This window comes from Thermococcus sp., from assembly GCF_026991495.1.
Lineage (GTDB): Archaea > Methanobacteriota_B > Thermococci > Thermococcales > Thermococcaceae > Thermococcus.
This window is the reverse complement of sequence record NZ_JALXBJ010000021.1, coordinates 1-53,986: the sequence shown is the minus strand read 5'-3', so window position 1 is coordinate 53,986 and position 53,986 is coordinate 1. Positions and strand designations below refer to the sequence as shown.

At 54.9% G+C, this 53,986-nt stretch carries 64 protein-coding genes, 3 tRNA genes and 1 pseudogene (1 of these 68 cut by a window edge); 34 read left to right on the top strand and 34 right to left on the bottom strand.

Translation table 11 applies throughout. The features are described from left to right. Positions 1-1,187: the 3' portion of a site-2 protease family protein gene (locus tag MVB78_RS02375; protein ID WP_297487444.1), read on the top strand. 73 nt of this gene lie to the left of the window's left edge; 1,187 of the gene's 1,260 nt are visible here — the last part of the coding sequence; the start codon falls outside the window, past its left edge; its stop codon occupies positions 1,185-1,187. On the opposite strand, the gene MVB78_RS02370 is transcribed toward MVB78_RS02375, so the two are convergent. Beyond that, positions 1,159-1,725: a hypothetical protein gene (locus MVB78_RS02370; protein WP_297487442.1), complete on the bottom strand. Its 567-nt coding sequence runs from the start codon at positions 1,723-1,725 to the stop codon at positions 1,159-1,161. The two genes, MVB78_RS02375 and MVB78_RS02370, sit on opposite strands and share 29 nt — an antisense overlap. A 280-nt stretch (positions 1,726-2,005) precedes the next feature. Here MVB78_RS02370 and MVB78_RS02365 point away from each other — a divergent pair, with 280 nt between their 5' ends. Together MVB78_RS02365 and MVB78_RS02360 are read left to right on the top strand one after the other, a co-directional pair. Continuing rightward, on the top strand, positions 2,006-2,188 hold the full coding sequence (locus tag MVB78_RS02365; RefSeq protein WP_297487440.1) for a class III signal peptide-containing protein: 183 nt from the start codon (positions 2,006-2,008) through the stop codon (positions 2,186-2,188). Between the two features lie 119 nt (positions 2,189-2,307). Next, positions 2,308-2,505, top strand: a complete 198-nt coding sequence (locus MVB78_RS02360) for a class III signal peptide-containing protein (protein WP_297487437.1) — start codon at positions 2,308-2,310, stop codon at positions 2,503-2,505. Here MVB78_RS02360 and MVB78_RS02355 read toward each other — a convergent pair. Together MVB78_RS02355 and MVB78_RS02350 are read right to left on the bottom strand one after the other, a co-directional pair. Further along, positions 2,492-4,480 carry a hypothetical protein gene (locus MVB78_RS02355; RefSeq protein WP_297487435.1) on the bottom strand — a complete coding sequence of 663 codons (1,989 nt, stop codon included), beginning with the start codon at positions 4,478-4,480 and terminating at the stop codon, positions 2,492-2,494. The genes MVB78_RS02360 and MVB78_RS02355 overlap by 14 nt on opposite strands. 89 nt (positions 4,481-4,569) lie before the next feature. Further along, positions 4,570-6,762: a glycosyltransferase family 39 protein gene (locus MVB78_RS02350; protein WP_297487433.1), complete on the bottom strand. Its 2,193-nt coding sequence runs from the start codon at positions 6,760-6,762 to the stop codon at positions 4,570-4,572. Positions 6,763-6,868: 106 nt separating this feature from the next. Between MVB78_RS02350 and MVB78_RS02345 the strand changes: the two genes are divergently transcribed. From MVB78_RS02345 to MVB78_RS02315, 7 genes are all read left to right on the top strand, one after another. Continuing rightward, on the top strand, positions 6,869-7,432 hold the full coding sequence (locus tag MVB78_RS02345) for a hypothetical protein (protein WP_297487431.1): 564 nt from the start codon (positions 6,869-6,871) through the stop codon (positions 7,430-7,432). 85 nt (positions 7,433-7,517) lie between these two features. After that, positions 7,518-8,765 (top strand): peptide chain release factor aRF-1, encoded by a 1,248-nt coding sequence (gene prf1, locus MVB78_RS02340; RefSeq protein WP_297487429.1) that lies wholly within the window; start codon positions 7,518-7,520, stop codon positions 8,763-8,765. A gap of 68 nt (positions 8,766-8,833) precedes the next feature. After that, entirely contained in the window at positions 8,834-9,946 is a 1,113-nt protein-coding gene (locus MVB78_RS02335) for an NAD(P)/FAD-dependent oxidoreductase (protein WP_297487427.1), read from the top strand. Between the two features lie 9 nt (positions 9,947-9,955). Next, complete coding sequence (locus MVB78_RS02330) at positions 9,956-10,300, top strand: ASCH domain-containing protein (RefSeq protein ID WP_297487425.1); 345 nt, start codon at positions 9,956-9,958, stop codon at positions 10,298-10,300. 1 nt (position 10,301) lies between these two features. Beyond that, the gene (locus MVB78_RS02325; protein ID WP_297487424.1) at positions 10,302-10,781 is read left to right on the top strand and encodes a ferritin family protein; all 480 of its coding nucleotides are present in this window, start codon (positions 10,302-10,304) and stop codon (positions 10,779-10,781) included. A gap of 1 nt (position 10,782) precedes the next feature. Continuing rightward, on the top strand, positions 10,783-11,265 hold the full coding sequence (locus tag MVB78_RS02320) for a ferritin family protein (RefSeq protein ID WP_297487422.1): 483 nt from the start codon (positions 10,783-10,785) through the stop codon (positions 11,263-11,265). Positions 11,266-11,267: 2 nt separating this feature from the next. Then, positions 11,268-11,807: a ferritin family protein gene (locus MVB78_RS02315; RefSeq protein WP_297487420.1), complete on the top strand. Its 540-nt coding sequence runs from the start codon at positions 11,268-11,270 to the stop codon at positions 11,805-11,807. Positions 11,808-11,876: 69 nt separating this feature from the next. Here MVB78_RS02315 and MVB78_RS02310 read toward each other — a convergent pair whose 3' ends face one another. After that, the gene (locus tag MVB78_RS02310) at positions 11,877-12,299 is read right to left on the bottom strand and encodes an ArsR family transcriptional regulator (RefSeq protein ID WP_297487418.1); all 423 of its coding nucleotides are present in this window, start codon (positions 12,297-12,299) and stop codon (positions 11,877-11,879) included. A gap of 140 nt (positions 12,300-12,439) precedes the next feature. On the opposite strand from MVB78_RS02310, the gene MVB78_RS02305 reads away from it, so the two are divergent. Continuing rightward, entirely contained in the window at positions 12,440-12,640 is a 201-nt protein-coding gene (locus tag MVB78_RS02305; protein ID WP_297487417.1) for a hypothetical protein, read from the top strand. After that, a complete protein-coding gene (locus tag MVB78_RS02300; protein ID WP_297487415.1) occupies positions 12,637-12,822 on the top strand; it encodes a hypothetical protein in 186 nt (61 codons plus the stop codon). The genes MVB78_RS02305 and MVB78_RS02300 overlap by 4 nt, the downstream gene beginning before the upstream one ends. A gap of 5 nt (positions 12,823-12,827) precedes the next feature. Here MVB78_RS02300 and MVB78_RS02295 read toward each other — a convergent pair whose 3' ends face one another. The 14 genes from MVB78_RS02295 to MVB78_RS02230 form a co-directional block, all read right to left on the bottom strand. After that, the gene (locus MVB78_RS02295) at positions 12,828-13,268 is read right to left on the bottom strand and encodes a 4Fe-4S binding protein (RefSeq protein WP_297487413.1); all 441 of its coding nucleotides are present in this window, start codon (positions 13,266-13,268) and stop codon (positions 12,828-12,830) included. Next, positions 13,265-14,257, bottom strand: a complete 993-nt coding sequence (locus tag MVB78_RS02290; RefSeq protein WP_297487497.1) for a respiratory chain complex I subunit 1 family protein — start codon at positions 14,255-14,257, stop codon at positions 13,265-13,267. Before MVB78_RS02290 ends, MVB78_RS02295 begins: the two co-directional genes overlap by 4 nt. A gap of 5 nt (positions 14,258-14,262) precedes the next feature. After that, entirely contained in the window at positions 14,263-15,543 is a 1,281-nt protein-coding gene (locus MVB78_RS02285) for a nickel-dependent hydrogenase large subunit (protein WP_297487411.1), read from the bottom strand. A 166-nt stretch (positions 15,544-15,709) separates the two neighbouring features. Further along, positions 15,710-16,276: an NADH-quinone oxidoreductase subunit C gene (locus MVB78_RS02280; RefSeq protein WP_297487409.1), complete on the bottom strand. Its 567-nt coding sequence runs from the start codon at positions 16,274-16,276 to the stop codon at positions 15,710-15,712. A 217-nt stretch (positions 16,277-16,493) separates the two neighbouring features. Beyond that, positions 16,494-17,003 (bottom strand): NADH-quinone oxidoreductase subunit B family protein, encoded by a 510-nt coding sequence (locus MVB78_RS02275; protein ID WP_297487407.1) that lies wholly within the window; start codon positions 17,001-17,003, stop codon positions 16,494-16,496. 6 nt (positions 17,004-17,009) lie between these two features. Next, positions 17,010-17,357, bottom strand: coding sequence for a hydrogenase (locus tag MVB78_RS02270; RefSeq protein ID WP_297487495.1), 348 nt, complete (start codon positions 17,355-17,357; stop codon positions 17,010-17,012). Between the two features lies 1 nt (position 17,358). Next, positions 17,359-18,897, bottom strand: a complete 1,539-nt coding sequence (locus MVB78_RS02265; RefSeq protein ID WP_297487404.1) for a proton-conducting transporter membrane subunit — start codon at positions 18,895-18,897, stop codon at positions 17,359-17,361. After that, positions 18,894-19,253, bottom strand: coding sequence for an NADH-quinone oxidoreductase subunit K (locus MVB78_RS02260; RefSeq protein ID WP_297487402.1), 360 nt, complete (start codon positions 19,251-19,253; stop codon positions 18,894-18,896). The genes MVB78_RS02265 and MVB78_RS02260 overlap by 4 nt, the downstream gene beginning before the upstream one ends. Continuing rightward, complete coding sequence (locus tag MVB78_RS02255; RefSeq protein ID WP_297487494.1) at positions 19,250-19,684, bottom strand: Na(+)/H(+) antiporter subunit B; 435 nt, start codon at positions 19,682-19,684, stop codon at positions 19,250-19,252. Before MVB78_RS02255 ends, MVB78_RS02260 begins: the two co-directional genes overlap by 4 nt. A gap of 17 nt (positions 19,685-19,701) precedes the next feature. Next, the gene (gene mbhE, locus MVB78_RS02250) at positions 19,702-19,998 is read right to left on the bottom strand and encodes a hydrogen gas-evolving membrane-bound hydrogenase subunit E (RefSeq protein ID WP_297487400.1); all 297 of its coding nucleotides are present in this window, start codon (positions 19,996-19,998) and stop codon (positions 19,702-19,704) included. Beyond that, positions 19,995-20,258, bottom strand: a complete 264-nt coding sequence (locus tag MVB78_RS02245; RefSeq protein WP_297487398.1) for a DUF4040 domain-containing protein — start codon at positions 20,256-20,258, stop codon at positions 19,995-19,997. Before MVB78_RS02245 ends, mbhE begins: the two co-directional genes overlap by 4 nt. Further along, positions 20,255-20,626 carry a monovalent cation/H(+) antiporter subunit G gene (mnhG, locus tag MVB78_RS02240; RefSeq protein WP_297487396.1) on the bottom strand — a complete coding sequence of 124 codons (372 nt, stop codon included), beginning with the start codon at positions 20,624-20,626 and terminating at the stop codon, positions 20,255-20,257. Before mnhG ends, MVB78_RS02245 begins: the two co-directional genes overlap by 4 nt. Further along, the gene (locus MVB78_RS02235) at positions 20,623-20,886 is read right to left on the bottom strand and encodes a cation:proton antiporter (RefSeq protein ID WP_297487395.1); all 264 of its coding nucleotides are present in this window, start codon (positions 20,884-20,886) and stop codon (positions 20,623-20,625) included. The genes mnhG and MVB78_RS02235 overlap by 4 nt, the downstream gene beginning before the upstream one ends. Then, positions 20,883-21,386: a monovalent cation/H+ antiporter subunit E gene (locus MVB78_RS02230; RefSeq protein WP_297487393.1), complete on the bottom strand. Its 504-nt coding sequence runs from the start codon at positions 21,384-21,386 to the stop codon at positions 20,883-20,885. Before MVB78_RS02230 ends, MVB78_RS02235 begins: the two co-directional genes overlap by 4 nt. 299 nt (positions 21,387-21,685) lie before the next feature. Between MVB78_RS02230 and hydB the strand changes: the two genes are divergently transcribed. From hydB to MVB78_RS02200, 6 genes are read left to right on the top strand one after another with little or no spacing between them, the layout of a single operon-like run. Continuing rightward, positions 21,686-22,789, top strand: coding sequence for an NADPH-dependent hydrogenase/sulfhydrogenase 1 subunit beta (hydB, locus tag MVB78_RS02225; protein ID WP_297487391.1), 1,104 nt, complete (start codon positions 21,686-21,688; stop codon positions 22,787-22,789). Positions 22,790-22,791: 2 nt separating this feature from the next. Continuing rightward, entirely contained in the window at positions 22,792-23,670 is an 879-nt protein-coding gene (gene hydG, locus MVB78_RS02220) for an NADPH-dependent hydrogenase/sulfhydrogenase 1 subunit gamma (protein WP_297487492.1), read from the top strand. Positions 23,671-23,680: 10 nt separating this feature from the next. Then, positions 23,681-24,469, top strand: coding sequence for an NADPH-dependent hydrogenase/sulfhydrogenase 1 subunit delta (gene hydD / locus MVB78_RS02215; protein WP_297487390.1), 789 nt, complete (start codon positions 23,681-23,683; stop codon positions 24,467-24,469). Beyond that, a complete protein-coding gene (hydA, locus tag MVB78_RS02210) occupies positions 24,466-25,752 on the top strand; it encodes an NADPH-dependent hydrogenase/sulfhydrogenase 1 subunit alpha (RefSeq protein ID WP_297487388.1) in 1,287 nt (428 codons plus the stop codon). The genes hydD and hydA overlap by 4 nt, the downstream gene beginning before the upstream one ends. 49 nt (positions 25,753-25,801) lie before the next feature. After that, positions 25,802-26,017, top strand: a complete 216-nt coding sequence (locus MVB78_RS02205) for a hypothetical protein (RefSeq protein ID WP_297487386.1) — start codon at positions 25,802-25,804, stop codon at positions 26,015-26,017. Beyond that, positions 25,980-26,417 (top strand): type II toxin-antitoxin system VapC family toxin, encoded by a 438-nt coding sequence (locus tag MVB78_RS02200; RefSeq protein ID WP_297487384.1) that lies wholly within the window; start codon positions 25,980-25,982, stop codon positions 26,415-26,417. The genes MVB78_RS02205 and MVB78_RS02200 overlap by 38 nt, the downstream gene beginning before the upstream one ends. A gap of 77 nt (positions 26,418-26,494) precedes the next feature. Here the strand turns inward: MVB78_RS02200 and MVB78_RS02195 are convergent, their stop codons facing one another. Beyond that, a complete protein-coding gene (locus tag MVB78_RS02195) occupies positions 26,495-27,253 on the bottom strand; it encodes a hypothetical protein (RefSeq protein ID WP_297487382.1) in 759 nt (252 codons plus the stop codon). Positions 27,254-27,337: 84 nt separating this feature from the next. Between MVB78_RS02195 and MVB78_RS02190 the strand changes: the two genes are divergently transcribed. The 3 genes from MVB78_RS02190 (at position 27,338) to MVB78_RS02180 (ending at position 28,437) form a co-directional block, all read left to right on the top strand. Next, positions 27,338-27,829, top strand: a complete 492-nt coding sequence (locus tag MVB78_RS02190; protein WP_297487380.1) for a hydrogenase maturation protease — start codon at positions 27,338-27,340, stop codon at positions 27,827-27,829. Positions 27,830-27,884: 55 nt separating this feature from the next. After that, entirely contained in the window at positions 27,885-28,103 is a 219-nt protein-coding gene (locus MVB78_RS02185; RefSeq protein ID WP_297487490.1) for a TRAM domain-containing protein, read from the top strand. 67 nt (positions 28,104-28,170) lie between these two features. Further along, positions 28,171-28,437 (top strand): ubiquitin-like small modifier protein 1, encoded by a 267-nt coding sequence (locus MVB78_RS02180; RefSeq protein ID WP_297487488.1) that lies wholly within the window; start codon positions 28,171-28,173, stop codon positions 28,435-28,437. Positions 28,438-28,449: 12 nt separating this feature from the next. Here MVB78_RS02180 and MVB78_RS02175 read toward each other — a convergent pair whose 3' ends face one another. After that, on the bottom strand, positions 28,450-30,126 hold the full coding sequence (locus tag MVB78_RS02175) for a hypothetical protein (protein WP_297487378.1): 1,677 nt from the start codon (positions 30,124-30,126) through the stop codon (positions 28,450-28,452). A gap of 174 nt (positions 30,127-30,300) precedes the next feature. Further along, entirely contained in the window at positions 30,301-31,560 is a 1,260-nt protein-coding gene (locus MVB78_RS02170) for a CGP-CTERM-anchored Cys-rich protein (RefSeq protein WP_297487486.1), read from the bottom strand. A gap of 127 nt (positions 31,561-31,687) precedes the next feature. Here MVB78_RS02170 and eno point away from each other — a divergent pair, with 127 nt between their 5' ends. Beyond that, positions 31,688-32,980 (top strand): phosphopyruvate hydratase, encoded by a 1,293-nt coding sequence (eno, locus tag MVB78_RS02165; RefSeq protein ID WP_297487484.1) that lies wholly within the window; start codon positions 31,688-31,690, stop codon positions 32,978-32,980. On the opposite strand, the gene MVB78_RS02160 is transcribed toward eno, so the two are convergent. After that, positions 32,961-33,461: a PadR family transcriptional regulator gene (locus tag MVB78_RS02160; protein WP_297487376.1), complete on the bottom strand. Its 501-nt coding sequence runs from the start codon at positions 33,459-33,461 to the stop codon at positions 32,961-32,963. The two genes, eno and MVB78_RS02160, sit on opposite strands and share 20 nt — an antisense overlap. 132 nt (positions 33,462-33,593) lie before the next feature. Here MVB78_RS02160 and MVB78_RS02155 point away from each other — a divergent pair, with 132 nt between their 5' ends. Together MVB78_RS02155 and MVB78_RS02150 are read left to right on the top strand one after the other, a co-directional pair. Next, positions 33,594-37,703 carry an MMPL family transporter gene (locus tag MVB78_RS02155; RefSeq protein ID WP_297487374.1) on the top strand — a complete coding sequence of 1,370 codons (4,110 nt, stop codon included), beginning with the start codon at positions 33,594-33,596 and terminating at the stop codon, positions 37,701-37,703. A gap of 82 nt (positions 37,704-37,785) precedes the next feature. Continuing rightward, entirely contained in the window at positions 37,786-38,622 is an 837-nt protein-coding gene (locus tag MVB78_RS02150; protein WP_297487372.1) for a radical SAM protein, read from the top strand. Here MVB78_RS02150 and MVB78_RS02145 read toward each other — a convergent pair. After that, positions 38,615-39,742 carry a M20 family metallopeptidase gene (locus MVB78_RS02145; RefSeq protein ID WP_297487483.1) on the bottom strand — a complete coding sequence of 376 codons (1,128 nt, stop codon included), beginning with the start codon at positions 39,740-39,742 and terminating at the stop codon, positions 38,615-38,617. The two genes, MVB78_RS02150 and MVB78_RS02145, sit on opposite strands and share 8 nt — an antisense overlap. 476 nt (positions 39,743-40,218) lie before the next feature. Next, positions 40,219-40,296, bottom strand: a tRNA-Tyr gene (locus tag MVB78_RS02140). A gap of 70 nt (positions 40,297-40,366) precedes the next feature. On the opposite strand from MVB78_RS02140, the gene MVB78_RS02135 reads away from it, so the two are divergent. Genes MVB78_RS02135 through MVB78_RS02125 form a run of 3 tightly spaced genes read left to right on the top strand, consistent with a single transcriptional unit; the run spans position 40,367 to position 41,729 of the window. Next, positions 40,367-40,945, top strand: coding sequence for a hypothetical protein (locus MVB78_RS02135; RefSeq protein WP_367270982.1), 579 nt, complete (start codon positions 40,367-40,369; stop codon positions 40,943-40,945). A 33-nt stretch (positions 40,946-40,978) separates the two neighbouring features. Continuing rightward, positions 40,979-41,176 (top strand): type II toxin-antitoxin system HicB family antitoxin, encoded by a 198-nt coding sequence (locus MVB78_RS02130; protein ID WP_297487370.1) that lies wholly within the window; start codon positions 40,979-40,981, stop codon positions 41,174-41,176. After that, positions 41,160-41,729, top strand: a complete 570-nt coding sequence (locus MVB78_RS02125) for an aldolase (RefSeq protein WP_297487368.1) — start codon at positions 41,160-41,162, stop codon at positions 41,727-41,729. Before MVB78_RS02130 ends, MVB78_RS02125 begins: the two co-directional genes overlap by 17 nt. A 15-nt stretch (positions 41,730-41,744) precedes the next feature. Here the strand turns inward: MVB78_RS02125 and MVB78_RS02120 are convergent, their stop codons facing one another. Further along, the gene (locus MVB78_RS02120) at positions 41,745-41,996 is read right to left on the bottom strand and encodes a UPF0147 family protein (protein ID WP_297487366.1); all 252 of its coding nucleotides are present in this window, start codon (positions 41,994-41,996) and stop codon (positions 41,745-41,747) included. 225 nt (positions 41,997-42,221) lie between these two features. Between MVB78_RS02120 and MVB78_RS02115 the strand changes: the two genes are divergently transcribed. Genes MVB78_RS02115 through MVB78_RS02100 form a run of 4 tightly spaced genes read left to right on the top strand, consistent with a single transcriptional unit; the run spans position 42,222 to position 45,134 of the window. Next, on the top strand, positions 42,222-42,989 hold the full coding sequence (locus MVB78_RS02115; RefSeq protein ID WP_297487365.1) for a basic amino acid ABC transporter substrate-binding protein: 768 nt from the start codon (positions 42,222-42,224) through the stop codon (positions 42,987-42,989). 32 nt (positions 42,990-43,021) lie between these two features. Then, positions 43,022-43,708 (top strand): amino acid ABC transporter permease, encoded by a 687-nt coding sequence (locus MVB78_RS02110; RefSeq protein WP_297487363.1) that lies wholly within the window; start codon positions 43,022-43,024, stop codon positions 43,706-43,708. Continuing rightward, on the top strand, positions 43,686-44,447 hold the full coding sequence (locus MVB78_RS02105; RefSeq protein WP_297487361.1) for an amino acid ABC transporter ATP-binding protein: 762 nt from the start codon (positions 43,686-43,688) through the stop codon (positions 44,445-44,447). Before MVB78_RS02110 ends, MVB78_RS02105 begins: the two co-directional genes overlap by 23 nt. A gap of 9 nt (positions 44,448-44,456) precedes the next feature. Continuing rightward, on the top strand, positions 44,457-45,134 hold the full coding sequence (locus MVB78_RS02100; protein WP_297487359.1) for an amino acid ABC transporter permease: 678 nt from the start codon (positions 44,457-44,459) through the stop codon (positions 45,132-45,134). Here MVB78_RS02100 and cobO read toward each other — a convergent pair whose 3' ends face one another. Both cobO and MVB78_RS02090 read right to left on the bottom strand, forming a co-directional pair. Then, positions 45,135-45,662 (bottom strand): cob(I)yrinic acid a,c-diamide adenosyltransferase, encoded by a 528-nt coding sequence (cobO, locus tag MVB78_RS02095; protein WP_297487479.1) that lies wholly within the window; start codon positions 45,660-45,662, stop codon positions 45,135-45,137. Between the two features lie 585 nt (positions 45,663-46,247). Then, positions 46,248-46,324: transfer RNA gene (locus MVB78_RS02090), tRNA-His, on the bottom strand. 141 nt (positions 46,325-46,465) lie between these two features. Here MVB78_RS02090 and MVB78_RS02085 point away from each other — a divergent pair. Further along, entirely contained in the window at positions 46,466-47,092 is a 627-nt protein-coding gene (locus MVB78_RS02085; RefSeq protein ID WP_297487357.1) for a hypothetical protein, read from the top strand. Between the two features lie 26 nt (positions 47,093-47,118). Here MVB78_RS02085 and MVB78_RS02080 read toward each other — a convergent pair. Beyond that, positions 47,119-47,205, bottom strand: a pseudogene (locus MVB78_RS02080) (lipoate--protein ligase family protein); the annotation flags it as partial. 214 nt (positions 47,206-47,419) lie between these two features. Further along, positions 47,420-47,559, bottom strand: a tRNA-Trp gene (locus MVB78_RS02075). 149 nt (positions 47,560-47,708) lie between these two features. On the opposite strand from MVB78_RS02075, the gene fbp reads away from it, so the two are divergent. Beyond that, entirely contained in the window at positions 47,709-48,836 is a 1,128-nt protein-coding gene (fbp, locus tag MVB78_RS02070; RefSeq protein WP_297487478.1) for a fructose-1,6-bisphosphate aldolase/phosphatase, read from the top strand. Positions 48,837-48,930: 94 nt separating this feature from the next. Next, positions 48,931-50,889 (top strand): glyceraldehyde-3-phosphate:ferredoxin oxidoreductase, encoded by a 1,959-nt coding sequence (gor, locus tag MVB78_RS02065; protein WP_297487356.1) that lies wholly within the window; start codon positions 48,931-48,933, stop codon positions 50,887-50,889. Positions 50,890-51,044: 155 nt separating this feature from the next. Here gor and MVB78_RS02060 read toward each other — a convergent pair whose 3' ends face one another. The 5 genes from MVB78_RS02060 to MVB78_RS02040 form a co-directional block, all read right to left on the bottom strand. Continuing rightward, positions 51,045-51,662, bottom strand: a complete 618-nt coding sequence (locus MVB78_RS02060) for a hypothetical protein (RefSeq protein ID WP_297487354.1) — start codon at positions 51,660-51,662, stop codon at positions 51,045-51,047. Continuing rightward, positions 51,644-52,072, bottom strand: coding sequence for a hypothetical protein (locus MVB78_RS02055; protein ID WP_297487352.1), 429 nt, complete (start codon positions 52,070-52,072; stop codon positions 51,644-51,646). The genes MVB78_RS02060 and MVB78_RS02055 overlap by 19 nt, the downstream gene beginning before the upstream one ends. A gap of 5 nt (positions 52,073-52,077) precedes the next feature. Beyond that, entirely contained in the window at positions 52,078-52,851 is a 774-nt protein-coding gene (locus tag MVB78_RS02050) for a hypothetical protein (protein ID WP_297487350.1), read from the bottom strand. Between the two features lie 305 nt (positions 52,852-53,156). Further along, entirely contained in the window at positions 53,157-53,429 is a 273-nt protein-coding gene (locus MVB78_RS02045; RefSeq protein ID WP_297487348.1) for a hypothetical protein, read from the bottom strand. 5 nt (positions 53,430-53,434) lie between these two features. Continuing rightward, positions 53,435-53,632 (bottom strand): hypothetical protein, encoded by a 198-nt coding sequence (locus tag MVB78_RS02040; RefSeq protein ID WP_297487346.1) that lies wholly within the window; start codon positions 53,630-53,632, stop codon positions 53,435-53,437. Positions 53,633-53,986: the final 354 nt, after the last annotated feature.

The following is a 53,986-nucleotide window of genomic DNA, read 5'->3' as shown; positions in this document are numbered from 1 at the left end:
AGGGGGCGTGCCCCAAGTGTGGGGGAGATATGATACTGGTGAAGGTTTTGGAGGGCTCTGAAAGCCCTGAATCCAGCGAAGAAGCCGGGGAAGCGGCCGGAATAAGAGCGGACGTCGAGGCCCTCCTCAGGAAGTTCTACTCGCTTGAGCTCATCGAGGTTCAGGGGGCGGTTGCGGTCTTCCGGGTAACTGAGATCCACGAGCAGGACTTTGAGGCGGTTTTAGCTGAGCTCGAACCCCTCGGCTACTGGGCCGCCCTCAAGAGGGCAGGAAACGAGGTGAGGCTCTTCCTCTTCCCGGCCGAGCAGCCGAAGAAGGACAACCCTCTCGTAGGCGCAACACTCTTCGTGCTCACCCTGATCTCGACGCTGTGGGCGGGCTACGTTCTCGGCCTCTCGTACGTCCGCACTCTCTCTGACCTCGGCATACCTACAAGACAGAGCCCGTATTTAATAGCGGTGGCATTCTCCGTGAGCGTTATGGGGATCTTGGGAACGCACGAGCTCGGGCATAAGGTCGCGGCCTCAATGCACAACGTCCGCTCCACATTCCCCTACTTCATCCCCTTTCCGAACCTCCTCGGCACCTTAGGTGCCGTAATAAGGGTGAAATCGCCCATCCCCACGAGGAAAGCCGCCGTGGACTTAGGGGTCAGCGGGCCCATCGCGGGACTGCTCGTGGCGATCCCCGTGACGATGATAGGGATCAAGCTCTCCCCGGTCATCCCGATGAGCGCCCTCCCCGGCGCCGCCGGAAAGGGGATATACTTCGGCACAAACTTGGTGTTCATCCTGCTGGAAAAGCTGATACTCGGTGCGAGGAGCGGTGACAACTACCTGATCCAGCTCCATCCGGTTGCGATAGCCGGATGGGTTGGGATCTTCGTGACCTTCCTGAACCTGATCCCCGCCGCCCAGCTCGACGGCGGTCACGTTGCCAGGGCCTTCCTGCCCGAGCGGGCCCACAGATACCTGACCTTAGGGCTCGGCCTCCTCATCCTCCTAATGAGCTACTACTGGGCCGGCTGGGCGATCTGGGCGATCTTAGTGCTCTTCCTCGGGGCCGCAGGGAACCCGGGAGCCCTCGATGAGGTGTCACCAGTACCGTTGAGTAGAAAGGCACTGGCACTAATCGCGGCGCTGATATTCATAATAACCGTCACACCCGTTCCTTTCTATACGGGATAGCCCTCTCCTTCAGTATCTGCTCTATGTCGTAGTATATCGTGTCCCTTGAGACCCCAAAGACCCTCGAAAGCTCCGAGATGTTCAGAACCTTGGGGTTGTAATCGAAGAGCTCAAGAACGTGCGCTATCACCTTCCTCCTGCTGGACGTCTCAAGTCTCTCCCCCTCAACCTTGGGAATAGAGTTGAAAACGACGACCCCGACCGCGTACGTCCTCCTCGTCACGGGGGTTGTATAAGTTCCAATCCTGAACGCCACAACCTCGGCGTTTTTTATCCTCGCGTTTATCCTCTCGAGAACCTCCCGTATCGCCCGATCCCTACCCCCCGACGCGTGCTCTATTATCAGCCCCCCTCCCGTTCTCGTGGGATCAACGAGGAGGGTCATCGAAAGGTGCATGAAGGCACCGAACGTCAGGTTAATTTGGGCATCTTTAATGTAACTCTCTGGGGGATGAAGAAGCTGCTTAAACCTGTTCTGGAACTCTTTAACGCACTCCTCAACGCTCGCGGACTCGCTGGAGACGTGTATAAGCTTCATTATGCCTCCTCAATGTTATTTCTCCAAAAAATATATAAAGGTTGTTTCGATAATCGGGAGGGCGCCAATCAGGACTTAACCTAACATGTGGAAACCACATTTGATATGTATCCAATCCGTATGCACTCAGCTTGTAAGTTCCGCAAAAGTTTTTCTGGCTTGTTAACCTTACACCTCCTCTCCTCAATTTTGGTAGAACATCCGGCAAAATTGGGGAGAAAGGCATTTAAATTCCCCCACGGAGAATACTTTTGAGATAACTCTAAGGGGGTGATGTAGAATGATGAGGAAGGCCCAGGGTGCAATCGAGTACCTCTTTATGATTGCAGCGGCCCTCATAATAGTTGCAGTGGTTATTAAATACCTCAGAGGTTCGGCAAGCAGCACCGGCCAGACCATAAGCTCCGGCCAGAGCCAGCTCAACAACGCCGTCAGCAGTGAGCTCAGCAGCGCCCTCAGCTGATAACCCCATCAGACACCATGACATTTTTTAATGACTTTGTTTTATAAATATTCATACTCGTTAACTTTTTAAGTTTTTAACTGTACACTCTACGGTGTGCTTCAGCATGGGGTGGAAACATGAAGTACCGGGCTCAGGGTGCCGTTGAGTATCTGCTGATGGTGGGTCTCGTGCTGATTGTAATTGTGTGGAGCCTCTATTACATCAAAGTAATCAGGGGAGGCCAAGAGCATCTCGCCAGCTCCCTCTCCTCTGACGAACAGACTCTGAACCGGAAAATCCTCAGCGAGGTCTCAAGCAACCTCAACTCAGGCTGATCCTTTCTATCATCACGTTCCCAACAAATTTTATGATGCACGGTCTGCCGGCCCTAATTCTCCCTTTGAAGGTGATTCTCCTCCCCAGGGTCCCTATAAGCAAGCCGTTCAGGTAAACGCTTGCGTTTTCACTGAGCCCCTCAATTGAGAGGGAGGTGTAGTTCCTTAGCGGGATGAACATGATGTAAGAGGTATTCCTCATTGAGAAAACGCCGTTCCACTCGCCGAGTATCATACCCTCCAACACCGCGGGATGCCTCAGCAGGAAACCGTAGACGAAATACCTCCAGTCGCTTCTTTTCTTTGCGTCAATAGTGGCATCTCTAAGGGATAGCTCAGCCGTCAGGTTTCTGAAGGCCGCTGGATTATCCTCACTTCCAGGGATCCTAAAAAGCCATATGTTCCCATGATAGTATAACAGGGAACCCCTCTTCCAGGCTTCCAGCGGGTTTATGGGGTTCACGCGCAGATCTCCATATCCCCTTCCATCAACGTACAGAACACCCCTCTCCGGAGGCGTGGACACCCTTATTATCCTTTTACCCGTCATTAACGGAATCCAGTAGCCGGAGTCCTTGAAGTTGCCTATGTAGATCGTTCCTTCGTCGATCCTCCTCCCAATGAAGGACATTGCATTGAGTGCGGGCCCACTTAGGACGGAGCACTCCTCGTGCGAGTAGTTGGTCAGGTTCACGTAAAAGGAGGGGATTATGAGCAGGGCAATTACCCCCGCGAGGAATTTCCTCCTAAATCCTACCACTGAAAAAGTCACTGACATTCCAGCGCCGGAGACTATTGGAAGCAGGGGTGTTATGAGCACGTATACCCTTTCAGAGCTCCAGATAGAGGAGTAATACGGGACAGGAACGTGAAACCACATCTTATTCAAAACAAGGAAGAGGTCGTAGGCGAGGGTCAGGAGGAGCGGGAGCCCCCTCCTCCTAAGCGCAAAAATGCCCACAACGTAGAAGGGTAGAAGGACGAACTGGCCGTGATTCCAGAAGGTCTCCCGAAGGATCCAGGCGAACCAGTGAGGGTTGTCCTTAAATGAATACGCGGGCCTGTTGAAAACGGCCCCTGCGTAATGTCCAACAGGGAGCCTCATGGGGTATTCAAGGGCGAAGTAGAGCACAAGACTGACCCCGACCACCGTAGCGTACAGCCAGAGTTTCTGCCGCCATTCCGAGGGGGACAGCATGGCCAGAAAGCCAACGTAAGCAATAAAGAGGAGGTAAACGTAAGGGTGGACAACGAGAACTGAGAACGCAAGCAGAGACCCCCAGAGGAGGAGTGAAAGCTTCCTTTTAACCCTCTGGACGACGGTTAGGGCGCTTAAGAAGAGATAATAGTCAAGGAACATATGTTGGAGGGAGTAGTTCAAGTAGTAGTAGAACATGTAGGAAAGGGGCATGAGGGAGGCCGCGGCCAGACCAGCTCTCCGCCCGAGGATGCCCTTCCCGAGGGTGTATGTTCCGAGGGGAAGGAGGATCCATACGAAGAGCTTCAGGGCTTTCATGGAGATGGGAACGGTGCTTCCACTTGCCAGGCTTATGAAGGCTATGAGGGAGTGGTAGCCCGCTGGGTAGCTGAGGAACATTGGAAGGTTCAGGGGGTTTCTTTTGATGAAGACAGTTCCCTCAGCAAGGATCTCCTGGGATTTGTAGGCGTGGAATATCGAATCCGAACCAACCCCTCCGGGATACGATGGTATCTGGAGGAAGGGCAGTTTCATCCCCGCCGAGAACAGAACAGAAAAAATTAAGATTGCAACCGCAAAACGGTCAATTCTCCCAAAATTCAGGGCTTCTTCCCAGTTCTCCGTTGCGGAGAGGATAAGGAGGAGGAAATAAGCCACAAAAACCACGGTGGAGAGGGAAAGGCCTGTGAAGCTCACCGCGTGCATAAGGATTATGGCCACGACAAAGCCGGCCGCCGGGCCTAAGAGGAGCTTAGTCTCAAGCTCAAAACCTCTCATTGAAAGGAAGCCCAGGTACCAAAGCATGAGAAGGCTTCCATATGGGGAGGCAGACGAGAGAAAAATCAGGAGAATGGCCGCCGCCAAACCTACGAGCGCAGTTCGAGGGAGGAGCATCTCACAACCACCTTTCTCTCGCCGATCCTCTCAATGGTTCCTTTAACATCAACCTCGAACGACCTTCTGGCCAAGTAAACCCTAAAGGTTCCCCCCTGCCCGATCCCTGCGAGAGAGCTGCCCTTCATGACCACGGCAGGTTCCGCGAACTCCAGCGTTACCAAGGTGGCGTTGGGAAACAGGAACTCAACTCCCCCGCTCGACTGAACTGCCTTGAACCCAATGGTCCTTCTTCTAACCCTCACTTGGAGGCGGTACTCCCCTGAACCCGTTCTTTTGATGAGAACTGAGCTCTCGTTGTCTATGGATAGGTACCCGAGTTCCCTACCTCTGAGCCAGAGCCGCACTTTCCCGAAGTACGGCGAGAAGGAGACGTTCTTTGGGAAGCCGGTTCTCGTGTAGAGCTCCATAACGTCCCCTCTCTCGTAGGAGCCGCCGAAGAGGAGGGTGCAGTTCTGCCGGCAGTACGAGAGGAGCCTCCCAAACCTTTCCTTGAAGACGGGAGAAGCCTCCATCATTGCATACGTCCACGTGCTTATCAGGACGTAGTCACTTGAATTGAAGGCCTTCTCCAGCAGGTTGCCCCTCTCCAAGTAGGTTATCCCGAAGACGTCGAGGTAGCGCGGGTTCACGGGGAGGTGGAGGTAGTAGGCGTTGAAGGGGTTCATTGAGAGGTAGGTGCCGTTCCGGAGGGAGTTGGAGGTTATGTAGCCGCCGAGGTCATCGCGAAGCTCCCGGCTGTGGGAGGCCCAGGCGATGAGGAGCTTCCCCCGCGGGAAGCTGTAGGCCATTCCAGCAGCAGCCGAGCCGAGGATTATGATGGAAACGATCAGAAAGCCTGCAAAGGTGCGCCTTCCAACCCTTATGTCGAGCAGGGAGTAGAGCACTGTAATGTACAGAACGAGGAAGAAGGGGTAGAGAAACCTCTGGATGGGGACTATCGGAAAAACTAAGAAGTAGGAGATGAAGCTGAAGATGAAGAGGGTTTTGAGCTCGATTGGGGCGTTGGGCTTCTTCCCCCTCGCAAGGGCTAAGAAGAGAAGGAAGAGGAGGAGCAGAAGGGGAACGCGGGTTATGAGGTAATCAGGCTTGCCGTTTCTGAGGTCCTTCAGAATGAAATTCATGTACTCAAAGGGGTTTATGATCGGGGCGTAGCGGGCGCTCTGGGAGAGGTAGGTCTGGTGCACGTAATCGCGGGAAACGAGGAGACCCAGGGGGACCTCAACGATCAGCTTCGGGGCAATGAGGGCAAGCGCGAGCTTGAGAGCAGGATAAAGGCTTCCAATGAGCTCGCGGCAGGTCTCCAAGAGAGGGCGCATGTACCTGATCCTGAAGGCGTAGACGGTTAAAGTTGACCAGACCACGAGGAAGACGCCAACCGAGATCAGCTGACCTATGGTCTCAACCCCGTGGACGCCCGGGACTATGAGGATACCCCTCAGGAAATCCGAGGGGAAGAGAACCACCACGCTCACGAAGAGGGAAACGAGGAGAGCGTACGACCCGAGGAGTATGTAAACCTGCTTCCTGCTCAGGAGGGCCCGCGAGACCCCCTCTAAGTGCTTTCTGCTCCCCCTCATCTCTAAGAACAGGATTGCAAAGTAAAGTGCCACCGCGTAGGGGATTATTGTAAACTTCGATGTCGTCCCGAGACCGGCCCAGAAGAGTGAGATGTAGGCCTGCTTTAAGCCGCCGCCCTTGAAGTACCTGACGAAGAAGTAGAGCGAGAGCAGCGTGAACAGCTCTATTGAGGTCTCGTGAAAGACGAGGCTGTTCATCTGGACCATAACCGGGTCGAGGGTTACCAGAGTTGCGAAGATGGCGCCCAGCTTCCAGTCCCTGAGTTCCCTTCCGGTGAGGTAGGCAACGTAAACTGCAGCTAAGCCCAGGACTACGGAGAGAGACCTCCCGACAACGTAGCTGTCCCCAAAAATCCTCATCCAGAGAGCGAGGAGGTAGTAGTAAAAAGGCGGGTGCACCGCTATTACATCCCTGTAGGGGAGGATGCCGTGGTTTATGAGCCTCGCTATCAGGAGGTAAGTCCCCTCATCGTAGTCGAAGTACTCGTTCATGGCCCCAGATACTGCCCAAAACCTGGTCGCAAGGTAGGCAATGATTACAAGCACGAGTGTTATCCTTCCGTTGAGCTGAGGTTTACCCACCATGGCTCCCCCTTCACCATAATCGTCTCGGTTAAAAACGTTAGCGTCCAAAAAACCTTTAACCTGATTTAGAATATATTAAGGATAGAGCGGTAAGCCGGTGGTAATAATGGGGTTCCTTTCCTTCGGATCGAAAAAGAAAAAGGTCAGGGGGATGCTTGAGGACGGCCAGTTTGAGGTTCTGACCCAGGAGGCCGTGAAGGACAGGAAGGTTTTCGAGGCACTCGTTGAGCTCCTCGACGACGAGAACCCGGGGATCGTTGGGGATACCCTGCTCGTTTTCACCCAGCTCCTTGAGCTCAACCCGGATTTTATGGGGAAGCAGTTCTCCCCAGAGAGCTTTAAAAAGCTCTTAGGCCTCATCCACAGCAGAAATCCCTACGTCAAGGAGAACGCCATGATCCTCGCCTACTCCATCATCAAAACGTTCCCGGATCTTATAGGGAGGTACAGAAGTTGGATAGTCGAGGAGATAAGGAGCAGCTTAAGCTCGGCCAACAGCGAACAGAAGGGCTTTTTGCTGGTGGTTATAGGGGAGCTGAAGCTCAAGGAGTTTGAGGAGGACGTTAAAGGGCTCCTGAACGTTGAGGACAAGGTTGTTCTTCCGTTCGAGGGAAAGAAGTGGATCCCGCTCGGCGAGATAGCGAGGGAAACCCTGGAGAAGCTCACCTGACCCACCGAGGGATTTTGGCCCCCCTCCAAACCTTTATAAATTTCCCCCTCGTGCTTTTCCCAGGCGAGGTAACGGGGTGATTCTCATGTCTCACAAGTCGGCTGAAATGTACGAACTCAAGAAGAGGGTTGAGGAGCTGAAGAAGTATCGAGGCCGGGCAACGGAGCTCGTCAGCATCTACATACCAGACGGGTATGACATAAACAAGGTCATGCAGCAGCTCCGCGAGGAGTACGGGACGGCTCAGAACATAAAGAGCAAATCAACGCGAAAGAACGTCTTAGGGGCGCTTGAGAGGGCCATGCAGCACCTCAAGCTCTACAGGCAGACCCCAAAGAACGGCCTCGCCCTCTTCGTCGGCAACGTGAGCGAGCAGGAGGGCGTCAGCGATATAAAGCTATGGGCCATCGTCCCCCCCGAACCGCTGAGGATCCGCCTCTACCGATGCGACCAGACCTTTGTCACGGAGCCTCTTGAGGAGATGCTTCGAGTAAAGGACGCCTACGGCCTCATAACCGTGGAGAAGAACGAGGCCACGATAGGCCTCCTAAGGGGAAAGAGGATAGAGCTCATAGACGACCTCACTTCGAACGTCCCCGGAAAGACCCGAGCTGGTGGTCAGTCGGCGAGGCGTTACGAGCGCATCCGCGAGCAGGAGACGCACGAGTTCATGAAGCGCATAGCGGAACACGCCAACAGGGCGTTCCTCCCCCTACTTGAGAAGGGAGAGCTCAGGGGAATCATCGTGGGTGGCCCGGGGCCGACGAAGGAGGACTTCATAGAGGGCGACTACCTCCACCACGAGCTGAGGAAGAGGATAATAGGCGTCGTCGACATAAGCTACAGCGGGGAGTACGGTCTGAGGGAGCTCGTAGAGAAGGCCAGCGACATACTGAAGGATCAGGAGGCCGTCAGGGAGAAGAAGCTCATACAGGAGTTCTTCAGGCACCTCGTCAAGGACACAGGGATGATAACCTACGGGGAAAGGGAGGTCAGAAGGGCCCTCGAACTCGGCGCCGTTGACACGCTCCTCATAAGCGAGGGGTACGACCGCGTTAGAGTGCGCGCGAAGTGCAACAACTGCGGCTGGGAAGAGGTGAAAACGATGGGCGAGGCCGAGTTCCAGGCCTACAAAAAGAGGCTCACCCACTGCCCGAGGTGCGGCAGCCAGAACATCAGCTTTGAGAAGTGGGACGTGGCGGAGGAGCTAATAAAAATGGCCGAAGAAGCCGGCTCGAACGTTGAGGTCATATCCCTCGACACGGAGGAGGGCCAGCAGTTCTACAAGGCCTTCGGCGGACTCGCCGCGATACTGAGGTACAAGATAAGTTAGCCCGCCGGATTTTAAACCAGAAAGGTTAGGTTTTTAGGGTTCAAAGGCAAATCCAGTCGGGGGAGGAGATGAGGTACGACGTTCTCATAATCGGCGGGGGATTCGCTGGCAACTACCTCGCAAGGCTCCTGGCCGGAAAGCTCGAAGTGGCCGTCGTTGAAAGGAAGGGCTCCTTCGGGGGCAAGGCCTGCACCGGAATAATCGGGGCCGAGAGCTTCGAGGCCCTCAACCTACCCGAGGAGGCGGTAATCAACGGGCTCAGAGGAGCGGTCTTTCATTCCGCGGTTCAGAGCTTCGAGGTTTCCAGGAAAAAAACCCAGGCATACGTGGTGGACAGGGAAAACCTTGAGAAGGAGCTCGCAAAGGAGGCAATCAGAAAGGGGGCCGACTACTTCATGGCCACGAACTTCTTAGGGTTCAGGGGGAGGAGGGCCCGCCTCTCGCACCTCAAGGAGGAGTTCGAGGTCGAGGCAAAGTTCTACGTTGGAGCGGACGGGGTTGCGAGCACTGTTGCGAGGGAGATCGGCAGTAAGAGCAGGGCGGAGTTCCTAAGGGGATACGAGCTGGAGGTTTTCGGGGAGTTCAGAAGGGAGTTCGCGGAGGTGTGGGTGAACAAGTCCCTGAACAAGGAGTTCTTCCTGTGGGTTGCCCCCTTGGGGGACGAAGTCGCCCGGGTGGGGACCTTCGGGGAGCTGAGCTCCCTTGAACGCTTTCTCAGGCTCAGGAACCTAAAGCCAACGTCGGCGATTGAGTTCAAGGTCGGGGTCGTGGGGCTCGGCTGGAGGGAGCCCTGGGTGAGGGGGAACACCGCCCTCCTCGGGGACGCTGCACTGCAGATAAAGCCAACGACAGCAGGCGGGATAGTATTTGGGGCCATATGCGCCCACCACCTGGCCAGGGCCATTCTCTCGGGGGAGATAAGCTCCTACGAGCGCTCCTGCAGAGCTGTGAGAAGGCAGATATCCTTTGGGCTGACGCTCAGGAGGGTCTTCCTCAACCTGACCCAGGAGGGCATTGAGAGGATCTTCAGGGTTCTCTCGAGCGAGGAAGCCAGGAGGGTCATAGAGGAGGAGGCTGACTTCGACGACCACCTGAGAACCTTCAAGGCGATAGCCAAGAGACCGCGCCTCCTCGCCGGTCTGCTGAGGGTCAGCCCGAGCTTGATAAGGGCACTGCTGTGAGGTGAGCCCATGACCACTTGGAGGATGGGACTTCAGCCCCAGTACCTGAAGGCCATAGCCGAGGGGAGAAAGAAGGTCGAGGGGCGCCTATACGACGAGAAGAGGCAGGGGATAAAGCCCGGTGACATGGTAATCTTCGAAAACCAGCTCATAGCGGTTGTAAAGGACGTCCGCGTTTACTCATCGTTCAGGGAGATGCTTGAAAAGGAAGGCATCGAGAACGTTCTTCCGGAGGTAAAGAGCATCGAGGATGGCGTAAAGGTCTACAGGCGCTTTTACAGCGAGGAAAAGGAGAAAAAGTACGGTGTGGTGGCCATAGAGATAGAGCCGGTCGGGTGGATAGGGGGTGAATGAGGTGCTCGACGTTGATGAGGTCATTGAGGGGCTCTCAAAGCTATCCTATGAGGAAGGCTTGGCATACTGGATAAAGAGCGAAAGGGGGGAGGCCGAGTTCTACCGCCAGCTTGCCGAGCGCGCCAGGAACCTCGGCCTTTCTAAAAGCCTGGTTGAGGCCTTTGAAAAGCTCTCAAGGGACTCGGAGAGACATGCAAAAGAACTGACGAGACTCTTCAGGGAGAGCTATTCTAAGGAACCGGAGAGCGATCTACCGCCGATAGAAGTTCTCCCGGTCATCGAAAAGTTCGAAAGAGCAGATCAGGTCGGGGAAGTCCTGAAGACGGCCATGGAGAGCGAGCTCATAGCAATGAACGCTTATAAGACCCTCGCCGAGAAGGTTGAGGATCCGAAACTAAAGGAGCTCTACTTCAGGCTGGCCACCGTTGAGAAAACTCACTACGAGGCCCTCAAAAGGGAATATGAAAGGTTGGGTGATTGAAATGGTCGTGGAGATTTTGAACGAGATAAGGAAGCTGGACGAGCGCGAACTCCTCAGCTACTGGATTAAGGGCGAATACGAGGAGGCCGAGACTTACTGGAAGCTGGCCGAACGAGCGAAGGAGCTCGGCCTTCCAGATAACGTCGTGGAGACCTTCAAAAGGCTCGGCGATGAGTCCAAGAGGCACGGCGACGAGCTTCTGAAGATTTACAGGGCTGAGTACGGGAAGGAGCTCGTTGAGGTTAACGTTCCGAACGTTGAAGCGCTGAACGTCCTCGGCAAGTTCTGGAAGGTGGAGGACATCAAAGACGTCCTCAGGATAGCGATGGAGAGCGAGAAGCTCGCCGAGACGATATATCGGAGGCTCGCCGAGGAATGCAGTAACGAGAGGCTCAGGGAGACCTACCTCCGGCTTGCGGAGATAGAAAGGGGGCACTACGAGTCTCTGGCCTCCCTCAAGGGGCAGCTCGGTCTGGAGGACTGAGGATGGAGAACCTTGAAGATACGCTGAAGAGGTTCAGGGAAATGCTCCTTTCACTCTCCGAGAGGGGTGTCTTGGCCTACTGGACTTTCGGGGAGTACGAGGAAGCCGAGGTTTACTGGGAGTTAGCGAAGAAGGCCGAGGAGCTCCGGCTCCCCCCAGGGCTTGTATCAACCTTCAGGAAGCTTGCCAAGGAGTCGGAGGAGCATGGAGACTGCCTTAAAAGGCTCTACGTCAAGACCTACGGCGAGGAGCCAAAGAGGGTTGACGTTCCCTACGTAGAGGTCGTCAACCTCGCGAGGGCCCTTGAAAATCCCGCGAACCTTGAGTTCGTCTTCAGGGTTGCGATGGAGACGGAACTCATCGCCAAAAAGCTCTATGAGCACTTGGCTTCAATAACCGAGAACAGGGAGTCGAGAGAGCTCTACGAGTTCTTGGCAAACGTTGAGTGGGCCCACTACCAGAGGCTCCGCGGCGAGGCTGAGCTCATGGGGGTTGATGTCAAGAAGATAGAGGGGGAGATAATGAAAAGGGGCTTCATATGACTGCTTTTTGCTCCTTTCGTTTCCGGCCCAGCTTCTTTGATGAGGGTCAACTTGGCAGACATTCAGCGTTTAGGATTTTGAGTACTCCTCCATCAGTTTGAGTATTGCACGGGCAAGTTCCTCGAACTCTTTGACGTCCTTGAGTATGTTCTTGTTTTTCTCCGGGTTCTTTTCCAGCAACTTCCTCAGGGGGACAACGTACTCCTTAAGGATTCTGTCTGGGAAAAGCAACAGCCTGTTCAGGGCACTTCTGGCGTAGTAGAGCTTTTTCTTCCCCACCTTCGTTGAATAGACCAGCCCGTCGTGTTCTAAAAGTCTCAGGGATGTGGAGACCGTTGACTTTCCGAGTCCGGTTTCTTCGGCGAGCTCTGTTATCGTTTTCGGTCTCTCTGAAAAGAGCAACTGGGCATAGATCCTGGCGGGAGCAGGTGGATAGCCAAAGCTTTCGAGGATCTTTTCCACATAGAACTTGGGACTTTCTTCGCCTTTCATAGTTCCAAATATTGTTCCAATCGTTTTAATCCTTTTGGCTGAACATATTGTTCAGTTTAAACTGAATAAACGAAAATTATCGAAAAATTTAAATATTTTGAACTCAGATTGGGGTATGAAAAACCGAGGGAGGTGATTCCATGGCGAAGCTTGTTGCCAACATGACGGTTGAGATGGCCGACGAGGTTCTTGGGAAGATGGCCGAGGCCTTCGGTGGTGGCGCGGGAAAGGGAGTCTCCGAGGTCGTCATGGAGATCAAGGACGTCGGAGGCAAGCTCGTCATAACCGCTAAGCCCGCTGAAGAGAAGGTTGTCGTCGCAGGGAGCGGGGGAGGGGAATGAAGTCCCTCTCCTTCACCATAACTCTTTTTATCGAGGATGAGCCCCTTGTCGCGGAACTTTTAAAGTACGGTGAGTGCATTGTAGTATTCACCCAGGTTGAAAACAGTGAAATTCTTGCCTTCTCAGAGAGAACCGGCGAAATCCTCGGTAGGGGCACGATAACAAGAAACGGGAAAGGTTAAGGGATTCAACGTCCCTTTTTGGCTGTGTTTTTTGTAGTTTTGCCCCTCTCCTTAGCCTTCTTAGCTTCCTCCGCCTTCTTTCTCAGCTCCTCGACTTTCTCGGGCTTTAGAGGTATGAAGCGGTCTGCTTTGTTGTCGTAGCTCGCTAAGAGGAAGTCCCTGCTCATCTGGAGCGCCCCGGTCGGGCAGACGTCAACGCACTGGCCACAGTAGACGCATCTCGCCGTCCAGAGGGCCACTTTCCTTATCTCAGGTAGATAGACGAAGACTCCAGCGGGACAGACGTTGACGCACATCCTGCAGCCGACGCACTTGTCCACGTTGTAGGTTATCATTCCCCTGAAGTCCTCCGGAATAGGAACCGGCTCCGTCTTCGGGAAGGGGTTGGTCGCTGGCTTCCTGAGGAGGTTCCTGAGGACCGTTGGAACAAGCGGAGGCGCCCTCACATTATCACCTCCATAGCTATGAGGAGCGAGCCGACGAGGGAAGCAAGGAAGACGTTCTTCCAGAGGAAGTCCACAGCTTGAGTTATCTTCAGCCTTCCGGTAACTGCTCTAAAGACGCTCTGGACGACGAAGAGCAGGGCGAAGACCTTCAGCGTGTGGAAGAGCAGGTCTGCAACGTTTGCCGAGAGACCGGTGAGGTTGAAGTAGCCCGAAATCCCCCACGGGAAGAATATCGCCACGACCAGCGAGGCCGAGATGAAGGCCTTCATGGCGTTCGTCAGCTTGAGCAACGCTAAATACCTCCCGCTGTACTCAACCAAAAGTCCCTCGGCTATCTCCTCCTCCGCATCGGGTATGTTGAAGAACCCGACCTCTATCTCGCTCGCCAGCCAGACGGTGAAGACGTAGAGGAGTATTACCGCCCCAACGAAGCTCATCGGAGTCCCTATCTCCCAGATGTTGTGGACGTAAAAGACCCCCATGCTGAAGGGCTTTGGAACGCCGAGCTTTCCTATGCGCCACATTATGGCGAAGATAGCGAGCATCATCGCAGGTTCTCTGGACACCATCACAGTAGCTTCCCTGGCCGCTCCTATCTTCGCGTATGGATTGCCGGAGCTTATGGCACCGACTATTTTGAAGAAGCTGATCAGGGTGAGCAGGTAGATGAAGACTATCACGTCGCCCTTGCTCGCCAAGATCGGCGCGAAGCCCATTGGCGTGTAGGCTAAGAGCGCTATGGCGGTGGCTAAAGCTAAAACCGGAGCAGCTTTAAACATGTAGTTCGCCGTGCTCGGGATTATCGTCTCCTTGCTCGCCAGCTTAAAGAAGTCGTAGAGTGGCTGAAGTATGGGTGGCCCGATGCGCCTCTGCATTCTTGCAACTAATTTCCTGTCTATCCCCTCCCAGACCAGCGAGGCGAGTGAGACGAAGGCGTAGAGGCCGAGCAGTCCAACAGTGGGGTAAACGATGTTCCCCATCACGTCCATCGCCATCACCTCGAACAGCTCGACCCCACTGGAGTCGGGTCTCCCTTGATATCGGGGTTTATCTCGCGCGTCTTCTTTATCGAGGCCTTTAGGAGGTCTTTCTCGGTCAGTATCTTCCTCTTACCGTCCTGTACCACCGCGACCCTGTCGGTACAGCTCAGGCACGGGTCTATTGATGCGACTGCAACGACAAAATCGGCCACCTGGTCGCCTATGACCCCCTTCGCCACAGCGAAGAGGTTCGGGAAGGTCGGTTCCCTCGGCTTCCAGCGGAGCGGTTTGTCGCTCCCCTTCTTACCGCGGACGTAGTGCACGAGCTCTCCTCTGGGAGCCTCGTACCGCCCGATTCCCTCCCCGTCAACCATAAGGCGGAGCTTCGCGTAGAGTACGTTGTCCTTCGGGAAGGCCTTTATCTTTCCATCTGGCATCCCGTCGAGTGCCCTCTCGATGAGTTCCAGGCTCTCCCACAGCTCTCCTATTCTCACCGCCATCCTGTCGAAGACGTCTCCCCTCGGCCTCTCGCCGGTGACGTCCTGAGGCATTACGGGCTTTATCCCGAGGTCCGGGTAAACGCCGAGCCTTTCGCTCCAGCGCGCGTCGTCCCTTATTCCGCTCCCCCTTCCCGTTGGACCGACTGCTCCCTGCTCCAAGGCAACCCTCTTGCTTATCACCGCTGTATCCCTGAAACGGGCCTCTATCGTCGGGTCGTGGAGGAATGCCTCCTCAATCTGCGGGAAGACCTCGCGGTAGTATTTGATCATGTCGAGGATTATCCGCCTCTTCTTCTCGTCTATGTCCCTTCTCACGCCCCCAATGGTCACCATCGAGTAGTTCACGCGGTTCCCGCTGACGGCCTCAAGCGTGTCCATGACCTTTTCTCTGGCCAGCCAAGTGAGGTGAAGTAAAGTGTCGTAGCCTATGTCGTGGGCCAAAACTCCGAGGTTGAGCAGGTGGGAGTGAATCCTCTCCAGCTCGCCGATGATGACGCGTATGTACTCGGCTCTCTCGGGAACCTCTATTCCCCCCGCTTCTTCAACGGCCCTCGTATAGGTGTGGTTGTGCGAAAAGGAGCAGATTCCGCACATTCTCTCCGCTAAGTACATTATCTGGATGTAGTTCCTCCTGAGGGCTATCCACTGGATTCCGCGCAGGTTGTAGCCGAGCTTTACATCAACGTCGACTATCCTCTCGCCGTCCAAGGTGAGTATGAACTTCTCAGGCTCCTCCAAACCGGGATGAATCGGCCCGAAGGGCATCTTCACCCAGTACTCGACCTTCTCGGTCATTGGTATCCGCCCCCCAGAGCCCTTTGCTCCGCAAAGCGCTCGCGGAAGATATTCAACTCACCAACCTGCTTTCTCGCAATTTGAGGTCTCTTTCCAGTGGAACCTTCATCGTTCGCTCCTCTTTCGATGCCTGACGACAGATGAGCGCGAACCTCATTCATGGGCATCATTTCTTTGCACCTCCCTTTAGATAGTAGGGGTGCCCCGCGTTCTTGACCATCTCGTCTGAAACTCCCTTCTCGTCGAGGCGGAGTGGGTAGATTCCCTCGGGGAAGTCGTCCGGCAGGAAGAGCCTCCTCTTGTCTGGCGCTCCATCAAAGTCCAGCCCGACCATCTCCATTCCTTCCCTCTCGAACTGGAGGGCTATTGGGAATATGTCGCTCACATCGGGAATCACCGGGTCGTCCTTCGGCGCGTGGACGTCAACTATGAGGGAAACGGCCGGAGCATCGCCGTAGTGGATCACGAGGTGGCTGAGGAAGCCAAGCTCGCCCCCCCAGTCCTGCTCGATGCCTATCGAGTAGTGTGCTTCTCTATCGAGCGCTTTTATGAACCCCATCAGCTCCCTGTACTTCTCCCTCGGAACTCTAACCCAGACCCTCTGTCTTCCCCACCTGTTGGTCTTCACCTGGACTTCAGCCTCTGGGAAGCGTTCTTCTATGGCTTTCGCGACCTTCTCGGCCTTGGTAGGCTCTTTAACCTCGTTTGCCTTGTTAGCGGGATTATCGTTCATTCCTTACTCACCTCCGGAACCTCACCCTTAGAGCCCTTGCTTGCGCAAGCGCCGTTCTCACTATCGTTCGAACGTCCTTGACGGATCGCGGAAAACGTTTTTCTAATCAAGTGGGCACTTGGGAGAGAGGGAGGCTTCTCAACTGGCCCTTTTCCAGTGTTCACCTCTCTGGAACGCCCTTCGGGCGATATGTGATTGTGAACCTCCAAAAATCCCCTCATTTCTCGGAACCTCCCTTTAACTTCTCGACCAGCTTCTCCAGCGCCAAAACGACCCCCTGGAGTATCGCCTCGGGCCTCGGCGGACAGCCCGGGACGTAAACGTCAACGGGAATAACCCTGTCGAGGGGCGCGTTGGTGAAGGGACTCTCGTAGAAGACTCCCCCGCCGGTCGGGCACGCCCCAACGGCTATGACCATCTTGGGCTCCGGGGTCTGCTCGTAGGCCAGCTTAACCCTCTCAAGGCTCTGGTTGGTTACGGGGCCAGTGACGAGGAGTATGTCCGCGTGCCTCGGACTGCCGACGAGTTTTACGCCGAAGCGCTCGGCGTCGTAGCGCGGTGTTAAGGCCGCTATTATCTCTATGTCGCAGCCGTTGCAGGAACCGCTGTTGATGTGGAAGACCCACGGCGACCTCCCTATGAACCTGCAGAGCTGGGCTATTCTCCTCTCAAGCCTTTCGAGCTCCGGTGAGTTGGAGCCTCCGTTAGCGGGAACGGTTATTGCCATCTCCTTTCACCCCCATATCAGCAACACCCCCATGACGAAGGCCGTCGTTATCACGAGGTAGCTCGCGTAGTCGGTTAGTAAACCGGTGTGCTCCCTCCTGAGAGCTGTGAAGAAGTTCTTGAGGGCGTAAGTTAAGCCCCACATGACGTTCCGTCCAGTGTAGTGGCCCTCAAGGTGCTCGAAGCCCGGGATGACCTTATCCGGGTCTTCACTGCTGATGAATATCTTTGTTCCGGGCCCGGTTTTTCTCGTCCCCATACCGCTCCTCTTCGCCCACTGGTCGAGGAGGTAAGCCAAGATCAGCCCGATGATGAAGACGAAGAGGAAGTAGAGCGCGTCCCAGTAGCCGAACACTTCAACCACCCCCCATTAGCGTGGCTACGTAAGCCAGCTGATTTTCGAGGGCCTTCGCCGCCGGAATCATGACCTTATCGCTTATCCCCCACGGGAAGAGGCCCATGACGATTATCGCTATTGTGAGGATCAGCATCGGCCAGAGCATACTCTTTTCTGGGTCTTTCGCCTCCATAACCCTTTCGCTCGGCCTTCCGAAGAAGGTGTAGAGAACCCTGACGTAAGCAGCGGTACAGAAGGCAGTGCCTATTATCGCTATCGCGCCCAGGACGGGATTGAAGAGGGCCGAGCTCTCGTAGATGAGCCACTTGCTCGCGAAGCCGTTCAGCGGTGGCATTCCAATTATCGCGGCCGCGCCGATTAGGAAGGCAAAGGTTGTTTTCGGCATCGTCTTCGCTAAACCACTCAGCTCGTTCAAATCCCTCGTTCCGAGCTGGTGAATCACCGCCCCTGCAATGAGGAAGAGCAGGCCCTTCATGAGCGCGTGGTTGAAGGTATGGTAGATCGCTCCAGCTAAGGCTATCTCTCCTGTCTGGCTTCCATAAGCTGCTAAGCCGATACCAATCCCGAGGAGGATGTACCCTATCTGCCCGACAGAGGAGTAAGCTAAGAGCCTCTTCATGTCGGTCTGGATTACCGCCATCGCGTTGCCGACGATTAGGGTGATGCAGGCGAAGAGTATTATGAGCCATCCGACCGTCTTCACGCTTACGCTCGCCCCGTAGATGCTGAAGGCTATCCTCGCTAAGGCGTAGATTCCTCCTATCTTGATGACCAGGCCGGAGAGCATGGCCGAAATCGAGCTTGGAGCGGCGGGATGTGCATCGGCAAGCCACATGTGAACCGGGGAAGCACCGCTCTTGAAGAGAAGTCCCGAGATGAAGAGCGCTAATGCGACCTTTCCAACGATCGTGGGGTTCTGGGAGAGCTTTAAGGCCAAGTAACCCATTGTTAAAGTCCCGTATTCGCCGTAGAGGAGCGCTATGCCGAGTAAAATCAGGGAGCTCGCTACCGAGCCGACGAACATGTACTTTATGCCCGCTTCAATGGCTTCCCACGTGTCGTTCCTGAAGGCAACCAAAGCGTAGCTGGCTATGCTCATTATCTCAAGGAAGACGTAGAAGTTGAAGAGGTCTCCGGTTATCGCTATGCCCAACATTCCGAGTTCGAGGATTATTATGAGCGTGTAGTACTTGTCCAGCCCGGTGTCGTGCCTCATGTAGCCGAGGGAGTAAATCACTGCCATGAAAGCGACAAAGGTAACCATCAGCACCATGAGCGCGCCGAAGAGGTCTACCTCCCAGACTATCCTTATCGGGAAGTTTGCTTGGCCGAATGGGCTCTTTGCACCGAGGGTGTAAAGGACCGTCCCCTTCTCGTAGACCCAGTAGAAGACCCACGAGCCTACCGCGAGCGTTGCACCGCTTATCAGGACGGCCCAGGCTTCCCTCGCCTTCCTTCCAGCCAAGTTCACCATCGGCATCGAGAACGCTCCGAAGAGCGGGATGATTATGAGGTATGGAAGTATCTCCGCGCTCATCCCCTCAACCTCCTTAAAGCCCTCACGTCAAGCGTCCCGTAGTGGCGGTAGGCGTTAACGGTCAAAGCCATCGCGAGAGCTAAAACGCAGACGCCGATGACTATGCTCGTCAGGACGAGGGCCTGGGGCAGAGGCCCGACCATCGGGCTCTTCAGCGTCTCGTAGCCGGTGTAGATTGGCGCCGTCGGGATTTCGTTGAGCTCTATACGGTAGCCGAGGCTTATGAGGAGCAGGTGGATGCCCGAGTCTATGATGTCTAAAGCTAAGATCAGCTTGAGCAGGTTGTTCTTTGCGAGGAAGGCGTAGATACCGAGGACTATGAGCAGGAAGGCCGTTATGAACTGGAACTGTATCATTCCCTCCACCTCCTGTAGAGCGCTAAGCCGGCCATCGCGCTTACCAGTCCGGTGAAGACCTTCAGCCCAACCGCTAGGTTCATTATCGGCAGGAAGCCGGCCGAGAGTAGCGTCCCAGGCTTTCCGCTGAAGAACGGCCCGTTGTGCCAGAGCGTGTTGTAGAAGAAGGCAACGCCGATTCCGAGCATCGCCGCGCCGAGGAAGGCTAAACCTCCTATCCCCTCAAGGGCTGAGTAGAGGTTCTTGTTGTAGCGCTTTTTCATTTCGTCGAGGCCGAACGCCAGCAGGAAGAGTATTCCGGCCCCAGCTATCGTCGCCCCACCCTGGAAGCCACCTCCCGGTGTCAGATGGCCGTGTGCAACTATGTAAGACCCGAAGATGCCTATGAGCGGTATCGTGGCCCTCGCGGCGGTTCTCACTATCACTCCCATGTCGTCCCCAACACAGTTCACCTCTCATCCCTCCCCCAGGGCCTGAGAAGTGCCACGGCTCCAGCGATGGCAGTGAAGAGAACGGTCGCCTCTCCAATCGTATCGTAGCCCCTATAATCAAACACTATGTCCGTTACTATGTTCGCACCGCCAACCTCCTGAAGCCCGTGGGTGATGTAGTAGTTGTCCGTGTACCTCAACGAAAGCCACTCATTCCCCCCCGGCCCGAACTTGAGGCCGTAGTTCGGGTTCGCCACGTAGAGGAGCACTCCAAGGATGAAGAGCAGTGAGAGGTAAGCAAGCGTTCTCTTCATGCTCTCCCCTCCCACCTCTCGGTCTTCGCTATTCCGTAAACCACAAGCGCAGTCACGACACCCGCTCCAACCGCCGCTTCGGCTATGGCAACGTCCGGTGCGTGGAGGGTGTAGAACTCAAGGCTGAGGAGCAGGCTCATTCCCGCGGACATCAAAGCCGCCGCAAGCAGGTCCCTGAAGCGAATCGTGAGATAGGCCGTGATGAGCACTCCCAGCAGGACGATGGCCTGGATTGCCATGTCTATCGTGAGGACGTTCATCTGCCTTCACCCCCGAGCTTCTCCTCGTAGGCGTCAACCACTGCCTTGACCGGCTTGTAGCCGCTCAGGTGGGCCGCTTTGGCTATCGCGTGCGCACCGGTCGGGTTCGTCAGGAGGAGGGCAAGCAGAGCCACGATGCTGTGGAGAGCCATCTGAAGGTACTTTGGATCGCCCGTGACGTGTAGCCTGTAAAGGGCGTGGGTGAAGACCGCTAAGACCGCAAATATAGTTCCGAAAGTAGTGCACTTGGTCGCGCCGTGAAGCCTCGTGTAAACGTCTGGAAAGCGGTGCAGGGCGATGCTCCCGAGGGTGTTGAAGGTCAGGCTTATCGCCAAGAATGCGTAGATGAGATAGCTTACCCAGTTCACGCCAATCCCCCCTGGAGGTAGCGCGCTATGGCGAGCGTCCCTATGTAGCTCAGCAGGGCGTAAACGATGGCTATGTCGATGTAGATCGTCCTGTCGTACGCTGCTCCAAGTAGAACCATTCCGGCAACCACGAGGGTGTTCAGCGTGTCAAGGCCTACAACCCTGTCCGGGACGCTCGGCCCCAGCATTATTCTGAGGATCGTGATGAGGCCCGCTATCATGACAACCAGTGCAGCGTAGAAGAAAACCGTCTCCATCATCTTCCCAGCCTCCTCGCCCACTTCTCAAAGGGCCCTGCAACGGGCTCCGAACTTTGGGGCCTTTCCATCCCCTCGGGTATCTTTATCCAGTGGACGTAGAGGGCCTTCTCCTCCGGACAGGCATCTACCGTCAGCGTTCCCGGGGTGAGCGTTATCGAGTTGCTCATTATCGTGTACTGGGCGTCGTTTTCGAGGTCAACGGGGACTCTCACTATTCCGGGCCTTATCTTCCCGGTTATGACGAGCCAGGCAACGTGGAGGTTCGCCTTGACCATCCCCCAGAAGAGGACCGGCGAGTAGACTATGAAGCCGAGCCACTTCACGGGGTTCAGGAACCTTCCCGCCTTTTCACCGATCACGTCCCTCGTAGCGTAGCCAACTATCAGGGAAAATATCACTCCCGCTATGAGCTCCTGCGTGCTCCAGAGCAGACCGTTCGTTCCAGCGGTTAAGACGAGCCACAGCAGGTAGCTTAGGATAAAGGCCGCGATGAAGGGCAAGCTACCACCTCCAGCCTTTTTATTCACTCCCAATGGTGAATTCTCCCTTCGACTTAAAACGCTTTTCCAAAGCTCAATTTGGCAAAAAAAGGTAGGAAACCGGCCGTTGTAAACCAAAGGTTTAAGAGGTTAGGTTATCCTAAGAAGTTTTGTCCGCGCTTTTCTCGGCTAAAATACCCTCTTTAACCTTTGGTTTACAATTTTCGGGTTTAAAAACGCTTTTTTAGTCTCCAGATGAGCCCCTACTGAGGGGGCGGAAATGGGTACGTGTATATTTATGTTCACCGGAGGTGGTTGGGTTGAGGTACGTTAAGCTTCCAAAGGAGAACACCTACACTTTCCTCGAAAGGCTCAAGGAGTGGGGGAAGCTCCACGCCCCGGTCAAGATTTCAGAGAAGTTCTACGACTTCAGGGAGATTGATGACGTCAGGAAGGTCGAGTTCCACTACACGAGGACGATAATGCCGCCGAAGAAGTTCTTCTTCAAGCCGAGGGAGAAGCTCTTCGAGTTCAACATCAGGAAAGCGGAATACAGGGAGACCATAGAAGACGTCGAGCCCTTCGTTATCTTCGGCGTCCACGCCTGCGACATCTTCGGCCTCAAGATACTCGACACGATATACCTCGACGAGCTTCCCGACAAGTACTACAAGGTAAGGCGCGAGAAGGGAATCATCATAGGAATAAGCTGCATGCCAGATGAATACTGCTTCTGCAACCTAAGGGAGACCGATTTTGCCGACGACGGCTTCGACCTCTTCCTCCACGAGCTTCCCGATGGATGGCTCGTCCGCGTTGGAACCCCCACCGGCCACAGGATAGTGGACAAGAACATCAAACTCTTCGAGGAGGTCACCACCGAGGACATCTGCGCCTTCAGGGAGTTCGAGAGGAAGAGGAGCGAGGCCTTCAAGTACCACGAGGACTGGAGCGACTTAAGGTATCTCCTTGAACTTGAGATGGAGCACCCGATGTGGGATGAGGAGAGCGAGAAGTGCCTCGCCTGCGGGATATGCAACACGACCTGCCCGACCTGTCGCTGTTACGAGGTGCAAGATATAGTCAACCTCGACGGGGAAACCGGCTACCGCGAGAGGCGCTGGGACTCCTGCCAGTTCAGGAGCCACGGTTTAGTGGCCGGAAACCACAACTTCAGGCCCACCAAAAAGGCCCGCTTCATGAACCGCTACCTCTGCAAGAACGCCTACAACGAGAAGCTGGGGATAAGCTACTGCGTCGGCTGCGGCCGCTGTACGGCCTTCTGTCCGGCCGGAATAAGCTTCGTGCGGAACCTGCGCGTCATCCTCGGCCTTGAGGAGAAGACCTGTCCTTCCGAGATCACCGAGGAGATACCGAAGAGGGGCTTCGCCTACGTTCAAAACCTGAGGGGGGATGGGCTGTGAGCATGGTTCTTCCGAGGGAGGTTATGATGCCCAACGATAACCCCTACGCCCTCCACAGGGCCAAGGTTTTGAAGGTCTATAAGCTCACCGAGAGGGAGAAGCTCTTCCTGTTCCGCTTTGAGGATCCGGAGTTAGCGGAGAAGTGGGCCTTCAGGCCGGGACAGTTCGTCCAGCTGACGATTCCCGGAGTTGGTGAGGTGCCGATAAGCATATGCTCCTCTCCGATGAGGAGGGGCTTCTTCGAGCTGTGCATCAGGAAGGCCGGAAGGGTGACAACGGTCGTTCACAGACTGAAACCGGGTGATACCGTCCTTGTAAGAGGCCCCTACGGCAACGGCTTCCCCGTTGACGAGTGGGAGGGCATGGACATACTTCTCATAGCTGCAGGCCTCGGAACGGCACCGCTCAGGAGCGTCTTCCTCTACGCGATGGACAACCGCTGGAAGTACGGAAAGGTAACCTTCATCAACACGGCCCGCTATGGAAAGGACCTGCTCTTTTACAGGGAGCTTGAGGCGATGAAGGACTTGGCTGAAGCTGAAAACGTCAAGATAATCCAGAGCGTAACCAGAGACCCGGACTGGCCCGGGAGGCACGGAAGGCCCCAGAACTTCATAGTCGAGGCCAACACCAATCCAAAGAAGACGGCCGTAGCTATCTGTGGCCCGCCGAGGATGTACAAGGCCGTCTTCGAGGCCCTCATCAACTACGGCTACCGGCCAGAGAACATCTACGTAACCCTTGAGAGGAAGATGAAGTGCGGAATCGGGAAGTGCGGCCACTGCGTCGCCGGGACGAGCACGAGCTGGAAGTACGTCTGCAAGGACGGGCCGGTTTTCGGCTACTTCGAGATAGTGTCAACGCCGGGCTTACTGGAGTGAGGTGGTGGGAATGGGAGAGAAGATCCGAATTGGGTTTTACGCTTTAACGTCATGCTACGGCTGTCAGCTCCAGTTTGCCATGATGGACGAGCTTCTTCAGCTAATCCCCAACGTCGAGGTGAAGTGCTGGTATATGCTGGAGAGGGATAGCAGTGAGGTCGAGCCTGTCGATATAGCCTTCATCGAGGGAAGCGTTTCAACTGAGGAAGAGGTCGAGCTGGTGAAGAAAATCCGGGAGAACGCTAAGACCGTTGTTGCCGTCGGCGCCTGCGCGACGCAGGGCGGGGTTCAGAGCTGGACCGATAAGCCCCTCGAAGAACTCTGGAAAACCGTTTACGGCGACGCCAAGGTCAAGTTCCAGCCAAAGAAGGCAGAGCCTGTCGAGAACTACATCAAGGTGGACTACAAAATCTACGGCTGTCCGCCTGAAAAGCGCGACTTCCTCTACACCCTCGGAACCCTCCTCATAGGTTCCTGGCCAGAGGACATAGACTACCCGGTCTGCCTTGAGTGCAGGCTGAACGGAAACCCCTGCGTGCTCCTTGAAAAGGGAGAGCCGTGCCTCGGCCCGATAACGAGGGCCGGCTGCGATGCAAGATGTCCAGCCTACGGCATAGCGTGCATCGGCTGCAGGGGCGCGGTAGGCTACGACGTAGCCTGGTTCGACTCGCTCGCGAGAGTTTTCAAGGAAAAAGGTCTCACGAAGGAGGAAATCCTTGAGAGGATGAGGATGTTCAACGCCCACAATCCAAAGCTTGAGGAGATGGTTAAAAGGATATTCGAGGGGGTGAAAGAATGAAGAACGTCTACCTCCCGATCACCGTTGACCACATAGCCCGCGTCGAGGGCAAGGGTGGTGTGGAGATAGTTGTCAGTGAAGAGGGCGTCAAGGAGGTAAAGCTTAACATCATCGAGGGGCCGAGGTTTTTCGAGGCGATAACCGTAGGCAAAAAGCTCGACGAGGCTTTAGCGATCTATCCGAGGATATGCTCCTTTTGCTCCGCCGCCCACAAGCTCACAGCGGTGGAAGCGGCGGAAAAAGCGGTCGGCTTCACTCCGGGGGAGGAGATTCAGGCCCTGAGGGAAGTCCTCTACATAGGGGACATGGTAGAGAGCCATGCTTTGCATCTCTACCTCTTAGTGCTTCCCGACTACCTCGGCTACTCCGGGCCGCTCCACATGGTTGAGGAGTACAAGAAGGAGATAGGCATAGCCTTGGAGCTTAAAAACCTCGGGAGCTGGATCATGGAGGTTCTCGGCTCAAGGGCAATCCATCAGGAGAACGCCGTCCTCGGCGGCTTCGGGAAGCTTCCGGACAAAGCTACGCTGGAGGAGATGAAGAGGAAGCTGAGGGAAGCCCTGCCGAAGGCAGAGTACACCTTCGAGCTCTTTACCAAGCTTGAGCAGTATGAAGAGGTCGAGGGGCCGATAACCCACTTGGCGGTTAAGCCGAGGGGCAACGCTTACGGAATCTACGGGGACTACATAAAGGCAAGCGACGGCAACGAGTTCCCGAGCGAGGAATACAGGGAGCACATAAGGGAGTTCGTGGTCGAGCACAGCTTCGCCAAGCACAGCCACTACCACGGAAGGCCCTTCATGGTCGGTGCCATATCGCGCCTCGTCAACAACTCAAACCTCCTCTACGGGAAAGCCAAGGAGCTTTATGAGGGTCACAGAGACCTGCTGAGGTCAACTAATCCCTTCGCCAACAACTTAGCTCAGGCCATCGAGCTGGTTTACTTCACCGAGAGGGCAATAGACCTCATAGACGAGGCCCTCGCGAGGTGGCCCTTCAAAGCTAGAGACGAAGTCGAGATAAGGGACGGCTTCGGCGTTTCCACCACGGAAGCACCGCGCGGGGTTCTGGTTTATGCTCTCAAAGTCGAGAACGGAAGGGTTTCCTACGCGGACATCATAACGCCGACCGCTTTCAACTTAGCGATGATGGAGGAGCACGTCAGGATGATGGCGGAAAAGCACTACAACGACGACCCCGAGAGGCTGAAGCTTTTAGCAGAGATGGTGGTAAGGGCTTACGACCCGTGCATCTCCTGTTCGGTGCACGTGGCGAGGCTCTGACCTCTCAACTTTTTTAAGGCCTTTTAGCTAATTAAGGCCGGGGAGGAAGATGGGAGAGGTTGTCATTCATGTTGTAGTTCCCGATGGCTACGAGGAGGCTTTCAAAAAAGAGGTTAAGGAGATGGCCAAATACCTCCGAGACAGGCGAAAGTTAAAGGAAAACATGGAAAAGCTCTTCGGAATACTCGAAACGGACAAAACATGGAAGGAAATAAAGAGGGAGATGTATGAAGGGCGTCTTTCTCGATACCTCGATTCTACTTGAGTATTTCAAGGGAAATCCCAAAGCCAAGGACATTCTCTTGAGATTGATGGACTCAGATGTGGTTCTCTTCATTAACCCGATAGTTTTCAGTGAGGTCGTTTACCTACTTCTCGGCTTCTATTCAGGTATATCTCCGAGAAGTCTGAAGGGAAAGCCTGAAAAACTGCCCCAGAAGATCGACCTGGTTTTTGAGACTCTTGAGGAATACGCCTTTGTGGAACTCGGTGAGAAGACCTCTCATATAGCAAAAGACCTAATCCGCAAATACGCCATGCTCCCGAACGATGCATTAATCCTGGCAACCTGCATGGAGCACGGCTTTTCCCTGGCGGCCCTCGATGAGGATTTCAAGGTTCCGGCGGAGGAGGAAGGGGTTCAACTCATTGGGATGAGAGCTTGAGAAAGTTCCCTTCCATCCTCCGGGGTTTGCGCGGTGGGGTCAGTTGCCGAGACAACATAGCGGTGGAAAAAGAAAGCTCAGCCGCCCAGTTTATCGTAGGGGAAGCCGACGGTTCCAACGAAGGCACTGCGGCCGTCCCGGGAAACGTAGAGCTCAAGGAGGTTAACGCTTACGCTGAGGACAGCATTCCCTGTGGTGGCGGTGTTCTCCGCGGGGACTATGTAAACGCCGGGCCGAAGGAGTTTAACGGAGGGAAGACGGTGGAAGGAGACCGTGCCGTTGATGGGCCTGGGGAGAACCCTGAAGGACTCCCCGAGGACGCTGAAGCTTGGCTGAGTGAAGGAAAGGAGGAGCACTTTGTAGGCGCTCTCGTTGAGCTTTACGACTTCAAGGTTTACAATCGGATCCACGGTTTTCCCCGGCAGGCCGCGGTAGGAGACCTCCACGTCCCCCGGCGTGCCGTTCTTCAGAGTCAGAGTCAGGGTCGCCTGCATGCGGTCACCGAACCTGTGAAAGGCCCACGGGGGGACAAGGTAGGTGCTGTTTCCAAGGTAAGGGGCGGAGAGGTTTTCAACGTCGCTCGAAACCTTGAGAAAGACGAGAACCTGTGGCCTGCCGTAGGCTACCTCCCTGTCCGGGTTGTGGAGAATAGCGTAGACCTCCGGCTTCAGGAGCACGGCGTCCCAGCCTTTAACGACCCCTGAGCTGGGATGGGATATAACGCTCAGGGAAAAGGACTGACTGGCGCCACCGCCGGTCCTAACCTTAAAGGTGCAGCCGCTCGCCATGATGATGAGGAGCAGCAGGACGAGAACGATGGGCAGGCTCCTCTTCATGCCATCACCCCCTCGAAAAAGTTTCAATTAACACTTAAATTAGTCACGGATAGAGATATAAACCTTTCGGGGAATGAGCAGGTGATGGCGGGGGAGAAAGCGCTGATACTGTGCCTCGGCAACGAACTTATGAAGGACGATGGCGTCGGGCTTAGGGCAGGCAGGATTTTAGCGGAGAAAGGCTACAACGTCCTTGAGGTCGGAACCGACATCTTCCTCCTTCAGAATCACTATAAGGGTGAGGGCAGGCTGATAATCATCGACGCGATTTTAAGCGATGAGCTTAGACCTGGGGAGATAATTCACCTGCAGGGCAGAGAAATCTTTGAGAAGCTGAAGGCTGAGATAAGGAGCGCCCACTTCATGGGGGCTGTGGAGGGTCTGATGCTTCTCATGAAACTCGATGAGCGCCTGGCGGGGGCAGAGGTGCATTTCGTAGGCGTTGCCACGAAGGAGATAGACCTCGGCATGGAGCTGAGCGAGGAGGTCAAGAGGGCAGTTCCGAAGGTTGTCGAGCTGGTTGAAAAGCTGGCGGGCACCCAAACATTTATATACTCTCCCGCGAACCGGGGGTGAGGCTCTTCTCGGAGTCTTCCCTGGAGAGCCCAAAGTTGGAAAGTTGGTGTTGGATATGTACGGAGACAGGTTTGGTGGATATGGAAACGAAGCCCCCGTTAAGGTTGGGGAGAGGTACAGGGTCAGAATCGAGAGCCTTGGTAAGGGCGGTGACGGCATCGCCAAGATCAAGGGCTTCGTTATCTTCGTCCCGAACACCCAGGTCGGCGACGAGGTGGAGATAGTTATCAACTCAGTTAAGAGAAAGTTTGCCTTCGCATCGGTCATCGAGTGACCCTTTGACCTTCTCACTTCTTACAATCCTTTTTTAAACCCCCAACCTACTCCCTCTGGTGGGCGGAATGAGGGTAAAGGTTAGGTACTTCGCCCGGTACAGATCCCTCGTCGGAACCGGGGAGGAAGAGGTGGAGCTCCCCGAGGGGGCAACGGTCATGGACCTGATAGAGGTTTTGAAGGAGCGCCATCCGGTTCTTAAAACCGAGGTCTTCGCGGAGGACGACGACCTCGCTGACGTCAACGTCTCAAGGAACGGCCGCTACGTGAGGTTTGATGAGATATTGAAAGAGGGGGACGTTGTGGCCCTCTTCCCGCCGGTCAGCGGGGGATAAAAAAAGAAAGGGTCATTTCTTCCTCTTTTTCATCAGAGGGGGTAGGGCAGTTAAGGCGAGCAACGATGCAGGGCCGCATATTCCCTTGTCTGAGGGGCTGCCTTTTCTCTGTGGGGAGCCCGCTTCATTCTCAGGAGTTTTTGTCCCCGGAGATGTTTTATTCCCTGGGGAGGACGAGGTTGTAAGTGAAGCATTTCGGAGGGCACTCAGGTTAACGCCCCCGCACATCTCGGCTCCGTTCTCAACGATGCGGTATATCCCGTCCAGCTCCCCCGGCTTTACCCTGTTGTCCATTACAAAGCCCCATATCGTGTTGGTCAGATTGTTCTGAACCTCGCTTTCCACGTAATCAATGCAGGAGTAGGTTTTGTTCCAGTCCTTCAGCTGGAAATCATCCGGGGAGAAGAACGTGGGGTCGTAGCGCACGTGGATGTATCCCTTCGCAAAATCGAACGCCGAGATTATCAGATAGCTCGCGTTCAGCATCCTCCGGTATTCCCCCGGAAGCGGAATCGTGAGCAGCTCCGAATCGTTCCGATACTGGAAGGGAGGAAAGAGCACGTCCGCGAGGGCGTACATGTCACCCACACCGTATTCCATTGGGGTGGGGGTGTGAAAGATGAGGGCCGCCTTTATCGCGGGCAGTAGGGCGCTCTCATCCCCCGTGGAGAGGTACTTCCTGAGCGAGCTGACTGTAACGTTCTGCGGTATCAGGTCAAACAATTTTATGTTAACGGTAGTGGCATTGGGAGAATCAAAGGGTCTCCAGAGGCCGCCGTACTCAAGGGGATATCCGTCCCTCATGCTGAAATACAGAGGAACCCCAAGATAGACCGACTTATCCTGGAACATCTGGGGGGTCAGGTTGAGCACGAAGTTCCAGATGAGAGTTGAGGCCTTCTCCGTGTCGTTTGAGAGTCGGACTTTCTGGATGATGTTCTCAAGTATCCAGGGGTTCCTCTTCAGGGAATCCATCGTTAACCTGGTTGAATTCAGAATCCTCTCCCAGAAATCCCTGGGGCTCTTTGCGAACGGAACGAGGGGAAGAAAGCCCACGGGGGTTTTCTCGTCCCCGTCGATCAGATATGCCTCGCCGCTCCTCCGGTTAACGAGAAACTTTACAAGAATTCTGCCGGGGAGCGGGTAGGAATCCCCGGTATCGTTCAGAATGCCTCCAAAATCAAGGCCGAGGGTGATGTTTGAAACCGAGACCTCAACCAGCTCGTGGGTGGAGTTGTAGGGGGAGTAGGAGACCGTAACGTTTTCGGAACGCAGTTCTACCGGGACGGTGATGGGAGTATTCGTGTACACGTTCATGCGAAGGAGCTTCATAGGGGAATCGTTCCCGAGGTGGAAGTAGCCCCTAATGAAAGAGGCAAGTGCTTCATCGCTCTCATTCTCCACTCCAGTGACCCTGACTTCGATTCCCGAGACGTTCCTGCAGCCGGTGTAGAGGGAGCCCTCAATCCTCCAGATCGTTCCGTTGATCACCGCGTACTCAACGAGATACCTGTCGGGATACTGAAAGCAGGGGGGAGCAACGTACACCTGATACGTGAAGTTGCTCGTCAGCAGGTAGAGGGGCACCGGGGCAGTTATTTCCTCTCCGGCACTGACATGGGGAACTTCAAGTCCAGAGATAAGAAAGAGGAGCAAAAGAGACAGAGATACCAGCGATTTAGACTTCACGAGACCACCTCCGGAGCCGGGACGGTGAAAATTATTAATATGCCAATTGTCCGTTTCATGCGCTCATCTCTCGATAAGTATTCGCTATCAACATGTTATAAGTATTTATAAACCTTTTTAAAATAGGACTACTCCCCAAACAAAAAGAGAAAAGCAGAAAAAGCCAAGAAAAACTTACCTTCTCCTCCTTATCATCCCCACTAATACTGCAATTCCCAAGATCAGAGCCGGGCCGCAGATGGCCTTCACTCCCCCGGCATTCGTCTTCGGTTCATAGGGTTCCGCCGCCTGGCTGCCCGGCGTTACGTTCGGCCCGCTCCCCGGGTTGAGGACACCGGTTCCGGGACGTGCTCCACCAGATGAAGAGCCGTTGCTCTGAACCGGCGGCCCAACCCAGCCAGTTGAGGCGTTTCCTGCTCCTGAACCTCCTCCGCACCTCACGAGCTGTGGATCCTTGCTCTCGTCGTAGGGTACCCATGCGTAGGTCCCGTTCTTGGTCTCGTACCAGCCTATGTGGGAGTTCCAACCTGCGTCACCCCAGTTTGCTATCTCCGAGATCTCCCCTATGTCCCGATCGCTGAGCCCCTTTACCGCGCCGTTCCTGAGGAGCTCGTTGAGGGCCGCCTTCACGACTTTGGAGGCGTTCACTTCCTCCGGGCTGTACGCTGGTCCCTCCCTTGAGCCGGACACGAGGCTTAACCTCGTGCAGTTTATTCCCACAACGCTGAAGAACTCCTTAAGAGCCCTCTCAAGCTCCTCGGGATTTGGCCCCGTTGCCTCAATCCTCACCCTCCCAGCCCTTATCACCCTGTTGGGGTCGACCCCATGTTCTTTGAGGCACTTCTCGAAGGCCGGGTTCGGCTTCCACGAGCAGGTTCCGTTCACACAGCCGCAGCTCGTGAGCTTGAGGCAGTCGTACCACTTAGCGTAGACGCACGGCGAGACGATCTTTCCCGCCTCCCACTTGGGTGCGCAGATCTCGCCGGAGCAGCCCCCGGTGGCGCAGTCCGAATCGGAACTGCACTCCTTCTTCGGGAAGCTGATCTTGAGCGTTACGTTGCCCTTTTTGAAGACGTTGACGCTCGAACCGTTTTTGACCATTGACGTTCCGACCCAGCCCATCTTCGTCAGCTGGCTCAGGTTCCCCCCAGTGATCACGAGAACCCCGGAGTAGCTCCAGTAAGCCCCGGTTTTCCTCTTCTGAGGGATCTCCACCCTCACGTGAAGGCCATCGCTTCCGTTCCAGAGCCTCATGACAAAGCTCCTCTTACCCACGTTAAGAACGCCTGGAACCGTTGCATTGGGGTTGTAGGCTATCCCGGGCTTGTTTAGAACAACCTCAACGGCATACCTATCCCTGGGGCTGAAACAGGCGACCGCCAGGGGAAGGGACAGCATCAGCAGTATTATCACAAGCCCGGCGATGAGCCTCATGCACTTCACCACCATCCACTTCGGTGTCATCATATTTAAGGGACACCATGGCTTCAAGCGCGTTTGAAGCTTTCCCTTCAAAACCGTTATAAGACACCCGATGGAGTTATCACCCGAGGTGATTGGTATGGAGAACCCGTTCGAGATAACGAACGTAATAGCGAGGGAAATACTCGACAGCAGGGGCAACCCGACGGTTGAAGTCGAGGTCTACACCCCGATCAGCATGGGACGCGCAGCGGTTCCGAGCGGTGCTTCAACGGGAACCCACGAGGCCCTTGAGCTCCGCGACGGCGGAAAGCGCTACCACGGCAAGGGCGTTAGAAGGGCCGTTGAGAACGTCAACAAGATAATCGCGCCGGAGATAATAGGAATGGACGTCACATGGCAGAGGGACATCGACACGCTAATGCTCGAACTCGACGGCACCGAGAACAAGAGCAACCTAGGCGCAAACGCGATCCTCGGCGTTTCCTTAGCAGTTGCGAGGACAGCGGCAAACGCTCTCGGTCTCCCGCTCTACCAGTACATCGGAGGCACCAACGCCTACGTAATGCCCGTCCCGATGAGCAACGTCATAAACGGCGGCGTACACGCCGGCAACGAGCTCGACTTTCAGGAGTTCATGATCATGCCGGTCGGAGCCGACAGCTTCCGCGAGGGAATAAGGTGGGTTTCCGAGACCTACCACGTTTTAAAGGGCGTCATCGCTGAGAAGTACGGCAAAGACGCCGTAAACGTCGGCGACGAGGGCGGCTTCGCACCCCCGGTGAAGGAGCCGCACGAGCCGCTCGAACTCCTTATCGAGGCCATCGAAGAGGCCGGCTACAAACCGGGCGACGAGATAGCCTTCGCCATGGATCCTGCCTCGAGCGAGTTCTTCCACGCCGACATCGGGAAGTACGTCGTGGCTGGGAAGGAATACGACGGCGGCGAGCTTTTGGAGCTTTACAGGGAGCTTGTATCGAGCTACCCCGTGGTTTCCCTCGAGGACCCCTTCCACGAGGAGGACTGGGAGAACTTCGCCCTCATAACGAGGGAGCTTGGAAGCAAGATACAGATCGTCGGCGATGACATCTTCGTCACCAACCCGAAGAGGATAAGGAAGGGGGTCGAGATGGGAGCGGCAAACGCACTCCTTCTAAAGGTCAACCAGATAGGGACGCTCAGCGAGGCCATTGATGCGGCTTACACAGCCTACAGGGCCGGCTGGGGAGTAGTCGTCTCCCACCGCTCGGGCGAGACCGATGACCCGTTCATAGCCGATTTGGCCGTTGCCCTCAACACGGGCCAGATAAAGACCGGTGCCCCGGCGAGGATGGACAGGAACGCCAAGTACAACCAGCTCATAAGGATAGAGGAGGAGCTTGAGGGCATAGCCGTCTATCCGGGGCGGAAGTTCAGGAACCCCTTCCTCTGAGCTCCTTCTTCCTCTTCAGCTCTTCGAGCTCCCTTTTCTTCTCCTCCAAAACGCCGATTATGCCGTCGAGGAGCTTCACGTACTCCCCTATGGCCTCGGCAGGAATCTCCTTTCCGTAACCCATCTCCCTGAGCTTCTCGCGGAGCCTCTCGTGGTACTGAACCGCTAAGTAGAGGGACTTCAGGGCGAGCTCGTTGGCCTCCCTCAGGTAGAGCCAGCCCCGCTCGGTAAGCGCGTACCTGACAACGCGTCTCTTTCCCCTGTACTCCTCCCTCGGCTCTATCAAACCTTCCTCGGCCAGCTTGTTGAGCATGGTGTAGAGGTTCCCGTGACTGGGCTTCCAGTTGCCGAAGGTAACCTTCTCTATCTCCTTCAGTATCTCGTAGCCGTGTGCCTCCCCCTTCAGGCCTATGATGAGGAGTATGAGGTTCTTCAGGGGGACGGTGAAGAGGTTCCTCACGAGGCTGGAGTCCGCGGACATGCTCTCACCACCTGCGAAAGGCTTATAAACTTCACCCGTCCCATATATGTCTGAACTAAACATATCCTGAAAGGACAGATTTACAATTGACACATATGTGATAACCGTTTAAAAGGCTTTGGGGTGGTTGCGATGGCCTGGAACGAGTGGATAGCAAAGCACGCAAAGCTCGTGCTCCTCGCCTGGATAGTGGTGATAATCCTCATGAGCCCCCTCGCGGCCAAGCTGAGCAAGGTCACCAACTACAGCGAGGAGCAGATGGTCTCCCACAAGATAGAGTCCATAAAGGTGCAGGACATAATGTCAAAGGAGTTCACGAGGGCCCAGAACGAGAACACCACTTACCTGCTCATCACGAACATAAGCGTCAGCGACGAGAGGGCCAAAGAGGCCTATTACGCCTTCAAGGAGCGGGTCGAAGGTAAATACGCCGACAACGTAACCTCTTACTACGACGCCCTCAACGAGCTCTGGAACATGACCTCCAATTTAACCCTCAACCTGACGATGATGACCGCAAACCTCACGGGAGTCCTTTACTCCACGGCAGTCCAGAGCAACGAAGGCTTCGGCAGGCTCCTCAACGCGACGTTCCAGCTCGACAACACGACGGCCATGGTGAGGAAAGGCCTGGTCGGTGCGGCGAGGGGCTATCTGACCTTAAAGAGGAACGTTACATCCATCTACAACCAGACCCTCCTCCTTAGGAACGCGCTAAACAAAACGGATACGGCTTACGTTGCCCTCGGGAGAAACCTGACCTCCACTGCTGAAATGCTCAGATCCCTTAACTCCACACTCGCAAACCTCAACCGCGGCCTCTACGTGCTCAACTCAACCTACGGAAGGACGTACATGGGGGTTATAGCAGTTCACAGGGCTCTCCTCGCGGGCGGAGCCTACGGCAGGGGAAACCTCACCCAGGCCGAGGCGGGGGCGATAGCAAACCAGACGGGAACAACTCCAGAGTTTGTCTACGCGGTCTTCAACTCGGTTTACTCCGTTTACTCAAAGGCGGGAAGCCAAGCTATCACCGATGCGTTCCTCGCCAACGTCACTGAGGGGATCGTAAAAGCAGGCTCGTCCTCTGATCAGGCCCCCCTCGTTGAGGCCTACGGAAGGGCATTCTACCTCGGTGTTAGGGCATTCGACGGAAGGGCCAGGAGCGAGTACGCCCTCCAGGGCATGTCTCCCGGGGAGCTGGCCAAAGCTGTCGCGGGAATAGCTACCTCTGCTTTCCAGAGCCTTCCAAAGGCCATAGCGCAGGCCAACCAGACTGTCGTTGTGAGGGGCTTTGGTGAGCTTGATGCGAAGAGCTTTTCCGGGATAGTAGAGACCGCAATCTCGCTCGGGCCGAACCCAAGCGCCGGGGCAGTCGAGAACGCTACCGTTGAGGTTGCGCTTTCCTTCATCGGCAGCGCCCCCAACAACCCCATCTCAAAGCTTCCGAACGCGAGGGAAGTCCTGAGGGAGCTCCTTATTGAGGGGCCGACGAAGGAGCTTGAGAGAAGCCTCCTCCTCTCGGGCATGGAGGAGAACCTTCCAAGCGAAGCCTCCCGGTTCGCCCCGCTCATAGTTGACACCGTTCTGGCCTACGACGGAAACGCCACAGCGGTTCTCTCAAGGAACCCTGCCGTTCTTGAAAACGCCACCCTTTCAGTCCTCAAGGCGATGACGGCGAAGATGGGAGTCAAAGTTGACGAGAACCTGCTGAGGAGCATCTACGAGAGCAACGGGAACCCCCAGGTTCTCGGTGAAATCGCCATTGGGATGCTTAAGGCCGGACTCACGGAGCAACTGGAGAAGGCCGGGCTCCCGAACGCCGGCGATGTGGCAGAGCTCATCGTCAAAACGGCCACAGAAGACCCCGAAGGAATAATCAGCGGTGAGAAGCTTGAGGATGCAACGGTGAAGGTCGTCTCGGCGCTGGCTTCAAAGATGAGCGGTGGGGCAAACTTCAACGTCTCCACCATTGTGAGGAAGCTCTACGAAGGCTCAGATCCGAGGGAGCTCGCAGAGAACCTCTTCCTCCGGGGAGTCAGGGAGAGGATGAGCAACATAAGCGCACCGGAGGAGTTCAAGGGGCTCTTCCTGAACGTCACCGAGGCAGTAGTTAAGAACTACCCGATGAGCGGTGGGGAGATAGAGAAGCTCGTCAAGGAGACGGTGAAGTCTTTCGTTACTTCCTACGCGAGCAACAACCCCTACGGCATAAAGATAACCTTCAACGCCACAAAGCTCGCGGATATAGCCTTTAAATTCAAGGACGATCCGGGCAAGATAACCCCCAACGACGTCAAGCCCCTGACTGAGGAGCTCTTCCCGACGGTGAAGGAGAAGGCCGGTATCTACTTAAGCATGCTCAAGAGCAAGGACAACACAACGATGCTAATCACCTTCGTTCCCCACGGGAAGCCGGGACCGAGCGACGACCTCTACCTGTACAGGGCCGGAAACGCAACGCGCGTAAAGGGAATAGCCCTTGAGGAGTTCGGAAAGTACTTCCCCAAAGTCGAGGGCGCCCTCGGGGGAACGCCGATCCAGATGCACGAGATGACGGAGTACGGAAAGAGGGACAACGCCACGACGACGAAGGCGAGCATGATAATGGCGTTGATAGTCCTCTTCATCCTGATGGGAATGGCCCTGCTCGCAACCTTCCTGCCCTTCACCGGCGTCGCGACCTCCGCTTTGACAGCCTTGGGAATAGCGTACCTGCTCGCGAGGGGTGGAATACTGAACATCGGGAGCTGGGCCCAGATGCTGACCATTACGACCGCCCTCGGCCTCGGTATCGACTACTCGACCTACTACGTCCACCGCTTTAAGGAGTACGTTGCCGAGGGCTACGAGCATGAGAAAGCCGTTGCTGAGGCTCTGAGGAGGGCTAAGGATGCCGTTTTGGCCAGTGCTTTCACAGACATCATAGCCTTCGCCAGCTTCGTTTTAGCGTGGGAGTTCCCGATATTCCAGCAGATGGGCATAATAGCACCACTCGCGGTAATCACGGTGCTCATCGCGAGCCTCACCTTCATCCCCGCCATAACAGCACTGATAGGAGACAAGAGCTGGTTCTGGTGGCCTAGGCATATAAAGCACGTAAGCGCCATGGACGTTCACGAGAGGAGCAGAATAGCGGAGTGGGTCATCAAGCACGCCAAGGTCGTCCTCCTGATAGCGCTCCTCATAGCGACGCCCGCTACCTACACATTCCTGACATTCAAGGGGACGCACGACCTGACGCTCTTCCTTCCAAAGGACAGCGACACGCTTAAGTTCATGAAGCTGAGCGAGGAGAAGCTCGGCGCATCGCTGATGTCGCCCAACTACGTGATAATCGAGTTCAACGGCAACGTTACCGGCGACGACCTCAAGCTCATAGACGAGGTGACCGCCCACATAGCTTCGATGAAGGGAGTTAAGGCAGTCTACTCGCCAACGCGGCCCTATGGAGAACCCGTCAGCAACCTAACGCTCTCAGCGATAAAGGCCCTCGGCGGCGACAGGTTCATCTCCTCAAAGGGAGACAAGGTGATGATCCAGGTGGAGAGCGTTTACAGACCAACGGACAAGGGGGCCAGGGAGCTCGTGAAGGAGCTCAGAGCTTATGTCAGGGGACTGGCGGCGAAGAACCCGCGGATCAAGGCCGGCCTCGTCGGCGGCGGAGCGGCGCTCTCAATGGACCTCTCGGACAGGATAAACGACATCTTCTGGCACAGGATAATTCCGGTTGCCTTGGTGCTCATGTTACTGTCGCTCATACCGACGCTCAAGGGACTTCCTGCGGTTGCCTCGACGATGAGCACGATATTCCTCGGCGTCATGACGAGCATCTGGGTCTCAACGTGGCTCTTCGAGAAGGTCTTCAACCAGCAGGTCATGTGGTTCCTCCCGCTGATGGTCTTCGTAGTGCTCATGGGCGTCGGCATAGACTACAACAGCTTCTACCTGGTCAAAGCGAGGGACGAGTTCGAGCGCAGGAAGCCGGACGAGTCCCTCATCGTCGCCGCTGGAACAATGGATACGCTGGTCATAGGGCTCTCGATTGTTTTAGCGAGCACCTACGGGGCGCTGATGCTCAGCAGCACATGGGGAATGAGGGAGATGGGCTTCGCGCTGGCAGCGGGGATACTGCTGACGGCGACGATGGCTGTCTACTTCATAGGGCCCGCCTTCATGAGCCTCTTCGGTGAGAAGGCCTGGTGGCCGCTGTTCAAGAACCGCGGGAAAGAACGGGAGTGATTTCCTTTTCCATTTTTGTCCCAAAACCATTATATTCTCCCAATCTTTTTCTGAACAGGCAGAGAAGAGGAACGGTGTTTCAATGGCCGAGAGAAGAAAGCTCAAAATCTACATCCCGGGCATAAAGTTTCCCTCCGTTTCCGTCACGGGCAGTGCCTGTGCCCTGAACTGCGCCCACTGCGGGGGGCACTACCTTGAGGGCATGAAGAAGCCGGAGCGGGGGGAGCTTTTGAGCTACTGCCTCGACCTTGCTAAAAGAGGCTACCTCGGCTGTTTGCTGAGCGGCGGGATGGACGGCCGCCTAAAAGTGCCCCTCGACTTCTACGCCGACGAGATAAGGGAGATAAAGCGTCGCACGAACCTTAAACTCAACGCTCACGTCGGCTTTATAGACGAGAACGATTTGAAGTGGCTCCGTTGGGTTGACGTCGTTTCCCTCGACTTCGTTGGCGACGACGGGGTGATAAAGCGAGTTTACAAGATAGACAAAACAGTCAGGGACTACCTCAGGGTACTCGATCTCCTCACAGAGAACGGGATAATGGTTGCGCCCCACATAACCATCGGTTTGGATTTTGGGAGGATACACTGGGAGTATAAGGCGATAGACCTGCTGGTAAAGTACCCCCTAAAAGTCCTCGTCCTTGACGTTCTCATCCCGACTAAGGGAACCGAGATGGAGAACGTTCCAAAGCCTTCCGTCGAGGAGAGCCTTGACGTGGTGAGGTACGCGAGGGAGCGCTTTGACGGCGAGCTGAGCATCGGCTGTATGCGTCCGCTCGGAAAATGGAGGCTGGAATTCGACAGGGGGGCGGTTTTAGCTGGCGTCAACAGGCTGACAAACCCGCCGAGGAAAATCATAGAGTGGGCAAAGACTTTGAGGGACGTTGAGATAATTTACGAGTGCTGCGTTATGTGAGCATCCCCCTTGAAGTCCCTAAGGTTTTCATAAGCTCCACATACGTCATCTGAACCCTCTGGACGGAGGAGAGGCTGACCCATTCGTCTGCGGCGTGCCAGTTTGAGCCCCTCGGGCCGAAGACGATGGTTGGCACCCCTAAGTAAGCGCCGAAGTAGTTGAAGTCCCCAACGCTCTTTCCGTAGGTCTTCCGGGGTTCCTCCCCCCAGAGGGACTTGTAGACCCTAATCAACGTGGAGGCAAAGCGGTTGTTGTCCCTGACAACGTAGGGGGGCATCTCCGGCGTCGGTCTGTTAAAGCGGCTGACCTCGATGTTGGCCTTTATTCCAAGCTTCTCCATGGCGGCCCTTACCTCGGCCTCTATCCTATCCCAGTCCTCCCCGATCACAACGTGCCTGTCAACTATCGCCTCGGCGTAGTCGGGAACGCTCAGACCGTCCGCTTCACCGTGGATGTAGAGGGTGCAGTAGGAACCCCTGCCGAGGCGTCTGTGGGTTTTCATCCTCACGGTCGGCAGGTACGAGGTGAGTCTGGAGAGCTCCTCTATCGCGTTGATGCCCTCCTCGGGCCGTGCGGCGTGGGCTTTCCTGCCATGGGCCTTCAGATGGAGAACGAACCTTCCCCTGGCCCCGAGCATCACCGCCTCGTTTGTGGGCTCGGCCACGAAGACGACGTCGGCGTCCTTTATTGAGCCGCTCTCTATGAGCCGCCATGCACCCCGGGAGTAGCCCTCCTCGTCAACGACTGCAGTGAACACAACGGTGGGCCTCTTCCTCCTCGGGAGCTTGGACACCTCTACAAAAGCGGAGATTATGGCGGCGAGCCCGCCCTTCATGTCGGCGCTCCCGAGGCCGTAGAAACGGTCCCCCTCCACTTCACCCCAGGGGTTCCTCGTCCATCCATCGGAGAGACCAACGGTGTCCATATGACCGTTGAGAACCACCGTGGTTCTCTTACCTTTTATACGGGAGATAACGTTGCTTCCAAAACCCTCGATTTCCTGATACTCAACGGGCAGGCCGTGCTCCTCAAGGTAGGAGCCTATGAACTGTGATACTCTACCCTCCTCACCGAACCGGGAGGGGATGGAAACCAGCTTCCTCAAAAGTTCATCCCACACCCTTTTCACCATATCCTATTTAGAACTTAATGTTTAAATGCTTTTCTAAAAATGATGCCAAAGCTTTGAGATTTCCTGCAACAATATACAAACTACATCAACAACCATACATTCACAAACGAGAGAAGTTGTAAGAAAGATGATGGGCTCATTAACGAGTTGTATATACCTCCAAATGAAAAAAGATAACAGAGAGAGCATTGTGCTCCCCTGGATGGCTAAAAATACGGAACCAACTTCACAAAAAAGGTGCCTGAAATCTTCAACGGAGAACATTTTGAACGAGAATGGTATGGATCAGCAACATACCATGGGGGAAGGGATGGGGAGGAGCCAATATATGGTTCGAAAACCTAACTAAAAGTTAGGATTTTAGATTCATTCAGAACATCCTGAAGTCAGGGTTTGGCCTTCTTTGAGGGGCACCGGACCAAAACCAGCCGATTAGGGAAGGCAGAACACCGGCAGAATTCTGGTGGTCCCGCGGCCCGGATTTGAACCGGGGACCTGCGGATCTACAGTCCGCCGCCACTCCCAGGCTAGGCTACCGCGGGACCTCTGCCCGAAGGGTAATCCTCAGAGCAGGTTTATAAATTTTTCTCCATACCAAACCCGGTGGTGGTAATGCTCGACCCGGTGACGCTGGCGATGCCCCTCGCGAAGAGCATCGAAGAGCACATCCTGAGAACCAAGAAACTCCCGAACGGCGAGGAAATAAGAAAAATCCTCGTAAACCTCGGACTGGAAGGCCTTTATTCAGGCAGGGGGGTGGCAGTTTTAAGGAACCGCTGGTTCGTTGTGCTGATTTTCCCGAGAAAAAACGGGACGGTAATCGACATCATCCCCTCAACGGGAGAGCTCAGCGACGCCCTGGAAGTCGTCGTTTACCACGACAGGAAGCTCAACGCCCTGATAGCTGAGATACTGCCGGCCAACGAACTTGAGTACGAGGGGAACATCGGTCTTGAGCCTGTTATGGTGGACGCTGAGAGCGGGGAGCTAATCAGCACGCCTGTCTTGGGTGACTTTTCGGAGGACGAGGAGGGGCCGTACCTTCTTATAGACGGCGAGACCTTTGGACGCTGGAAGGAGAGCGGAAAGCTGAACGTCTGTCCTATCTGCGGGGGAGAGCTGGTGTGGAGGGGAAGGGAAGCCCACTGCCTCGACTGCGGATACCGGGTTAAGATTGGAGACAAGGTATAAGTATCAAAAGGGCAAACAGTAGGCGGTGAGGATATGATAGTGAAGTTTGATGTGTACTTTGACGGGGAATACTGGTGTGCTAGGGGGATCGAGGAGGATATATTCACCCAGGGGAAAACCCTCGATGAGCTCATGGAGAACCTCCGCGAGGCCGTTGAGCTTCATTTTGAGGAGGAAATCGAGAGGGGAGAGAATATTTCAAAAGGTGATCTTTGTGAGCCGTGTAATTAAATCCCAGCTGGTAGAATACTCCCGTCTTGCCCACCAACGCGGTTTAACCGCAGCCTTCGGCGGAAACCTGAGCGTAAGGCTCGGGAACAGGGTTTTCATAAAAGCGACCGGTGCCGTCATGGACGAGATGAACGAGGCTCAGGTGGCTGTTATCGACATGAACGGAAACCAGCTCTCGGGCGTAAGGCCCTCCTCGGAGTACCGCCTTCATCTGGCCGTTTACAGGAAGAGGCCCGACGTTAGGGCCATAGCCCACCTCCATCCACCTTATTCGATAGCGGTCTCGGCCCTTTTGAGGGGCGAGCTCCCGATAATAACCCCCGAGGCGGAGCTCTACCTCGGAAAGATACCGATAGCACCGTTCAGGCCCGCTGGAACCGAGGAGCTCGCCGAGGTGACTTCAGAGGCTCTGAGAAAAGCCGACGCGGTTATAATGGAGAGGCATGGCGTAGTCACCGTCGGCAGAACCCTAAGGGAGGCCTTTTACAAGGCCGAACTCGTCGAGGAGAGCGCGAAGCTTTGGTACCTGACTGAAGGGCCCGGTGGGAAATGAGCGAAAAAATAAAGCTCACTTCACCTGCTCAAGGGCCCCGAGAACCTCCCAGATGATGGTTCTCGTGTGCATGGGCATGTTCGGGTCCTCGCTTATCTCCTCAAGGATGACTATGGCGTCGGCCGCCCTGACGGCCGGCTCCTTGCTCTCGTCGAGGAGTATCTCTATGGCTTGCTCGGCCGCCCGCCTTATGTTCCTCGGGACGACCGTGTCCTGAACGACCTGATCCTTGAGAACCTGGACGATCTGCTGGATGAGTTCACTCATGCTATCACCCCCTTTTCTTAAAAATTGTTACTAAAACCTTCCCAGCTTACCTTATGCTCTCTCGGCTAAAAAGCTTTTCGGTCAACGTCGAAACATGCCCGACTCGGAAGGCGAAACCTCTTCTCCCCGGCCCGAGGGTACATGGGATTTGTGACCTGGAACTTTAACAACCGGATAAAAGTAGGCTTTTAAACTGGATTGCCAAATTTAGAGCGGTGACCCTTCATGAAGGGGAAGTCCCCCTATATCGGCGTTTTCATAGCGGTCTCCCTCCTGTTAGCGGTCGCCGCGAGCGGCTGCATCAGCACCGGGACAAAGGAGAAGGTTCTCGTGGTCGGGACGAGCGCAGACTTCCCGCCCTTCGAGTACAAGAACGCAAGCAACGGCCAGATCACCGGCTTCGATATCTCCCTGATAAAGCTCATAGCCAAGAAGATGGGCTACGACAAGGTCGAGGTAAAGGACATGGACTTCGACTCCCTCATTCCAGCCCTCCAGACGGGAAAGGTCGACGTTGTCATAGCGGGCATGACGATAACACAGGAGCGCGAAAAGGTAGTTGACTTCAGCATCCCGTACTGGGAGGCTGATCAAGCCGTCCTCGTGAGGAAGGGCTCGGGGATAAAGGTCTCCTCGGTGGACGACCTCAAGGGCAAGAAGATAGGGGTCGAGAAGGGGACAACTGGAGCAATCTACGTCAAGAAGCACCTCGGCAACAGCTCGACGATAAAGGAGTATCCAACTTACGTTGCGGCAACGGAGGCCCTTTTGAACGGTCAGGTGGACGCCGTTGTCCTCGACAGTCCGGTCGCGAAGATGTTCTCCAAGAAGTACAGCGTTGAAATCGTCTACACAATAAAGACGGGCGAGCACTACGGAATAGCGGTCAAGAAGGGCAACAAAAAGCTCCTCGACGGGATAAACAATGCCCTCAAGGCCATAATGAACTCTCCGGAGTGGAACAAGCTCGTAGAGGAGTACTTCGGGAGCTGACTCCCCTTTTCCTTTTCCGGAGGGTGCTGGCGTTGATAGGAACGGCGGTTTCTCTCGACGTTGCAATGAGGATGCTCCTCGAAGGGGCAAAGATGACAGTCGTCCTCTCGGTCCTCTCGATAATCCTCGGCCTCCTCCTTGGCCTTCCCGTGGCGATAATGGAGACCTACGGGGGCAGGCTGCTGAGGTACGTAGCCATGGTATACGAGGGAACCCTCAGGGGGATTCCGCTCCTTGCGATATACATGGTGATATTCTTCTCGATGCCTCTCCTGACGGGGATAGGCCTGCCGGCCTTCTGGGCGGCGGTTATAGGCCTCGGGATACGCTCTTCCGCCTACCAGTCCCAGATATTCAGGAGCACCATACAGGCCGTTGGCGAGGGGCAGATAGAGGCAGCGTACTCCCTCGGGATGTCCAAGTTGGAGACCCTCAGGTACGTTGTTCTTCCGCAGGCGATAAGGATGGCCGTTCCGGCGTGGATGAACGAATACGTCATAGTCCTGAAGGACACCTCGATAGCCCTCGCCATAGGCATAGTCGAGCTCACCAGGCAGGCCCAGTACCTCGTTTCGATAACAGGTGAGCCCTTCCGCTACTACGGCCTCGCCGCCTTCCTGTACCTGATAATGGTTCTCCCGCTCACCTATCTGGCGGGGGTTCTGGCGAGGAAGTACGGGATAAAGGGGACGGGGGGTGCCTCCAACGTCAGAATCTGACGTTCTGATAATTAGAAACCTGAAGAAGAAGTTCGGGGAAAAGACGGTTCTCAATGGGGTCTCCTTCGGCGTGAAGAGGGGCGAAACGAAGGTCATAATAGGGCCGAGCGGTGCGGGGAAGAGCACCCTCCTCAGGTGCATCAACAGGCTCGTCGAGCCCGATGAGGGGGAGGTAATCTTCGACGGGATAAACGTCCTCTCGAAGGACGTGGACATAAGGAAAATCCGCGCGAGGATAGGCTTCGTCTTCCAGCACTTCAACCTCTTCAAGCACCTGACCGCGCTCGAAAACGTCAAGATAGGGCCCAAGGTGGTGAAGGGCCTGAGCGACGATGAGGCCGAGAAGATAGCGGTCAAAGCTCTAAAGGCGGTTCACCTTGAGGAGGACGCCTTTGAGAAGTACCCGGCCGAGCTGAGCGGTGGGCAACAGCAGCGCGTAGCGATAGCGAGGGCCCTCGCGATGGAGCCCGACATAATACTCTTCGACGAGCCAACTTCCGCCTTAGACCCCCAGCTCGCGGGGGAAGTCTTGGATGTCATGAAGGAGCTCGCTAAGAAGAAGGTCACGATGCTGGTAGTTACACACGAGATTGGCTTTGCTTTGAACGCTGCTGACGAGGTGCTCTTCTTCTACAACGGAAGGATTTGGGAGAGGGGAGAGCCGAGGGAGCTGCTCTACAACCCGAAGAGGGAGGAGACGAAGGCCTTCCTGAGGAGGATAGCGGATTTGTCACTGTGAGGTGGGAGGATGGACTACGGATTCATATTAGGACAGCTCGCCAAGGGGCTTGAAGTTACCCTTGAGCTGACACTCCTCGGCTTCCTCGGGGGCTTTGCCCTAGGCTTTCTCTTAGCTATAGCGAGAACCTACAGCGGCGGCATCTCCAAAGCGCTGGCGGTAGCTTACATAGAACTAATAAGGGGCACCCCCATGCTCCTCCAGTTATACATAATCGGCTTCGGGCTACCCCTCCTCATAAGGAAGTACCTCCCGAACTTCGTCATGAACCCCACGATAGCGGCCCTCCTCGGGATAATGCTCAACAGCGCGGCTTATCAGGCTGAGTACATGAGGGGGGCCTTCAACTCGATAGAGTCGGGCCAGATAGAGGCCGCGCTCTCCCTTGGCATGACGAGGTGGGAGATAATAAGACACGTCGTGTTCCCGCAGGCCTTCAGGATAATGCTCCCCAGCTGGACGAACGAGATGGTCTACCTCCTCAAGTACTCCTCGCTGGCCATGCTCCTCGCGGTTCCAGAACTCATGTACATGGCGAGCGTCACCGCATCGGAGACCTTCCTCTACGCCCAGATATACCTGATAGTCGCGGGGATTTACCTGGTCTTCGCAACGCTGATAATCCAGCTAATGCGCCTCGTGGAGCTCAAGATCCACATTCCAGGGGTAACAACGATAAAGAGGTGATCAGTACTCCACGCCCCTCCTCGCTAGGACACCCCTCTGGTAGGGGTGCTTTATCTCCCTCATCTCCGTCACGTAGTCAGCTAACTCGAAGAGCTCTTCCGGACAGTACCTTCCGGTGAGGACGAGCTCCGTGCGGGGGGCTTTCTTCTTTATCAGCTCCTTAACCTCACCCACGTCGAGCATGCCAAAGCCGAGGGCGACGCAGAGCTCGTCGAGGACAACCAAATCCCACTCGCCACTTGAAGTGACTTCCCCTGCCCTTTCAAGGGCCCTCTTTGCAGCTTTTATGTCCTCCTCGCTCGGCTTCCCGTGAACGAACTTTGGCAACCCGAAGGACTCTATAACCGCTCCGCACTCCTCTATCTTAACCTGCTCTCCGTAGGCCCTGCCAGCCTTCAGGAACTGGATTATTATCACCCTTCCCCCAGAACCCAGCATCCTGACGGCCAATCCAAAGGCTGAAGTCGTTTTCCCCTTCCCGTTGCCGGTGTAGATGTGCACGAGACCAAGTCTGTCTTTCCACGACATTTCATTCACCAGGTGGATATAATCGCCAGGGTTTTTAGGGGTTTGGGTAAATCAACTCGGGGAGGTCAATCCAGAAAGTCTTCCATATCAGATCACTATTCGATGAGCGGGCACTTTTGGATGCTTTGAGGGGAGCAAACACTCAAGAATAATTGTTAAACCCTTCTGGAAGTCAGAATTTTAAAAAGGCACTTCATCTTCCGCCAGCGCTGAAGTTTTTTGAAAAAAGCTTCACCAAAAGTTTGTAGCTCCTGTTCAGAAAGCCTCCAATGGAAGGAACTGCAAGCTCTCCGCCAGCGCTTGCGCAAACAAACTTTGCAAAACAAAGTTTGATCAAATGGGAACTTCCGCGAAAATGCCGGAAAGAGTCTGCACGTCTTCTCAAGATTGAAGCTCAACGCGGGTTTGCGCTTGAAAAAACAAGCTAAAGCAGGTTTCAACGTTCCCAACGCCCGAAGGGCGTTATTCTCACGGTGAAACCTTACTGAGCTTAGCGGATGAACAAGCAAACCGCTCTTGAAACTGAGAATTTTTAGAAATGACATGCAAACTTTGATCAAACTTTTCTGGTGAAGTTTGCTGTTGTGGGGCCAGGGCCGGGATTTGAACCCGGGCTAGGGGATCCACAGTCCCCTGTGCTAACCAGGCTACACCACCCTGGCCACGCCCAGCTAAAGCTTTTGGGTTAGCTTTATAAAGTTTTCGCCAGAAATCCAGAAAAACGCCCCCATAGATGGTTATGTGGCGAGAGAAGGGTTTAAAACTGAAATCCAGCTCGAAAGGCGTTCGGGGGTGGTCTTGAGATGAAGGCCAAGCGCGAGGCCCTCCAGAGCCTCTTCACGGCGATGAATGAAGGAAAGGTGGACGAGGACATAATCGAGCTACTCCTCCTCATTAACTCCATCAAGGGAATCTACACCACAAGCTCATGCTCCGGCAGGATAGGAATAATTGAGGAGCCGGCTTTGGGGGCAAAGCCCCTCTCAAGATGGCTGGTAAAGGTTCACAGACCAATTGAATTTGAGGAGGCCCGGGAAGCACTTAAAGACGCGAGGAAAGGCCTCATATTCCTCAAAAGCCAGCCACCGATCTTCCACGTCATAGCGGAGGACATGGAGAAGGCCAAGAGGCTCCACGAGCTCGGCCTCGCGAGCGGCTTCAAGTACACGACCTTCAAGGCTATCTCAAGGAGGTACCTCGTCGAGATAAACGCAACGGAGTACCTAACCGCCCCCCTCGGAAGGGACGGGAAGGTTCTGGTGGGCGACGAGTATCTCCGCTTTGCCATTGAGATCGGCAACTCCATGCTGAGGCGCTCGAAGGCCAGGCTTCCGAGGTTGAAGGAGAAATTCAAAAAGCTGAGGGAAGAGTTAGGTGAAGACGAACTGTTCTACGGGCTCGCGGAGGAGTTCGGGATAGGGAGGGGTTGAAGACTATAAGCGGACAGTGCCAGGGCTTTCCCTTCGATCTTCGCATGCATTACCGCCTCACCTATCGCCATCTGGACCTCCGGTCGAGCGACTATGAGCGGGATGAAGGGCATCATTGAACCACCATGGTTAAAAGGTCAGGAGCGTTTTTATGCCCAGCGATGATGACGCCCAAGCCCTCCTGAGGGGTGATGAGAGCGGTCACCACTGAGCAACCTTTGCTTGCGCAAAGAAAGCTTGACCAAAAGAATTCTCTTTCTCATGAACGGGGGAATAATATCGGCGTCCACTTTCAAATGCCTCAACATTCGTCAGAAAGGCCTGCGATGGTGGGGGCGCGGGGATTTGAACCCCGGTCCGCGGGTTTCTCCGGGTCAGAGCTCCAAAGGCTCATCCCCGCTCAGCAAACCCGCAAGTCCTCATACCTCTGGAGCCCGCGATGATGGACCAGGCTACACCACGCCCCCATCCAGGGGTAGCTTGACCGGGCGGTTTATAAATTTTGCCCTCTCGCCCCGAAATATTTTCTAAGGTATGCTACGCCCGTGTTGGTGTCATCCTTGGTGATATCAACGTTTTATAAGATGCAGTGCCCTTAATCTCATCGGTGGTTTCAATGTTCGTCGGGAAGAAAATAACCATCAGCGTCATAAAAGCGGACATCGGCGGCTGGCCCGGCCATTCGAGGGTTCATCCGAAACTGATGGAGAAAGCGAGGGAAATCCTCGGCAAGGCGAAGGAGGAGGGAAAGCTGATAGACTTCTACGTCGCCCACGCGGGCGATGACCTCCAGCTCATAATGACCCACACGAAGGGAACCGACAGTCCGGAGATACACGGCCTCGCCTGGGAGACGTTCAAGGCGGCGACGGAGGTCGCCAAGGAGCTGGGCCTCTACGGAGCGGGCCAGGACCTCCTCAAGGACGCTTTCAGCGGGAACGTCCGCGGCCTCGGGCCGGGGGTCGCGGAGATGGAGATAACCCTCAGGAAGAGCGAGCCGGTGGTTACATTCCACATGGACAAGACCGAGCCTGGTGCATTTAACCTTCCGATATTCAGGATGTTTGCAGACCCCTTCAACACCGCTGGCCTCGTCATAGACCCCCACATGCACATGGGCTTCAGGTTTGAAGTCTGGGACATCCTCAAGCACAAGCGCGTTGTCCTCAACTCCCCCGAGGAGCTCTACGACCTCTTAGCCCTCATAGGGGCGAAGGGCCGCTATGTTATCAAGAGGGTTTACCCGAAGGAGGGGCACAAGATAAGCAAGGACGAGCCCGTTGCGGTGGTCAGCACGGAGAAGCTCTACGAGATAGCGGGGGAGTACGTCGGCAAAGACGACCCCGTCGCAATAGTCAGGGCCCAGAGCGGCCTTCCAGCACTCGGTGAGGTTTTAGAGCCCTTCGCGTTCCCACACCTCGTCAGCGGCTGGATGCGCGGGAGCCACAACGGACCCCTCCTGCCCGTCCCCATGAACTACGCCAACCCAACCCGCTTCGACGGTCCGCCGAGGGTTGTCGCCCTCGGATGGCAGATAAGCCCGAAGGGAGAGCTCATCGGGCCCGTTGACCTCTTCGACGACCCGGCTTTTGACTACACCCGGCAGAAGGCCCTTGAGATAACGGACTATATACGCAGGCACGGTCCCTTTGAGCCCCACAGGCTGCCACTCGAGGACATGGAGTACACAACCCTCCCCGGCGTTCTCAAGAAGCTTGAGGACAGGTTCGAGAAGATAGAGTGACCCCCTCCCGGGTTTTATTCTTTTTCTCCTGGCCGGAAACCTTAAATATTCTTCCCCCAAATCCAACACTCGGAGTGATACAGAGGTGGGGTTTATGAGGTTCACAGTCCTTCACGTCAATCTCGACGACGGTAGCGTCAGTCCGGAGGAGTACGGGGGAGAAGGGGTCTACGGAATCGTAGACTACGGCATCGAGCTCCACGAGAAGCTCGGAACCCATTCGATAGACCCCTACGATCCCAGGAATACCGTGGTTATGGGCATGGGGCCGTTTTCAGGCTCAATCCTCCCGGGGGCCCACAGACTCGTCTTCTTCTTCCGCTCACCGCTCTATGGAACGCTCTTCCCATCAACGATGGGTGGAGCAGCCTACGCCTTCAAGAACGTTGGGGTTGATTTCGTTACCTTCGAGGGGAAAGCCGAGAAGCCGGTTATCGTCATGCTCTACAACGACGGCTCGAACGTCAGGGTGGAGCTCCACGAGATCGAACTTGAAAAGATCATCGAGGTGTGGAGGGGTTACAAAGGTGAGGAAGGCGTCTACGCCCTGACCCAGTACCTCATAGACAACTTTGGGAACCTCTTTGACTTTGAATACCGCATAGCGGTCGTAGGACCGGCTTCGTTGAACACAAACTACGGAGCCATCTTCTCCCAGACCCTGAGGAAGGGCAAGCGCGTTGAGGGAAGCGAGGACTGGGCGGCTCGCGGAGGCTCTGGAAGCGTTCTCCTCAGAGCCCACAACGTCGTTGGGATAATATTCGGCGGGAAGCCGAGAAAGAGGGCCTTTCCCGGAGAGGATATCTCCTCCTTCAGAACCGCCAAGGCCATAGTTGAGGGCATCCACAAGAAGCCCTACAACGACGTCATCGCCGAGAAGACGGTTAAATACCGCTACAATCCAAAGCTGAAAACTGGAGGAACCTTTGGCGGCAACTACCCTGCCGAGGGAGACTTCGTCCCGATCCTCAACTGGAGCATGCCCTACATCGAGAAGGAGGAGCGCATAAAGATACACGAGGCCATAATGAAGTACTACTGGGAGCCCTTCAACAAGGAGGCAATAGAGACGAAGAACTGGACGAACTGCGGTGAGCCGTGCCCGGTGGTCTGCAAGAAGTACGCCCACGGCCACCACATAGAGTACGAACCGAGGGAAGCGAACGGCCCGCTCAGCGGGGTTATAACGCTCCGCGCGAGCGACATAAGCGTCCCAGCTGTGGATGCGATGGGCTTCGACGCCATAGAGTTCGGTGGAACCGCCGCTTGGGTTCTCGAGCTCGTCCACCGCGGGTTCCTCAAGCCGGAGGAAGTGGGTTTAAGCGATAGGCCGGAGTTCACGAAGGAGGCTTTGCTTGAGAGGCCCGTCGAAACGAGCGAGAGGAACGCGAAGCTGGTTGCTGAATTAGCCCACCGAGTCGCCTTCGCCGAGAACGAGATAGCGAAGATAATCGGCCTCGGGAAGAGGAAGGCCAGCGCCGTCTTTGACGAGAGGTTCAGGGACAGGCTTAGCTACGGGGAGAGCTTCAAGGACTACGCGGTCTTTACCCCGCTCGGCGAGGACGGGGAGATAACCCCCACGATGTACTGGGCTATAGGGAACTACATCCCGCTCCCGATACAGGGAAGATACTGGACGTTTTATCAGTTCGGCGTGTTCCTTGAGCCAGGGGAGCTCGCTCACAAAATAATAGCCTCCGCCCTCTGGGAGTTCTGGTACGACAACGTCGGCTGGTGCCGCTTCCACCGCAAGTGGATGAAGTCGGTTCTCAAGGCCCTCTTCATGGAGGCTTATGGTGAGAACGTTGACATGGAGGAGCACTCTAAGAGGCAGATCAAGCGCCTCATAGAGTTCGCCAAAAAAGCCGGCTACAGTCCCGTCTTCTGGGACTCGATGAGGGTCATAGACTTGGTCGCCCGGGGGAGCGAGGAGTTCGGGAACGAGAAGTGGGCCGAGCGCTTTAAGATGGACAAGGTCGGAACCGCCAAGGAGTACCTTGAGAAGGTTCTCGATGCGTACAGCGAGGAGCTCGGGGTTGAGTGGAGGATTTGAATTTAGAATATTCATCCCCTCTTTTCTTCATTATCGGCGGGGCATGGTTTTGAAAGAAGGATTTGCAGGGGAAAGCCGCGTCCCTTTCCCTCTCCTCACCGTCCGATATCGTGGAGCATCCCGTTTGAAGCTTAGGTCTATGTAGGCTGCCGCTATTATCTCTTACTGTACAGAACAATGGCCACAGCCCCCACACCAAGCACTATAAGGAAATAAAGGAAGCTCATTGAAGGAATTGCCTCGCTGGCTTTTTGCTGCTTTTTGTTAAGAGGGCTGAATTTTTCAATCTCCAAGGTGGCGTTCATCATCCTTGAGGTTGTTCTGACCGTCAGGTAGTGGCCGGACTCGATTTTAGTCGGCGCCTCAAAGGATTCAGCAACGTTCCCGTTTTTAAGCAGTATCTTTCTGTCGGTTAATATGAGGGTCACGTTCCCTCCTTTTTTCCACTCCCCCAAGCTGAGGGTCTTTGATGGGAAGAAGGCATAAACGCTGCCGTTGAGATCAAAGTAGAGCGTCACTATTGGAGCCAAGGTGGGGTAATCTCCCCCAACCGGAGACACAAGGATTCCCGGCCCTCTGATGAAAGTCACGTTGGCTGTGCTGATGTTCAAGATTTTTATTACCATAACGTCTCCCGGCGTCAAGTTGAACTGCGTCCAGTTCTCGTTTATCGTGGCCTTCATGACAACCGCGGCGCTGCTTCCGCAGAGGGCATACCCATGTAGCATCAAAACCGCCAATAAGACCAATCCCATCAGGCTTTTCCTGTGCACCTTTTATCACCCCTCGCTGTCCCGATGCCGTAGAGGGTCAAAAGTCCCAGAAGTGCGGGTGCTGTTATGACTACCGTGGGGACGTATGAGCCAGAAGTAATCGTAGAGACTACTGCAAATACGAAAAGCCCAGCTAAAAATGCCTTAGTGGCCTCCACACTCCTAAGGGCCACCGCCACGTATCCAAGCGGGATCAGGAGCGCCAGCAACAAACAGAGTGGGGTCAGGTTATCGACCAGGTAAACAGCCCTGAGACAAACCAAGGAAGCAACGAAAGTGAGGAGTTCAATCTTTTTCATAAGCGTTTTCGGCATTAAGACCGAAACCAATATCCCGATTAGACCGAGGATCAGCAGCACGGTTCCCTTTGTTATGCCAATCAAAAATGCAAAAAGTAGATATGGGAGCATCGTGTTCACCCCTCTTGATCAGCCAAAGCCTGAGTTCCTGGACTCGCTTTTATCGTTTCGGGGAGATCTTTTATGTTCCTGTCGTGGATGAGCTGGTTCTCAAGGCTACCAACCCCTGAAGAGCACGCACTACCCCCCGGGGAGTACCACATCCCCACTACTGCCTCATCTGAGCCAACTTTCCTGAAAAATATCCCGTAGAATTTGTACCACTCCCCGTATGCGTATGGTACAGTTACTACATATGAATTCTGTGGCACCCTAAAACCCACAGCAAATTCTGCATAGTCGTCAAAGACAAACCACCACCCTATAAACGATGGTTTTATCCCACTGACTTCCCAGACGAAATGTTCAGCCCAGTCCTTTTTCTCCCAATATGAAACAAATGTCCTTGGGATGTTAACGTTGAACCCGATGCTCTCGTACTCAAATGATACCGAATGCTGGGAGAATTTTATCCCACTTTTGGGAACGTGATTGGCCGGAACCTCGGCTGCACTCTCTGGTAGGACCGCAATATCCACATAGATGTACATTGGCCCAATCCATCCATCGTTTCTGTATTTTACGTCTTCTGTTGTTACCTTTATTGCATAGTAGTCATAGCTTGGATCAAGCTCACCAGTATCCTTGTACAGGATACCAGACAGTTTCATTATCCCATTGACTCCATATGAATAATCACTGCTGACCACTTCCTGAGATGCGGATACCGCTTGTGTTGTTGAGATAATTATTGCCCCAAGTAGAATCACTAACAACGCCCTCCATCTCACTGGTTTCACCTCCTAAAATTTTTGCATTACATATTGACAACTTTTCTTTATAAGTCTTTCCTTTTACTTTAAGTAAGAATTCTTCCTTTTTTTTTCGAGTGTAAGTTCATTCCGAGTTCAGTTTTCCTCTTAGAACTGTCCAAAAGAAGCCTGAGTAAAGAAGTTGCATGACCATGCAACGGCCAGACGCCCACAGGTTCTCACAAGTTATCTTCTTAGCCATCAAGTCACGGTTCTTGAAGTTTCTCAAGGAACGAGATAACCCCAAGGCACACATCCGGGAAAATAAATGCCAGAAATGAAAATTATGAAAAAACATGGCTCCCGGCGTGGTCAACATAGAGGGCCGCTATCATCATTAGGAGGATTAACAGGCTGGTAAGCATGGCATTCCTTGGGGTTATTCCTCCCTCGTTCTTTGCTAAGTAAATCCCGGTTTCGGCGAGGATTGCCATTGCAACTGCAAAGATGGCCAACAGGTGGTGTGTGATGAAATAGGTCCGGTCAAAGAGAAAGAGGCTCATGAAAAGCACCGTAAGGGCAAGTCCAACCCACTGGACAACGGAGACTGATCTCATGACAATCACCTCACTGACTTTTCTATTCTTGATCCACGTCTACTCAACTGCATCATCTCCGTTACCACCATAAACATTATGCCCACGGCCATCCACATCGCAACTGCTCTCATTGTTAAATGATGTGGATAAAACGTGTAGTCCACATACAGGGCAAAGCCCAAGGCTATGCATATCATGGCGGCACCCATTACAATGTCCACCCGCGATACGTACTGTTTTATGAGAAAAAGCTCCGTACCCAGAAGGGGATGATATGATAATCCCCATGACAGAGAGCAGGTGGCGGGCGGTAAAATAACTGGCATCCAGAGCGAGGACAGCAGCAAAAATCGCCAGCACTATTATGGCAACGTAGGATGGTACTCCTTCTCCCCGCATACGAACCCCTCCACTTTTGTCGCTTCCAACATCACGCTACCTTTTAAAATTAAAAACTTTGTATCAGGCTACAGTGACCCAGCCTGACCCGTGGTTCTTTATCCAGTCATGGGCAACTTTTGACATCATGGAGGATATAACTGCATTGGTGTATCCTCCAACAGCGGGGATTGACA

Excerpts from the sequence above, each read along its gene's own strand:
- MVB78_RS02370 (WP_297487442.1), bottom strand. The coding sequence starts at position 1,725 with ATGAAGCTTATACACGTCTCCAGCGAGTCCGCGAGCGTTGAGGAGTGC.
- MVB78_RS02365 (WP_297487440.1), top strand. The coding sequence starts at position 2,006 with ATGATGAGGAAGGCCCAGGGTGCAATCGAGTACCTCTTTATGATTGCA.
- MVB78_RS02360 (WP_297487437.1), top strand. The coding sequence starts at position 2,308 with ATGAAGTACCGGGCTCAGGGTGCCGTTGAGTATCTGCTGATGGTGGGT.
- MVB78_RS02355 (WP_297487435.1), bottom strand. The coding sequence starts at position 4,480 with ATGAGAGGTTTTGAGCTTGAGACTAAGCTCCTCTTAGGCCCGGCGGCC.
- MVB78_RS02350 (WP_297487433.1), bottom strand. The coding sequence starts at position 6,762 with ATGGTGGGTAAACCTCAGCTCAACGGAAGGATAACACTCGTGCTTGTA.
- MVB78_RS02345 (WP_297487431.1), top strand. The coding sequence starts at position 6,869 with ATGGGGTTCCTTTCCTTCGGATCGAAAAAGAAAAAGGTCAGGGGGATG.
- prf1 (WP_297487429.1), top strand. The coding sequence starts at position 7,518 with ATGTCTCACAAGTCGGCTGAAATGTACGAACTCAAGAAGAGGGTTGAG.
- MVB78_RS02335 (WP_297487427.1), top strand. The coding sequence starts at position 8,834 with ATGAGGTACGACGTTCTCATAATCGGCGGGGGATTCGCTGGCAACTAC.
- MVB78_RS02330 (WP_297487425.1), top strand. The coding sequence starts at position 9,956 with ATGACCACTTGGAGGATGGGACTTCAGCCCCAGTACCTGAAGGCCATA.
- MVB78_RS02320 (WP_297487422.1), top strand. The coding sequence starts at position 10,783 with ATGGTCGTGGAGATTTTGAACGAGATAAGGAAGCTGGACGAGCGCGAA.
- MVB78_RS02315 (WP_297487420.1), top strand. The coding sequence starts at position 11,268 with ATGGAGAACCTTGAAGATACGCTGAAGAGGTTCAGGGAAATGCTCCTT.
- MVB78_RS02310 (WP_297487418.1), bottom strand. The coding sequence starts at position 12,299 with ATGAAAGGCGAAGAAAGTCCCAAGTTCTATGTGGAAAAGATCCTCGAA.
- MVB78_RS02305 (WP_297487417.1), top strand. The coding sequence starts at position 12,440 with ATGGCGAAGCTTGTTGCCAACATGACGGTTGAGATGGCCGACGAGGTT.
- MVB78_RS02300 (WP_297487415.1), top strand. The coding sequence starts at position 12,637 with ATGAAGTCCCTCTCCTTCACCATAACTCTTTTTATCGAGGATGAGCCC.
- MVB78_RS02290 (WP_297487497.1), bottom strand. The coding sequence starts at position 14,257 with ATGGACGTGATGGGGAACATCGTTTACCCCACTGTTGGACTGCTCGGC.
- MVB78_RS02285 (WP_297487411.1), bottom strand. The coding sequence starts at position 15,543 with ATGACCGAGAAGGTCGAGTACTGGGTGAAGATGCCCTTCGGGCCGATT.
- MVB78_RS02280 (WP_297487409.1), bottom strand. The coding sequence starts at position 16,276 with ATGAACGATAATCCCGCTAACAAGGCAAACGAGGTTAAAGAGCCTACC.
- MVB78_RS02275 (WP_297487407.1), bottom strand. The coding sequence starts at position 17,003 with ATGGCAATAACCGTTCCCGCTAACGGAGGCTCCAACTCACCGGAGCTC.
- MVB78_RS02265 (WP_297487404.1), bottom strand. The coding sequence starts at position 18,897 with ATGAGCGCGGAGATACTTCCATACCTCATAATCATCCCGCTCTTCGGA.
- MVB78_RS02260 (WP_297487402.1), bottom strand. The coding sequence starts at position 19,253 with ATGATACAGTTCCAGTTCATAACGGCCTTCCTGCTCATAGTCCTCGGT.
- MVB78_RS02255 (WP_297487494.1), bottom strand. The coding sequence starts at position 19,684 with ATGGGAGTGATAGTGAGAACCGCCGCGAGGGCCACGATACCGCTCATA.
- mbhE (WP_297487400.1), bottom strand. The coding sequence starts at position 19,998 with ATGAAGAGAACGCTTGCTTACCTCTCACTGCTCTTCATCCTTGGAGTG.
- MVB78_RS02245 (WP_297487398.1), bottom strand. The coding sequence starts at position 20,258 with ATGAACGTCCTCACGATAGACATGGCAATCCAGGCCATCGTCCTGCTG.
- MVB78_RS02235 (WP_297487395.1), bottom strand. The coding sequence starts at position 20,886 with ATGATGGAGACGGTTTTCTTCTACGCTGCACTGGTTGTCATGATAGCG.
- hydG (WP_297487492.1), top strand. The coding sequence starts at position 22,792 with ATGGTTCTTCCGAGGGAGGTTATGATGCCCAACGATAACCCCTACGCC.
- hydD (WP_297487390.1), top strand. The coding sequence starts at position 23,681 with ATGGGAGAGAAGATCCGAATTGGGTTTTACGCTTTAACGTCATGCTAC.
- hydA (WP_297487388.1), top strand. The coding sequence starts at position 24,466 with ATGAAGAACGTCTACCTCCCGATCACCGTTGACCACATAGCCCGCGTC.
- MVB78_RS02205 (WP_297487386.1), top strand. The coding sequence starts at position 25,802 with ATGGGAGAGGTTGTCATTCATGTTGTAGTTCCCGATGGCTACGAGGAG.
- MVB78_RS02200 (WP_297487384.1), top strand. The coding sequence starts at position 25,980 with ATGAAGGGCGTCTTTCTCGATACCTCGATTCTACTTGAGTATTTCAAG.
- MVB78_RS02195 (WP_297487382.1), bottom strand. The coding sequence starts at position 27,253 with ATGAAGAGGAGCCTGCCCATCGTTCTCGTCCTGCTGCTCCTCATCATC.
- MVB78_RS02190 (WP_297487380.1), top strand. The coding sequence starts at position 27,338 with ATGGCGGGGGAGAAAGCGCTGATACTGTGCCTCGGCAACGAACTTATG.
- MVB78_RS02185 (WP_297487490.1), top strand. The coding sequence starts at position 27,885 with ATGTACGGAGACAGGTTTGGTGGATATGGAAACGAAGCCCCCGTTAAG.
- MVB78_RS02180 (WP_297487488.1), top strand. The coding sequence starts at position 28,171 with ATGAGGGTAAAGGTTAGGTACTTCGCCCGGTACAGATCCCTCGTCGGA.
- MVB78_RS02170 (WP_297487486.1), bottom strand. The coding sequence starts at position 31,560 with ATGAGGCTCATCGCCGGGCTTGTGATAATACTGCTGATGCTGTCCCTT.
- eno (WP_297487484.1), top strand. The coding sequence starts at position 31,688 with ATGGAGAACCCGTTCGAGATAACGAACGTAATAGCGAGGGAAATACTC.
- MVB78_RS02160 (WP_297487376.1), bottom strand. The coding sequence starts at position 33,461 with ATGTCCGCGGACTCCAGCCTCGTGAGGAACCTCTTCACCGTCCCCCTG.
- MVB78_RS02155 (WP_297487374.1), top strand. The coding sequence starts at position 33,594 with ATGGCCTGGAACGAGTGGATAGCAAAGCACGCAAAGCTCGTGCTCCTC.
- MVB78_RS02150 (WP_297487372.1), top strand. The coding sequence starts at position 37,786 with ATGGCCGAGAGAAGAAAGCTCAAAATCTACATCCCGGGCATAAAGTTT.
- MVB78_RS02135 (WP_367270982.1), top strand. The coding sequence starts at position 40,367 with ATGCTCGACCCGGTGACGCTGGCGATGCCCCTCGCGAAGAGCATCGAA.
- MVB78_RS02130 (WP_297487370.1), top strand. The coding sequence starts at position 40,979 with ATGATAGTGAAGTTTGATGTGTACTTTGACGGGGAATACTGGTGTGCT.
- MVB78_RS02120 (WP_297487366.1), bottom strand. The coding sequence starts at position 41,996 with ATGAGTGAACTCATCCAGCAGATCGTCCAGGTTCTCAAGGATCAGGTC.
- MVB78_RS02115 (WP_297487365.1), top strand. The coding sequence starts at position 42,222 with ATGAAGGGGAAGTCCCCCTATATCGGCGTTTTCATAGCGGTCTCCCTC.
- MVB78_RS02100 (WP_297487359.1), top strand. The coding sequence starts at position 44,457 with ATGGACTACGGATTCATATTAGGACAGCTCGCCAAGGGGCTTGAAGTT.
- cobO (WP_297487479.1), bottom strand. The coding sequence starts at position 45,662 with ATGTCGTGGAAAGACAGACTTGGTCTCGTGCACATCTACACCGGCAAC.
- MVB78_RS02085 (WP_297487357.1), top strand. The coding sequence starts at position 46,466 with ATGAAGGCCAAGCGCGAGGCCCTCCAGAGCCTCTTCACGGCGATGAAT.
- fbp (WP_297487478.1), top strand. The coding sequence starts at position 47,709 with ATGTTCGTCGGGAAGAAAATAACCATCAGCGTCATAAAAGCGGACATC.
- gor (WP_297487356.1), top strand. The coding sequence starts at position 48,931 with ATGAGGTTCACAGTCCTTCACGTCAATCTCGACGACGGTAGCGTCAGT.
- MVB78_RS02055 (WP_297487352.1), bottom strand. The coding sequence starts at position 52,072 with ATGCTCCCATATCTACTTTTTGCATTTTTGATTGGCATAACAAAGGGA.
- MVB78_RS02045 (WP_297487348.1), bottom strand. The coding sequence starts at position 53,429 with ATGAGATCAGTCTCCGTTGTCCAGTGGGTTGGACTTGCCCTTACGGTG.